Genomic DNA, 57,671 nt, shown 5'->3' with positions numbered 1-57,671 from the left:
GAGTTTAGCCGTCGGCATGAAAGCGCAGCAGCTCATCCGTTTCGTCAGCCGCGAGCTCGGTGTCGATTTGTCCGCCGACCGGACGCTATACGAAGATCTCGTCGTTCACTTGAAACCGGCCTTATACCGACTAGAACACGGGATGGGGGTCGCCAACCCGCTGCTTGATCCAATTAAGCAAGACTACGCGGAACTGTTTGCCATTGTCGCCGAAGGAACAAAGCAGCTGTTTGGCGATGTTTCAGTGCCGGAGGAGGAGATCGGCTATTTAGTGCTTCATTTTGCGGCTGCACTCATGAGGGAGAAAAAAGGCTGGCGGGCGCTCGTCATTTGTTCAAGCGGGCTCGGGACGGCAAAAATTTTGGCGACAAGGCTGAAGAAAGAGATTCCGGACATCGCTGTCATGGAACAGGCGTCTGTCTTTGAATTGAAAAAGAAAGATTTGCGGGCATACGACCTCGTCATTTCCACCGTGCCGCTTGCGGAGGAACGCGGCCCGTATTTCATCGTCAGCCCGATGTTGCGGGAGGAAGAAGCGCGGGCGATCCGCGCGTTTTTAGCGCGAAAATCGGCCGCTGTGGCGAAACCGGTAGAACGCGGGCAAGATATGCAGCCTAACCGGCTGACGCTGAAAACGATGAAAGCCATCGGGCGCATCAGTGAGACGATCGTCGGCATGTTAGAAGGGTTTTCGCTGCAGGTCGTCAAGCACTGCACCGTTCACGGGCTCTTGTCCGACGCTTGCCGATGCCTTGAACAAAGCGGCGTCATCGTCGATGCCGAAGCCGTCATCGGGGAGCTGCGGCGGCGGGAGTCGCTAGGCGGGCTCGGCGTCCCTGGCACGTCGCTCGCGCTTTATCACGCCCGCAGCTTCGCGGTCCTTCGCCCTTCGTTGACGATGTATCGGCTTGATGAGCCGCAGACGGTGGCGGGCATGGACGGGAACCCGATGGAAATCAACACCGTTGTGCTGCTTCTTGGCCCTGCGGATGCGGACGAGGAGACGCTTGCTGTTTTAAGCCATATCAGCGCGCTGTTAGTCAAAGATGAGCAAAGCATCACCGTCTTGGCGCACGGCGATGAGGAACAAGTGTATTCGCTCATTAGCACCCACTTGGAACAATTTTTTGATCATTATTGGACATCGGCGAAGGAGTGAAATGTATGTTGACCTATTCAATTTTAAATAAAGAAAACATTGTGCTAAATGCACAACCAAAAACGAAAGAAGAAGCGATTCGCCTAGCCGGCGACGTGCTCGTCAAGCAGGGGTATGTTGATCCAGCCTATGTGGACGCGATGCTGGAGCGGGAGGAACTGACCTCCACCTATATCGGCAACAGCGTCGCCATCCCGCACGGAACGGAAGCAGCGAAATCGCTCGTTAGGCATTCCGGCATTTCGATCGTGCAAGTTCCGGGCGGTGTTGACTTTGGCGGCAGCAATCAGGCAATGATCGTCATCGGCATTGCCGGCAAAGACGGGGAACATTTAGATATTCTTTCGAAACTGGCGCTTGTTTGCGCGGAAGCGGACCATGTCGAAGCGATGGCGAACGCCAAAACGGCCGAGGAAATTCTTGCGCTGCTCCATGAGGTGAACGGCTAATGCGGGCCGTCCACTTCGGCGCCGGCAACATCGGCCGCGGCTTTATCGGCAGCCTGCTGGCGGCGTCGGGATATGAGGTCGTGTTTGTCGATGTCAACGAACAAATCGTCCGTTTGTTGAAGGAGCGGGGAGCGTATCGCGTCATCGTTGCCGGCGAGCGGCGGGAAGAACAGTGGGTGCGCGGCGTTTCCGCTCTCAACAGCCAAACGGAACGGGAACATGTCATGGAGGCGATCGCGGCCGCCGATCTCGTGACGACCGCGGTCGGCCCGCACATTTTGCCGGCCATTGCGCCAGTCATCGCCGCTGGGCTCGAGCGGCGCTTCACAGTTCATCAGAAGCCGCTTCACGTCATTGCCTGTGAAAACATGCTCGGCGGCACGGAAGCGCTGAAAACGCACGTCTTTGCCCATCTTTCCGCGGCTGGGCAACAGCTGGCAGATGAAAACGTTGGTTTTCTCAATTGCGCCGTCGACCGCATCGTTCCAAACCAAACGAGCGATGATCCGCTCGCGGTGACGGTCGAGCCGTTTTTTGAATGGGCGATTGAAACGCGAAACGTCATCGGCGCCGTTCCGCCGATTCAAGGGGCGCATTTTGTCGCTGACTTAAGGCCGTATATCGAGCGCAAATTGTTTACGGTCAATACCGGCCACGCGTTGGCCGCCTATTTAGGCTATCAAAAACAATACCAAACGGTTCAGGAAGCCATGAAAGACAGCGACATCCGGACGAGTGTCGAGCAGGCGCTCGGTGAGTCGGGAGCTGTCTTAGTGAAAAAGCACGGATGGAATGAAGAAGAGCACCGTTCCTATATCGAAACGACGATCGAGCGTTTCATCAATCCGTCCCTTTCCGATGATATCATCCGCGTCGCCCGTTCACCGATTCGCAAGCTCGGGCCAAACGACCGGCTTATCGCTCCGGCTGTGCAATATTACACTTTATTCGACAGCGTGCCGTCCGCGCTTGTCAAAGGCATCGCCGCGCTCTTGCGGTTTGATGAGCCTAGCGATGCCGAAGCTGCTGTTCTTCAGCAAACGATTGAACAACACGGGATCGAAGGCGCGCTTCGGCAATACGCGGGACTGGAGCATGACCATCCGCTCGTCGTGGCGGTGAAGGAAGAATATCAAAAGATGCAAAAAGAGCGACAAAAATAAGAGGTTTGCCTCTTTTTACCGCTAGCCTTCGCGGCTGGCGGAATTTTTTTTCGAATATTGAACATGCCATCGCTTGTCAACTTCCGTTACGCTGCTGTCCGCCAAAGCAAATCTCCGGTTTCGTTGCAGTTTCCGTTTTTATGCAGAATCTTAAGAAAGGTGCCGGTCTCCGAGTCGTCCCTATTTCGCTCGCTCCCATTCTGCCGCTGCAGTCCCGTGAGACAAAGTGGAACGGGCAGAGTAAGTCCTTACAAGCCATCCTCATTAGGTTCGCATTGCTGTGAACAAAATGAACAAAATTCATTTTATTTTCAAAAACTTCACGTCAATTTTGTATCGTGATAAGGTTGTTTTTGAAAACGTTATCAAAAAATAAGGGGGCAAGGAGAAATGAAGAAAACAAAATGGTGGGGGTTGTTCGCTGCCGGGATGATGACACTGGCCTTGGCGGCCTGTGGCGGCAATGAATCATCAGGATCGAAATCATCCGGTTCGAACGCTGGCTCATCGGCCTCAGACTATCCGACGAAGCCGATCACTATTGTCGCTCCGTCTGGGGCGGGCGGCGGTTGGGATTTAACCGCCCGCGCGATTACGAAAGTGCTCGATGAGGCGGGGCTTGTCAAACAGACCATGACGGTTGAAAACAAACCGGGCGGCGGCGGGGCTGTCTTTATGGCCGAATACGCCACCCAAGATGTGAAAAACGACTACAAACTGTTTGTCAACTCTCCGCCGATTATTATCAACAACTTGAAAAAAGAAGGAAACAGCCCGTTTGGCTACAAAGACACAACGCCGCTCGCTCAGTTGACGAAAGACTTTGGCGCGATTGTTGTCAAAGCAGATTCCAAATTTCAGTCGTTGACCCAACTGCTTGATGCCATTAAACAAGATCCGAAATCGGTCACTGTGGCCGGGGGATCGGCGCCTGGTTCGATGGATCATTTAGTCGCCATTCTGCCAATCTATAAAGCTGGCATTGATCCGAAATCGATCAAATATGTTTCGTACGATGGTGGTGGCGAGGCGATGGCTGCGTTGCTTGGCGGCAACGCCGATGTCATTGCGACCGATGCCTCTTCTGTTGGCGAATATCTCAAAGCTGGTAAAGTGCGGGTGTTGGCGGTTTCAGCTCCGGAGCGCCTCGGCGGTGTGCTGAAGGACGTACCAACCATGAAAGAGCTTGGCGTTGATGCGGAATTTACGATTTGGCGCGGAGTTTTTGGGCCGAAGCAAATGTCCCCAGAAGCAAAAGCGTTTTGGGAAGAAACATTGAAAAAGTTGTCTGAGCACGAGAAGTGGAAAGAAGAACTGCAAAAACAAGGATGGGCGGCAGAATACCGCAATTCGGACGAGTTTACGAAATTTTTGCAAGAGCAAGAGCAACAAGTCGGTGATCTCCTAAAGTCGCTCGGTATGCATAAGTAAAGATCATGGGGAAGAACATTCTTCCCCTTTTTTCCAAGACAGGAGGTGCAACGATGAACAAAACGGCTGATCGAATCGCGGCGGTGGCATTCTTGGCGGTTGGTTCCTTGTTTATGGCGGAAAGCTTGCGCCTATCGAAAAGCGCCTACGGCAGTGCGGTAGGACCGAACGTGTTTCCGTTTTTGCTTGGACTTGTTCTGGCATTATTAAGCATCAAGCTGTTGTTTGAAACGAGAGGCTATAAGGATTCGGCGGGGGAGAAGCCGCCGCGGCAATATAAAAAGTTTCTCATCATTTTTGTCGCCGCCATCTTGTATGCAGCTTTGCTCGAAACGATCGGTTACGTGATTATGACCTTTCTTTTCCTCGTGGTCGGGTTTCAAACGATGGTCAAAGGAGCGCTGTGGAAGTCGGTCGTTATTGCGGCTGGCTTTTCGCTAGGCGTCTACGGCCTTTATGTCAAACTGCTTCAAGGAACGCTGCCAAGCTGGCCGGTTTGGTTCCAATGAAAGGAGGAGCAGCATGAGTACACTATCGTTTTTGCTTGATGGATTTCAGACGGCGCTACAGCCGCACAATTTGTTTTTCGCTTTTCTTGGTGTATTGATCGGCACGGCGGTCGGCGTGCTTCCTGGGATTGGCCCGATGAGCGGGGTGGCGCTGCTTATTCCGGTGACGGCGTCGATGACGTCCGGTCTTAGTCCGGAACAGGCGGCAGCCAGTTCGATCATCTTGCTGGCCGGTGTGTATTATGGGGCGATGTATGGCGGTTCGACGACATCGATTTTGTTAAATACGCCTGGGGAATCGTCATCGGTTGTCACAACGCTGGACGGCTATCAAATGGCCCGGCAAGGAAGGGCGGGGGCGGCGCTTGCGATTGCGGCGATCGGCTCTTTTGTCGCCGGAATCGTTTCGCTCATCGGCCTCGTGCTATTAGCTCAGCCGTTATCGAATGTCGCGTTGAAGTTCGGCCCGGCGGAATATTTTTCGCTCATGCTGCTCGGATTGGCGGCGGTGAGCGGACTGGCCGGCAAATCGATGACGAAAGCATGGATCATGACGGTGTTCGGTTTGTTGCTTTCCACGATTGGGCTCGACAACGTTTCCGGCGTGGCCCGCTTTACGTACGACATTTCCTATTTATACGGAGGTCTCGAGTTTTTAACCGTAGCGGTCGGGCTATTTGCGTTAGGAGAGGTATTCAAGTCCATTCTCCATCATGAGACGAACGACGGGGACATCGCCAAAATCGGGCGCATCTTGCCGACCAAATCGGACTTGAAAGAAAGTGCGGGGCCGATCGCCCGCGGATCGCTGCTTGGGTTTTTCATCGGCGTGCTGCCGGGAGCTGGAGCGACACTTGCTTCCTTTTTCTCGTATATTCTTGAAAAGAAAATGAGTAAACATCCAGAAAAGTTTGGCCAAGGGACGATCGCCGGCGTCGCGGCGCCGGAGTCGGCGAACAACGGCGCTTCTGGGGGAGCGATGATTCCGCTCTTGACACTAGGGATTCCCGGTTCGGGTACAACCGCGATTTTGATGGGTGCGCTTATTATGTACAACGTCCAACCGGGTCCGTTGTTGTTCGATGAGCATCCGGCTGTCGCCTGGGGATTGATCGCCAGCATGTTTATCGGTAACGTCATGTTGCTCATTCTCAACATGCCGCTCGTCAAAGTGTTCGCGAAAATTATCCAGACGCCGACGAAATATTTGTTGCCGCTTATTATTGCAATTTCTGTCTTTGGCGTGTATGCGGTGCAAGTGACGACGTTTGATGTGTTCCTGCTGCTGGCGTTTGGTCTGCTTGGCTACTGGCTTGCGGAGCACGACTATCCATTGGCACCGCTTGTGCTAGGGCTTGTTCTCGGGCCGATGATTGAAAACAATATGCGTCGGGCCTTGACGGCATCGAATGGCGATTATCTCGTTTTCGTTGAAAAGCCGATTTCGCTCGTTTTGTTGGTGATCGCCCTTTTATGGATTGCTGTGCCGTTTGTCATGAAGTTAAGAGGAAAAAGGGTCATTGTCAGTGAAGATATGTAATAATAAAAGAAAGACGTTCCGCCTAATGGGGGACTGTCTTTCTTTATTTTCCGTTTGAGGGGCAAAAGCGATGAAGCTTCAGACACGGTTAATGGTCATCATTTGTTCATTGTTGCTGCTTGTAATTGTGGTTTTAACGTTTCTGTTTCAACATATGTTTGCGGCGACGCTCAAACAGCAAATCGGCATGCGGGCGCTAAATGTGGCGGAGACCGTTGCCTCCACTCCGCTTGTGCGTGAGGCGTTTCACGATCCGAATCCGTCCGTGCGCTTGCAGCCGTTTGCTGAGCACATCCGCCAAAAGACGGGGGCGGAATATGTAGTGATCGGCAACCGTCAAGGCATTCGCTACGCCCATCCGCTGCCGGATCGGATCGGCAAACCGATGGTGGGGGGCGACAACGGAGAGGTGCTCAAAGGCAAGGCCATTATTTCCGAGGCGGTCGGTTCGCTCGGTCCGGCCATCCGTGGAAAAGCGCCGATTTTTGATGAAAACGGACATGTGATCGGCATTGTTTCAGTTGGTTTTTTGCTGGAGGATATTCAGCGCACGGTGTGGTCATACAGCGTGAAGATCTTTCTCTTCTCCGTTCTTGCCCTTTTGCTCGGGGCGGCGGGCGCAGTGGCGATTGCCAAGGCGGTGAAAAAATCGATTCACGGTCTTGAACCGGAAGAAATCGGCTTGTTGTATCAAGAAAAACAGGCGATTTTAGAAGCGATTCGTGAAGGAATCGTTGCCATCAATCAAGAGGGAACGATTACAATGGTCAATCGAACCGCGTTGAAGTTGCTTGGGTATGAGAACGAACGCGGTGTATTGGGAATGCCTATCTTACAGCTTATTCCCCACTCGAGGTTGCCTGAAGTCATTCGGACGGGGCAGGCGGAATTTGACGATGAAATGGTGTTAGGTGAAGAAACGGTCATTGCGAATCGCATTCCGATAAAAGATCAAACGGGCCGCGTGATTGGAGCGGTGTCGACGTTTCGCAACAAATCGGAGCTGTACCGCCTAACGAAAGAGCTGTCTCAGCTGCGAAGCTATGCGGATGCCTTGCGGGCGCAAACGCACGAATTTTCCAATAAGCTGTATTTGATCTCCGGCCTGATTCAACTGGAATCGTATGAGGAAGCGCTTGAATTGATTACAAAAGAAACCGACTTGCAACAAAACATTGTCCGGTTTATCATGAAGGAAATTCCGGATCCGATCATTGGCGGGCTGTTGATCGGCAAGTTCAATCGCGCCAACGAGCTAAAAATTACGTTTACGATTGATCGGGAAAGCAGTTTCCGCGATGTGCCACCTGCGATCGACCGCGACCATTTGGTGACGATTATCGGCAACTTGTTGGATAATGCCATGGAGGCGGCTCTCCATAACGGGAAAGAAGAGAAGCGAGTGACCATTTTTTTGACGGACTTGGGCGACGATTTGATTATTGAAGTGGAAGATAACGGTCCCGGCATTGATCCGGCTTTGGCGGAACGAATATATGAACGAGGGTTTTCGACAAAAGCCAATGGCCGTCGAGGATATGGGCTGGATCTCGTCAGTAAAGCACTGGCGATGCTTGGCGGGCAAATCACATGCGAGTCGAAGCAAGGAGCGGGAACGGTGTTTACCGTCATTATCCCGAAGCGGCTAGCTCAGGCTGGCCATCATTGAGAGGGGGGAAGAGATGTCGGTGATTCGTGTGCTGATTATTGAAGACGACCGCCGCATTGCCGAGATTAATCGGCGCTTTGTGGAAAAAGTAGAAGGGTATGAAGTGGTCGGCATCGCCACTAACGCTGAAGAAGCGAAGGAGCTGACCGAGGTGTTGCGGCCGGACGTTCTGTTGCTTGATGTCTATTTTCCGGACATGAACGGCCTCTCTTTTTTAAAGTGGGTGCGAACGTTTTTCCAATATCGACATCATTATGATCACAGCAGCGCGCGAAATTGACGCGCTAAAACAGGCGCTGCACGGCGGGGTGTTTGACTATATTATCAAACCGATGATGTTTGACCGTTTTGTGGAAACATTAAATCGGTATAAAGAGTATCACGGTAAAATGCAGCAGTGGATGAAAGAAAAAGAGTGGATCGATCAAGAGGATGTCGACAAACTGATCGGGCGGGAGGCCCCGGTTAGGGACCAACCGATGCTTCCGAAAGGCATCCAACCGCTAACCCTTGAAAAAGTGCTTATGGTGGTGAAACAGTGTCAAGATGGAGTGACGGCCGAAGAAGTCGGACGGCAAATCGGCACGAGCCGAACGACGGCCCGCCGGTATTTAGAGTACCTTGTCTCCACAGGGCAAGTATCGGCTGATATTGTTTACGGATCAGTCGGCCGCCCGGAACGGATTTATAAAAAGAGAGGTTGAGCAAGAAGTAAAGCGGCCTTCATCATGGATAAAGAAAGCGGGGGAAGAGCGTTGGCCGTTTTTAGTGGCATTTTGCTTCAAGTGATGGTTCCGATGCTGCTTATGGTCGGGGCGGGAGCGCTATTGCACCGTCTGTTTCATTTTGACATGAATACCTTGTCCAAGCTGAATATGTATGTGCTGTTGCCCGCCGTTGCGTTCATTAACGTGTATGACAGCGAATTGAACGGGAAAGTGTTGGCGTCCGTATTCGGCTTTCTTCTTTTGCAAAGCAGCGGATTGATCGTGTTGAGCATGATGATGGCAAAATGGTTCAAACTTGATCGAAGCATGGCGGCGGTGTTTCAAAATACGATTGTGCTCAACAACTCAGGCAACTTTGGCATTCCAGTGAGCCAATTGGTGTTTCACCAGCAGCCGCTTGGGGCGGCCATTCAAATTGTCGTAACCATATTTCAAAATTTTCTCACGAATACATATGGCGTTTACCAGTTTGTTTCGGGAAACGGGAAACAAGGAAAGTGGATCGCCGAACTGTGGAAAAACCCGGTTCTTCATGCGTTATGGCTAGGCGTTGTTTGCCGTTGGCTGCATGCCCCGATTCCCTCATTTGTATGGACGCCGCTTCAACGCATCGCTGACGCGTTTTTAGCCATCGCCCTCTTTACATTAGGAGCGCAAATCGCCTATGCCCGTTTTACCGCTTTGCCACCGCTATTGTATGTGAGCGTGTTGGGCCGCCTGCTTGTTTCGCCGCTATTGGCTGCGGCATTCATCTTTCTGTTAGGGCTTGATGGGGTGACGGCCCAAGCGCTGCTCATCGCCAGCTCCTACCCTTGTTCGCGCAACACCGCTTTGTACGCGCTCGAATACGATTGTCATCCCGACTACGCTGCCCAGGCAGTGCTGTTATCCACCATGCTTAGTGCCATCACAGTCACCGTTGTTGTTTACGCGTCCCAGCTGTTATTTCCGGGTGACTAAGAATCATAAATGGCAAACAACATATATGAAAAGCGCGGCCATGTCGCCGCGCTTTTTGTCAATAGATAGAATTATCGTGCTGTCTCGAATAAGTGAATTGCTTGTTTAGCAATCCAGAACCGCTCTCCGCTGTAAACGGTTAACCCTTCAAGCTCATATGTTTGATTGTCGATGTGCATGATGTTTTTATTCACCGGAAGCTTTGCGATTTTCTTTCCTTTTTTCACAACGAGAACCGGATTCGCGGCGTCCGTTCGGTCGATGGCAACAGTAGCGCCGATAGCTTCAAATTCTTTTTTGGCATCGACAAACAGACGTTTGTTGAGCTTGTGCAAGTCAAAGCCCATCGCTTTGGCCATGATATGGGCCAAATCCGTGTTCTCAAACGTCCCGATCGGACGGTTCGGACCATAGGTGTACAGAAACACGTCCTCTCCTGTATGACCGCCGGTCGTGAAGCCAAGATTTGCCCGTGCCGCTAAGAGTTCTGCGAATGTTTTGCGAAGGTCTGTTGATTCGCTTAATTTCTTTTTCTCTTCCGCTGTCAACCGGTCAAGACCGTATAACTGAGCGACTTCTTCAAGGTTCGATCTGTCAGGTTGTAACCGGCTTAGCGCCCCGTCTAATGTCATTTTGGCTTTTTTCAGCGGCTCGATATAAGCCGAAACAGGGGTTTCTGGGTATGTTTGATCGGTGTTTCGGTTGCCGATCGTGATGCCGCTGTTGCCGTGGTCGCTCACGGCAATTACAAGCGTATCATTGCGCTTTTTGGCAAAGGAGAGAGCTTCTTTCACTGCTGCGTCAAACGCCAGCACTTCGCTGATTATGCCGACCGGGTCGTTTGCATGGGCGGCCCAGTCGACTTGGCTGCCTTCAACAAACAAGAAGAACCCGTCTGGATCTTTAGATAACGTTTCGATGGCTTTTTTCGTCATTTCCGCCAATGTCGGTTCATTCGCTCTCGTATAAGGGCGGTTCATATCCTGTGCCATGGCGTCATTGGCGAAGACGCCCCAAATTTTACGGGATTTCGAGTGAAGCAGCTCATTCCTTGTTTCGACGATGTCGTACCCTTTTTCTTTGATCGCTTCAAGCAGATTTTCGTTGTCTTTCCGGTTGTTTTTCCCGCTTCCTGGAATAAGTGCTTCTTTGCCGCCGCCTAAAACGACTTCAATGTTTTGGTATACTTGTTGTTCAGCAATATCAGAAAACCAATTGCGATGTTCGACATGGGCAGAAAACCCGGCTGGTGTAGCATGCTGGATGGCTGATGTGGCAATGATCCCGGTTGATTTTCCTTGCAGTTCAGCTCCTTCCAATACATTGGCGACCGGTTTTTTCGCTTCTTCTTTTGGAACCGAAGCGACTCCGGGAGAATTGACGATGCTTGGCAGGATGCCAATATACTTGTCATTCGACTTAAAGCCGGTCGCCATAGCGGTGGCCGCTGGAGCGGAGTCAGTAATCGCTGATTCGGCAGAGTACGTTCGTACGGCGCCGCTCGCCATCTCATCTAAAGCGAGCGGGGCACCTTTGTACCAACGGGCCAACGTCGTTGCTCCAGCGCTTGTTCCGTCCATCACCATCATAATGACGTTTTTTACATGCCCTTGTTTGTCTTTCTTTTTCTCCTCCACGCGCGCCGCAAACGCGAACGAACCAGCCGTCAAGGATCCGATAAGTGCCAAACTAACAATCTTTTGATGAATAGGTTTCAATATTCCATCCCCCTTTCGCAGTGTTTGCTATGATTATAGAAAATGTTTATGGATCGGTGATGTAGATTCAGTGAATAACTTGTAAAGACTTTGTTACAGAGGGATAAAAAGGGATCAAAAAGCGGGGGGCGAGCAGAAAAAAGTATTGTAAATCGCTTTCATATTATTTATAATAAAGCTAAACCGGTTTATGAAAGCGCTTTGAGAGCTAAATCGATTTAGGACAAGAGAGGGATCCCTGTTGAAAAAAGTCACGATGGCCGATGTCGCGAAATTGGCCAACGTTTCCAAAAGCACGGTTTCGCAATATTTGAACAAACGCTACGAGTATATGAGCGAGGAAACGAGAAAGCGCATCGCCGAGGCGATTGAGGAACTTGGCTATCAACCGAACGTGATCGCCCGCAGTTTGAAACAAAAAACGACGGCGACCATTGGCGTGATCGTTTTTAATATGCTTCATATGTTGACGACGCAAGTGCTGCACGCGATTGAAGAAGAGTGCCAAAAACGCGGCTTTCAAGTCATTGTCTCCAACTCCGGCGATGATCCGGAAAAAGAGAGAACATACATCGAGATGCTGCTGGCGAAACAGGTCGATGGGTTGATCGTCTTTCCGACGGGGAAAAATGAAGACGTTTACCAACGCCTTGCCGCCGAGCGGTTTCCGCTCGTCTTTGTTGACCGGATGGTGCCGGGAGTCGAGGTGGACAGCGTGCTGTTAGACAACTTTGGCGCAGCGGAGATGGCGGTTGATTATTTAGCATCGGGCGGTTATGACCGCATCGCCATTGTCACCCCGCCGCTCGTTCCTTACAACGTGCCGCGGATGGAACGGTTGGCAGGGTTTCGGGCGGCGATGGCGAAAAGAGGATTGGATATTGACGATAGGAATATCATCGCCGCCGATCCGGCCGCGCTGCCTGAGGAACTGAAAAAACGGTTTGCTGACCCCCGCCGGCCCAACGCCTTGTTTGCGATTAACGACTTGACATTGATGGGCGTTTTACGGTTTGTAAAAGAAAACGCCATTCGCATGCCGGACGAACTCGCGCTGATCAACATTGACGACGTGCCGTTTGCCGATATTTACACGCCGGCCCTGACCACGATCGCCCAGCCGACGTTTGCGATGGGGAAAAAGGCAGCTGAGCAGGTATTTTTACAAATCGACCGGAAACGGTCGGGCAAACCGCACGTGTTTCGTTTCTCTCCGGTGTTGATGGAACGGACATCGATTAGACGGGAAAAGGCTAAAAGGCTTGAGGAAAGGAGGAGAAACGGTGACGATCCATGAACAGGTGGTCATTGGCATCGATATCGGGACGACTAGCACGAAAGCGGTCGTTTTCGGCGAACGCGGTCGGGTGTTGGCTTCCTATGCCGTTGATTATCCGATCATCCAGCCGCATCCAGGCTTTGCCGAACAAGATCCGGAAGAGCTGTTTGCGGCGGTCATTCAAGCCGTCGGGGCGGTGACGATCCGCCATCGGATTCGTCCCGAGCAGGTGAAAGCGATCGGGTTGAGTGCGGCCATGCACTCGATCATGGCGCTTGACGAATCGGGGCGGCCGCTTACTCGCTTACTCATTTGGGCCGATAACCGAAGCATCGCCCAAGCGGAGCGGCTGCTGAAAGAGAACAACGGTCTTGACATTTATCGGCGGACGGGAACGCCGATCCATCCGATGTCTCCGTTGCCGAAACTGCTTTGGTTGAAAGAGAAGCAGCCGGATGTGTTTCGGCAAGCCCGTTGGTTTGTCTCTGTGAAAGATTATGTGCTTTACCGCTTATATGGCGACTATATCGCTGACCATTCGCTCGCTTCAGCGACCGGTTTGTTCCGCCTCGATACGCTCGATTGGGATGAGGACGTGCTTTCGTTTCTTGGCATAAGCCGCGAGCGGCTGCCGCGTTTAGTCCCAGCGACATACATCTTGCAAGGGATGAAGAAAGAATGGGCGGATAAAATGGGGGTATCCGCTGATGTGCCGGTCGTCATCGGCGCAAGTGACGGCGTGCTCGCCAACATCGGTGTCGGCGCGGTGCTTCCGGGCGAGGCAGCCATTACGATCGGGACGAGCGGAGCAGTGCGGACGATCGCCGCTGCCCCGACGACCGATGAAAAAGGGCGGACGTTTTGTTATGCGTTGACGCCTGGCTATTGGGTCGTTGGCGGGCCGACGAACAACGGCGGCATTTTGCTTCGCTGGCTGCGCGACGAGTTTGGCGCTCAAGAGCGGGAAGTGGCGAAAAAGCTCGGCATCGATCCGTACGATTTGTTGACGAAATATGCCGAACGCGTCGCGCCCGGAGCGGAAGGACTGGTGTTTTTGCCGTTTTTATCAGGCGAGCGGGCGCCGTATTGGAACGCGAACGCGCGCGGGACGTTTTTTGGCCTTGGCCTTCACCATCGGCGCGAACATTTGATTCGGGCGGTGATGGAAGGTGTCTGCTTCAGCATCGTATCGGTAGCGCTCGCGATCCGCGATGTCACCGGGCCAATGACCGAAATCCGCGTCTCCGGAGGTTTTGCGAAATCGCCGTTTTGGCGGCAAATGCTTTCCGATATGCTCGGCAAACCGCTCATTGTGCCGCAGACGCACGAGGCGTCGGCGCTGGGAGCGGCAGCGGTGGCGCTCCATGCGTTAGGGGAACTGCCATCTTTGGAAATGGTGAAGACGTGGATGGACACGACCGCCCGCCATGAGCCGAAGGAAGAACATACGCTTATTTACGCTGAGCTGTTTGATTTGTACAGCCGCTTATATGAGCGGTTAAAAGAGGAGTTTGACATCATCGCGGCGTTTCAGCGACGAGGAGGGTAACAGGCGCTGTCACCTAAATCGGTTTAGGAAGCATCGGCTGCTCCTAAATCGATTTAGGAGAACGTGCGGCCTCGCTTACGCCTTGCTGAAAACGCTTGCTCGTGGAACGAATTTGATTGCTTTGAGACGTTGAGAAAAGGAGAGGAGGTGAAGAGCGTCGGCAGGATGAAACCTCAGCCTTGATGGTTGCGCACCTGCCACGTGAGCACATCACTCAAGAAGAAACGATGGTCGAAAAGTCAATCAATAATATGGTGATGACATAGCGTATACCGCTTTTCCGACGGATCGTTTTCTCCAATCGAAAAAACCTTGCAACATCGGTTCTTCTTTGCATAATGGACGTTTATGGATTGGGAGAAACCGCTGTTTTTCACCGCTTTCTTAAATAGAAGAATACAAGGGGGAACAAGTCATGGGAATTGCCATTGTCATTGCCGCCATTATTGTTTTATTGTTATTGATTACCGCGGCGAAAATGCATCCGTTTGTCGCACTCATTTCCGTTTCCGTCGGTGTCGGGCTGGCGATGGGGATGCCGCTCATCGCTCCGTCGCCGGAAACACCAGGGATCATCGACTCGATTAAAGCAGGGCTTGGCAATACGCTCGGCTTTTTAGCGATCGTCTTGGCGCTTGGGACGATGCTCGGCAAAATGATGGCTGAGTCGGGCGGTGCGGAGCGCATTGCGAAAACGTTAATCAATCGGTTTGGCCAAAAACGCGTCCATTGGGCGATGATGGTCGTCGCCTTTTTAGTCGGGATTCCCGTCTTTTTCCAAGTCGGCTTTGTGCTGCTCATTCCGCTCGTCTTTACGATCGCAATCGAGACAGGTATCTCGCTTGTGACGATCGGCATTCCGCTTGTCGCCGGTTTGTCGGTGGTGCACGGCCTCGTCCCGCCGCACCCGGCGGCGATGGCGGCTGTCAGCATTTTTCAAGCTGACGTTGGAAAGACCATTCTTTATTCGATTATCGTCGGCCTACCGACGGCAATCATTGCCGGACCGCTGTTTGGCAAATGGATCGGCTCGCGCATACACAAACCCGTGCCGGCCGAAATTGCTGAGCAGCTCGTGCAGCAGAAAGAAGCGCGTGAACTTCCGGGCTTTGGAAATACGCTGTTTACCATTTTGCTTCCCGTTATTTTGATGTTGATTGCTTCTGTGGCCAACGTGACGCTTGATCAAAAGTCTGAAGCAGCGAAAGTGTTGCGCTTTATCGGCGATCCGATCGTCGCGCTGTTGATCGCCACGGTTTATTCATTCTTTAGCCTAGGCTATGCCCGCGGCTTTAACCGCGATGCTGTCCTGAAATTCGCCAACGACTGCCTCGGTCCGGTCGCAAACATCTTGCTTGTCATCGGGGCAGGCGGCGCGTTCAACAAAGTATTGCTTGATTCCGGCATCGGCAATCAAATCGCAGAGGTGGCGAAACACTCGCACTTATCCCCGCTCCTGTTAGGCTGGGGCATCGCCGCTCTCATCCGCGTGGCGACCGGGTCAGCGACCGTGTCGATGATGACCGCGGCCGGCATCGTTGCGCCGATTGCTGCGAGCATTCCGGGAACGAACGCGGAGCTCCTCGTTTTGGCGACCGGCGCCGGGTCGTTGATCTTGTCACATGTCAATGACTCCGGGTTCTGGATGATCAAAGAATATTTCGGCATGACGGTCAAGGAAACGCTCATGACATGGACAGTGATGGAAACGATTATTTCGGTGGTGGCGTTTATGTTCGTCTTGCTGTTAAATGTGGTTCTATAACAACAGAGTGGAAGAGGGTGTCTCGAAAGGATCGAGACCCCTCTTTCATTATGACATCCTTATTTTCGTCGGTGTCGCTTGTTTTGACATGTTCCTTTCATTTATTTTATGTTATAATAATGTAATAAAATATTACATAAGGAGTGACAAAAGTTGATTTTTGCGAGGCGTGCAGAGAGAAAAACAAGGAGTGAATCTGCTAGGTCAGAGCAGGAGGAAAAGCGTGAAGAACGAAACCAAATCGCTCGGCAAATTGTGGTGGCCGTTGATCAGCTCAAGGCGGTGATGGAACAGATGAAACTGGCGGCGCTTTCGCTAAGTCACATTTCCGATTCAAGCCAGAACAGCGCGGCAGAGCTGATGAGCCATAGCGAAAAAACAGTCGAGTATACAGAGAAAGTAGCGAAAAAAATGCGGGCCATCGAGGAAGCGGCTAAGGAAATTGCCGCATCTTCGAACGACATTCATGTAAGCAGCCGGCAGTTTTCTGAACAATGGATGCATTCATGGAATTCATTAGAAACGTTGCAAAAGGAAATCCGAACATTGCGCTCCCGCCATGAAACATTGCTGAGACAAATGGACCACCTTGTTTATCATTCGCAACGCATCAATCAAATTATATCGGCGATCGGTGAGATTTCACAAAAAACGAGAATTTTATCGCTAAACGCCAACATAGAAGCGGCTCGTGCCAGAGAACACGGACTTGGGTTTGCGGTCGTTGCGCGTGAAATTGGCATGCTAGCCAATCAAACATCGGAGGCGGTTCAACAAACGCAGGACATTTTGTCGCTCATTCAAGGGGAAATCGCAGCGACGACCGATATCGTTCGTGAAGAAACAAAGCAGATCGATGTCGAAGAAAAAGAAATGGAAGCGATTATGACGTTCCTTCATTCATTGCAGCAGCAGCTGAATAATATGATGGGCCTCGTCTCTTCTTCTGCTGAGTCAGCATCCGGGCAGTCGGATAGCGTGAAAGAAATTGTCGGCCTGCTTGAAGAAATTGTGCAATTGAGCCAGGAAAATCAACAGTTTGTCGAGCGGGTGGCGGCGGATATGAACGAACAACATGAGAACGTCAGGCAGATCTTGCGCATTCACGAAGCGTTGCAAAAGACGGCGGAGGATCTGCAGCAAACAGTCGGACGTGATTGGATGAGAGAAACGATTTTTGTGGATGATGCAGTCGTAAAAAACGCGATTCATAAACTATCAGCTTTGCTTCAGTCGGCTCCGTTGGAACAAATGGATGAGATCATCCACTGTCGGGTACTGGACCAATTTTTAGCCCAGAACGGAGAATTTGAGGCTGTTTGGTCGAATCGTCTTGATGGCACGTTTGTCTATTCGAATCCACCAGCCGGATTGGTCAACGCCAAAGTTCGGTCGTGGTTTCAGGAAGCCAGTAAAGGAACAGTGTACGTTTCTGATCCGTATGTGTCGGCATTGACGAAACGTGTTTGTGCCACGGTTTCCGCTCCCATTGCGAATCATAACGGTCAAATTGTCGGAGTTATCGGAGCGGATTTGGCGCTTTCGAAATGAGAGATGCCCCAAAAAAGGTGCATGTGTGCCTTTTTGGGGTGTTTTTTGTTTTTTAGGCACGAATGACTTTAGAAACAAGGGGGATGCTTTTTTGTGATAATAAATATAACAAAAATATGTTATAAAATATGACAATACTGTTGAATCAATGATATCTAGGCCTTACACTGCTAATCAAGAATACATCCTCAAGATGGTTTACACAAAATGGATATCGCTCGTCACCTTTGAGGAACAAGGGAGGGAGGCCGCTTTCCTAGATTAACGAAATATAAGGAATCATTGGTTTTTAGAAATGAATAAGGGGGAAGGATGTCCGAATGAAACCAAAATTCATGCGGAAGTTATGGTTGCTTTTCTGCATCAGCGTTTTTGCCCTTGGTGGATGTGCGGCGTCATCAGCTATGGATCAAGCAAAAAACGAAAACAAAAAGGATTCGTCTTCGGCTAGTAAAGAAGGCGATACGGTCAAAGTAGGGATTCTCCATTCGCTGAGCGGGACGATGTCCATCAGTGAAGTGTCGCTGCGCGATGCCGAATTAATGGCGATCGAGGAAATCAATGCATCCGGAGGGCTGCTCGGCAAGAAAATTGAACCGGTTGTGGAAGATGGGGCATCGGACTGGCCGACGTTTGCCGAAAAGGCGAAAAAACTGCTGCAAAAAGATCGAGTGGCCACCATTTTTGGCGGTTGGACATCGGCAAGCCGCAAAGCGATGCTTCCGGTTGTGGAGCAAAACAACGGGCTGCTTTGGTATCCGGTGCAATATGAAGGGATGGAGTCATCACCGAACATCTTTTACACCGGGGCGACGACGAATCAACAAATCGTTCCGGCGGTTAGTTGGCTCTTGAAAAACCGTGGCAAAACGTTTTTCTTGCTTGGGTCGGATTACGTCTTTCCACGGACCGCGAACAAAATCATCAAGGCTCAACTGAAGGCCGAAGGCGGGCAAGTGATCGGTGAAGAATATACGCCGCTCGGCCATACCGATTATAGCACCATTATCAGCAAAATCAAACAAGTGAAACCGGCTGTTGTCTTCAATACGCTCAACGGCGATAGCAATGTCGCCTTTTTCAAACAGTTGAAAGACGCTGGCATTACGCCGAAAGACGTGACGGTGATGTCCGTCAGCATCGCAGAAGAAGAAATCCGCGGGATCGGGCCGGATGTGTTGGCCGGTCATTTGGCTGTGTGGAACTATTTCCAGACGACCGATACACCGGAGAATAAGGCGTTTGTACAAAAGTATAAACAAAAGTACGGACAAGACCGCGTGACTGATGATCCGATTGAAGCGGCGTATACAGCAGTTCATTTATGGGCCGAAGCGGTGAAAAAAGCCGGTTCCTTTGATGTGGATCAAGTGAAAAAAGCTGCGGCCGGCCTTGAATACAAGGCGCCGGAAGGAACGGTGAAAATTGACGGGGAAACGCAACATCTATGGAAAACGGTGCGCATTGGCGAAATCCAAGCGGACGGACAATTCAAAGAGTTATGGAATTCCGGCCAGCCGGTGAAGCCAGATCCGTATTTAAAGAGCTACCCATGGGCGAAGGGATTAAGTGAATAGTTCACTTGGAAGGAAGGGGTTTCCTTCCTTCTCGCCCAGCGGACATGAGAGGGGGATAGCGATGTTCATCGACCAATTATTCAACGGGCTGAGCCTCGGTTCAATTTTGCTTTTGATTGCCATAGGGTTGGCGATCACGTTCGGGCTGATGGGTGTCATCAATATGGCGCACGGTGAATTGATGATGGTCGGAGCGTATACGACTTATGTGACCCAACAATGGTTTGCCAACGATATGCCGCACTCGGCAGGACTGTATTTTGTCGTTGCCATTCCGTTGTCATTTTTGATCGCCGCTCTGCTTGGCTGGGGGTTGGAAAAAAGTTTAATCCGTCATTTGTATCGCCGTCCGTTGGACAGTTTGTTAGCGACATGGGGGATCAGTTTGATTTTGCAGCAGACGGCCCGCCTCATCTTTGGGGCGCCCAACGTGGCCGTTGTGCCGCCAAGCTGGCTCGATGGCGGAATCCGCTTGTTCGGGGCGGTGTTTCCGTATAAACGGTTGTTTATTCTTTGTCTTGTGTTGGCGATCGTTTTCTTTCTCTATCTGTATTTAATGAAAACACGAACTGGCCGACGCATTCAAGCTGTTACCATGAACCGGTCGATGGCGGCCTGCCTCGGCATTGCCACGCAAAAGGTCGATGCTTACTCGTTTGCCATCGGTTCAGGGTTGGCGGGAGTGGCGGGATGCGCGTTGACCTTGCTTGGGCCGATCGGGCCAACGATCGGCACTTACTATATTGTCGATGCGTTTATGGTCGTCATTTTAGGGGGAGTAGGAAAACTGGCCGGGACGATGCTGGGGGCATTTGGCATTGGCTTGATTTCGACGTTCGTCGAGTATTCCACAAGCGCCACTATGGCCAAAGTCATTGTGTTCGTTTTGATTATTGCGTTCTTGCAATGGAAACCATCCGGTCTTCTTAACGTGAGAACGCGGTCGCTTGATTGAGGGGGGAGCATAGTGAATCAACGTTGGGGATACTGGCTGTTTTTTGCCGCCTTGTTTCTTGCGCCGTTTTATTTGACTGAGTTTCGCTTGTCCCTGCTCGGCAAATTTCTTTGCTTGGCCATCGTGGCGGTCGGCATCTCCCTCATTTGGGGTTATACCGGCATTTTGAGCCTTGGCCATGGGGTGTACTTCGGATTAGGCGCTTATTGCATGGCGATGTATTTGAAGCTCGAAGCTTCGCGAGGGCATTTGCCTGATTTTATGGAATGGAGCGGCGTACGCGAACTGCCCTGGTTTTGGAAGCCGTTTGCGTATCCTATGGCGGCCATTGCCGCTGCGATCGCTCTTCCTACGTTGCTAGCTGCGCTATTAAGCTATTTCACATTTAAAAATCGGATTAAAGGCGTCTATTTTTCTCTTCTCTCCCAGGCGGTGGTCGTCGTATTGGTGACATTGTTTATCGGCAAGCAAGAATGGACAGGTGGAACGAACGGCTTGACCAATTTTTCAACTGTATTTGGTTTTTCGCTATCATCGCCGCTCACGCAAATCGTTTTGTATTGGCTGACAACAGTCTGTCTCGCTCTCATTTTCGTCGCGGCGCGCCGCTTGACGTCCGGACGGTTGGGGAAGGTGCTCATCGCGATTCGCGACGCGGAAAACCGGGTCCGTTTTTTAGGATTCAATCCGACCGTCTATAAAGTGTTTGTGTATAGTTTGTCGGCAGCTTTTGCCGGGGTGGCCGGAGCGTTGTTTGTCCTGCAAGTCGGGCTTATTTCCCCAGAGATGATGGGGATTATTCCTTCAATTGAAATGGTGTTATGGGTGGCTGTCGGCGGACGCCACTCGCTCATGGGCGCGATCGTTGGCGCGATTGTCATGAACACGGCGAAAAGTTTTTTAAGCGAAAATTATCCCGACCTATGGTTGCTTTTGTTAGGCGCGCTGTTTGTCGTTGTTGTGTTATTCGTGCCGAAAGGATTGGCGGGCATTTATGAATCGCTCGTTGCTGTTCGCATCAAAGCAAAAAGGGGGCATGAACGTGAAGCCCGTGTTGATGTGTCGTGATGTGATTGTTGACTTTGATGGATTTCGCGCTTTGCAAGGTGTTGATCTCGCCGTTTACCCTCATGAAGTGCGGTTTTTGATCGGCCCGAACGGAGCGGGGAAAACAACACTTCTCGATGTCATTTGCGGACGGACGAGAGCGACGGACGGTCGAGTGATGTTTTTCTCCCATGACATCACGAAACAGCCGGAATACGAGATCGTGCAAATGGGGATTGCCCGGAAGTTTCAAAGCCCTTCCATTTTTCCGTTTTTGACAGTATGGGAAAATATGGAGTTGGCCATTCGTCAAGATCGGCGCTTGCGTTCTGTTTTGCGGGCGAAGCGGACCGAAGAAGAGGAAGAGATCATGGCAGCCCAACTAGAGAGAATGGGATTGCTTGATGAACGTCATCGCTTAGCCGGCACTCTGTCTCATGGACAAAAACAGTGGTTGGAAATCGGCATGCAACTGATTCAGCGTCCGCAACTTCTCCTATTGGATGAGCCGATTGCTGGCATGAGCGCAGCGGAACGGGAGCGCACGGGGGAATGGCTTCATGAAATTGCTGAACATTGTGCGGTGATCATTGTGGAGCATGATATGGACTTTGTCCGCCGCTATTCGAAACAAGTGACGGTGATGCATGAAGGAAAAGTATTGTGCGAAGGCTCGATTGATGAGGTGCAGCAAAACGAACAAGTCATCGATGTGTATCTTGGAAGGAGGAAAAACGCATGTTATGTCTCCGGAATGTAACCGCTGGCTATGATGAAAGTGTTGTGCTCGATCAAGTTCGCATGGAAATTCCTCTCAGCCGGGTGACAGCGGTGTTAGGCAGAAACGGGGTCGGCAAAACGACGTTGATGAAAACGATCATCGGGTTGATTCGCCCGATGTCAGGCGTGATCGAATGGGAAGGAGAAGATATCACGCGATGGCCGCCGGAGCGGCGGGCGCGGGCAGGGATCGGTTATGTGCCGCAAGGGAGGGAAATTTTCTCTGCGCTGACAGTGGAAGAAAATCTCCTTCTCGGGTTGGAAGCGCAGGCCGAGAACGTCCGTCCTCAGCCGATCCTTGAGGAAATATATGCATTATTTCCAGTCTTAAAAGAGATGCGCCAGCGAAAGGGAGGGGATTTAAGCGGCGGACAGCAACAACAGCTGGCCATCGCCCGCGCGTTAGCCGGCGAGCCGAAACTGCTCTTGCTTGATGAACCGATGGAAGGCATTCAGCCGTCGATCGTTGAGTTGATTCATGATGTGATTATGAAAATCGCCGAAGAAAAGCAGGTCGGCATCGTGTTGGTCGAACATAACGTGGAGCTGGCGTTTTCTTGTGCCGATCATTTCTATATTTTGGATTGCGGCACTGTCGTGGCGAAGGGGGATGTCGATGAGGCGGATTTGACTTATATTCAATCGTTTCTTGCTGTTTAAGCCACAGGCCGCGGGTTAGCGATGAGAGATTTCTTGAACCTGCGAGAATAGGTGGGGGCATTTAAGAGGGGGAGAGATGAGTGAAACTGACTCCGCGCGAACAGGAAAAGCTGTTGATCGTCGTGGCCGCCGATTTGGCGCGCCGCCGGAAAGAACGAGGATTGAAACTGAATTATCCGGAAGCGGTGGCGCTCATTACGTATGAGCTGTTGGAAGGCGCCCGCGACGGACGGACGGTGGCGGAGCTGATGCAATACGGCGCAACGATTTTGACGCGGGACGATGTGATGGAAGGCGTCGCTGACATGATTGAAGAGATTCAAGTGGAAGCGACGTTTCCCGACGGTACGAAACTCGTCACCGTCCATCAGCCGATCCGGTCGTAACGACGCCGGTCGATTCAATGAAAGTGGATAAAGGAGTGGTCCTATGATCCCAGGAGAATATCGATTGCGTGACGAACCGATTGTTTGCAATCGGCAGAAACCAGTCACGAAACTGACGGTCATCAACCGCGGCGACCGCCCGGTGCAGGTTGGTTCCCATTTTCACTTTTTTGAAGTCAACGCATTTCTTGAATTTGACCGGCAGGCGGCGTATGGAAAGCATTTGAACATTCCAGCCGGGACAGCGGTTCGTTTTGAGCCCGGAGATGCGAAGCAAGTAGAGCTTGTTCCGTTCTCCGGCGAACGCCGGGTGTACGGATTAAACAATATGGTCAACGGCCTCCTTGATGGCAGCAAGAAGGGAGAGTAAGAGAATGAGTTTTTCTATGTCAAGACGGCAATATGCGGATATGTTTGGGCCGACGACTGGGGACTGCATCCGGCTAGCGGATACGGACTTATGGGTTGAAATTGAGCATGACTATACGGTTTACGGCGATGAAGTGAAATTCGGCGGTGGGAAGGTGATTCGCGACGGGATGGGGCAACATCCGCTCGCAACCCGCGACGAAGCGGTCGATTTAGTGCTGACGAATGCTGTCGTCGTTGATTACACTGGCATTTACAAAGCCGATATCGGGATCAAAGACGGGAAGATCGCCGCTATCGGCAAAGCTGGGAATCCGCTGTTAATGGACGGCGTCAATATTGTCATCGGCGCCTCAACGGAAGTGATCGCGGCGGAAGGAAAAATCGTGACCGCCGGCGGGGTCGACGCCCATATCCATTTCATTTGCCCGCAGCAAATCGAAACTGCTTTGTCATCCGGCATTACGACGATGATCGGCGGCGGGACCGGACCGGCGACTGGAACGAATGCCACGACGTGCACGCCGGGAGAGTGGAACATTTACCGGATGCTTGAAGCTGCCGAAGCGTTCCCAATGAATATCGGTTTTTTAGGAAAAGGCAACGCATCGGCGAAAGAACCGATCACTGAACAGGTCTGCGCTGGAGCGATTGGGCTCAAACTTCATGAAGACTGGGGAACGACGGCGGCGGCGATTGACGCATGCTTGCGGGTGGCCGATGAGTACGATGTGCAAGTCGCCATTCATACGGATACATTGAATGAAGGCGGGTTTGTCGAGCATACGCTAGAGGCCATTAACGGGCGCGTGATTCATACATACCATACGGAAGGAGCCGGAGGGGGGCATGCGCCCGATATTATGAAAGTTGCCAGCTTCCCGAACATTTTGCCTTCTTCCACGAATCCGACGCGGCCGTATACAAAAAACACGCTTGATGAGCATTTGGATATGCTAATGGTGTGTCATCATTTAGATCCATCTGTTCCAGAAGACATTGCGTTTGCCGATTCGCGCATTCGCAAAGAAACGATCGCTGCTGAAGATATTTTACACGACATCGGCGCGTTCAGCATGATCAGTTCCGATTCGCAAGCGATGGGGCGCGTTGGGGAAGTCATTTTGCGTACATGGCAAACGGCGGACAAAATGAAAAAACAGTTTGGCCGCTTGCCGGAGGAAACGGGGCGGGGCGATAATGTCCGCGTCAAACGGTATGTCGCGAAATACACGATCAATCCAGCCATTACTCATGGGATTGCCGAATATGTCGGCTCGGTGGAAGTCGGAAAATTCGCAGATTTGGTCGTTTGGCATCCCGCTTTTTTCGGGGTCAAGCCTGAGCTCGTCATCAAAGGCGGGATGATCGCCTACAGCGTAATGGGCGACCCGAACGCCAGCATTCCGACGCCGCAGCCCGCTCTGTACCGCCCGATGTTCGCCAGCTATGGCGCCGCCATCACAAAAACGTCCATCACCTTTTTATCCAAAGCGGCGCTTGAACGCGGCATTCCTGATAAGCTAGGGCTGCAAAAAACGGTAAAACCGGTCGGGAATATTCGCCGTTTATCGAAAAACGATATGGTGTTCAACAACGCCATGCCCCACATCGATGTTGATCCGCAGACGTATGAAGTGAAGGTCGACGGGCGGCTCATTACGTGCGAGCCGGCCGAAGTGGTGGCCATGGCGCAACGATATTTTCTTTTTTGAGGTGATGGCAGATGATTATTGAAACGATTGTCGGCAATATTCAAACCCTCTCTTCTCTTCCCCCGCATATTGAACGGGTGTACATGGCGAGCGACGATTTAGTGAAGCGAATCCAGCGGGTCGTGACCGATCATGGGCGGGAACTTGGCATTCGCCTAAAGGAAGCGAAAGAATTGGCGGATGGAGATGTATTGTGGATGGATGACTATAACGCGATCGTTGTTTCCGTTCTTCCTGAGGATTTGCTCGTTATAAAGCCGGTTTCGTTGAAACAAATGGGGGAGATCGCTCATCAGCTCGGCAACCGCCATTTGCCCGCCCAATTCGAGGAAGGGGAAATGCTTGTCCAATACGACTATTTAGTCGAAGAGCTGCTCAAACAGCTGCACATCCCGTACAAGCGGGAAAAACGGAAAGTAAAACAAGCGTTTCGTCATATCGGCCACCGCCATGACTGACCAACAGCTATTGTGGCTGTTGCAGCTCTCGGATTCGAATTTTCCATCTGGAGCATTTTCCCATTCCTTTGGGTTTGAAACATACATGTACAATGAGCAAATTTGTGATGCCAAAACATTTCGTGAATCACTTATCGTTTACATTCAAACCCAGCTGACGTATACGGATGGATTAGCGTGCCGGATCGCCTATGAGCAGTTGAAAGCCAACAGCATCGAAGGACTGCAACGGTTGAACGAAACGCTGTTTGCTCTCTGCCTGGCGAAGGAAACGCGGGAAGGAACGAGAATGATCGGAGAGCGTTTATGGAAACTTTGCCGCCACATTTATTCGGTCGATGAACTCGATGAGATCGTACAAACGAAGCAGTCCATTCATCCGGCCATCGTGTTTGCGGCAGTCGGTCGCAAAATCGGGGCAACCAAACAAACGACGGTGCTGACGTATTTGTTTGCTTCTGTACAAACGATGGTGCAAAACGCGGTCCGCGGCATTCCCCTCGGCCAAACGGACGGGCAACAGCTGCTCGTCATGGTGCAGCCATATTTGATTCATGCCACGAACATCATCGAGATGCTCGGCGAAGAGGAGCTCGGGGCGGCAGCCATTGGCTTAGAAATCGCGCAAATGCAACATGAACGCCTTCCGGTCCGGTTGTTTATGTCATAATACTGGACAAACAAAAAAGCGCCTATTTGGGTTGGAATGAAAAACGAAGAAGGGGGAATATCATGATCGAACCGGTACGAATCGGCATCGGCGGCCCCGTTGGCGCCGGCAAAACGATGCTTGTCGAGAAACTGACGCGGGTGATGCACCACCGCTTTAGCATCGCGGTCATTACGAATGATATTTATACAAAAGAAGATGCCCAATTTTTAATCAAACATAGCGTTCTGCCGGAAGATCGGATTATCGGCGTCGAAACAGGCGGGTGCCCACATACCGCCATTCGCGAAGATGCATCAATGAATTTTGCGGCCATTGATGAACTGAAGCGGCGCCATCCGGATGTCGAGCTCATTTTTATCGAGAGCGGCGGCGATAACTTGGCGGCGACCTTCAGTCCGGAGCTTGTTGATTTCTCCATTTACGTCATCGACGTCGCCCAAGGGGAAAAAATACCGCGCAAAGGCGGACAGGGGATGATTAAGTCGGATTTGCTCGTGATTAATAAAATTGATCTTGCCCCTTTCGTCGGTGCCAGTCTGGAAGTGATGGAACGGGATGCCAAGGCGGCGCGAGGGGCGAAGCCAGTCATTTTTACAAATTTAAAAGAAGAGATCGGGCTTTTTGACGTTGTGGATTGGATAGAAAAACAGGTGCTGTTGGCAGGGTTGGACGAATGAGCTGGACGGGGCGTTTGCAATGCACAGCGGTCGTGAAAGACGGCCGCACCGTCATTTCTGACACTTATAATGAAGGAGCGCTGAAACTGATGCGCCCTGTTTATCTCGATTCTGCTCATCCGACATTATATCTTGTTCACGTTGGAGGAGGATACGTCAATGGCGACTGCTACGAGATCAATATGAAGTTGCAGTCTCACGCCAAATTGATGGTGACGACACAAGCGGCGACAAAAGTATACAAAACCCCGTATGCGCCTGTTTGGCAATATACGCAATTTTCCTTGGGTGATGAAAGTGTTCTCGAATATTTTCCCGATCCTCTCATTGCCTACGAGCAAGCCCGTTTTATCCAAGAGACTGTCGTTCATGTAACAAGCCGTTCGACATTTATGTATGGGGAGATCATCACGCCGGGTTGGTCAGAGAGCGGCCAACTGTTCCGCTACGATTGGATTCGTTCGAAACTGAAGGTGTATCAAGACGAGGCGTTCGTTCTGTTTGATCATCTGTACTTAGATTCGCGGCAGCACTTAACAAGCATGCTGCAGCTTGGCGGCTATACGCATGTCGGATCATTGGTGGCTCTGTCTCCGTTCATCACAAAGGAAGTGTTAGAACAGCTCAACCAATTCATGGAAGAAATGCCGCAAGAGGTTCGCTACGGTTTTTCAGCGGCAGCCGTTCCAGGCTTTTCTGTACGTATATTGGCGTATGAAACATCGGCCATCGAAGCGATATTTCAACGCATCCACCAGTTTATTCGCCACCAATGTGGTGAGAAAGCGCCAGTTTGCTGGAGGAAATATTGACAAGAGAAAGGAAGAAGACAATGGGAACGATATGGCCTGTGCTCTTGTTTGGATTGCTGCTAGGAATGAAACATGCGACAGAACCGGATCATGTTATTGCGGTTTCTACGATTGTCAGCCGAACAAAAAAACTTTCCCTTTCGTCGCTGGCCGGCATGTTTTGGGGAATCGGCCATACGTTGACGCTGCTCATCGTCGGGATGGCGATGATCGCTTTTGAGCGACAAATTCCTGAACAGGTTGCTTCTTACCTTGAAATGGTCGTTGGCGTTATGATCGTCATTTTAGGAATTGCCAGTTTTCGCTCGCCAATGAGCATGGATCATCATCGCCGTGGCGATATTCATCATTTTCATATCAAATCGACATTGATCGGCATTGTTCATGGTTTGGCCGGAAGTGCCGGAATGGTGTTGTTGACGATGACGACGGTTAAAGGAACTTGGATGGCCTTTTCCTTTATTTTGCTTTTTGGCTTAGGGACGGTCATCGGCATGATGTTGTTCACCACACTTCTTGGCGTTCCGTTCGTTTGGATGAAAGTGAAACGGCAAGCCATAAGCCAATGGATGGTGAAAACCGTCTCCCTCATTAGCATCGCCTATGGAGTATATTACATTTATCATATAACCACCGAGCTTTAATACTCCTAGCGACTAGCTTCATAGGTGAGGAGTATAAAATATTGGAAGAAGCACTAGCCTTGGGAGAAGGCTGGTGCTTCTTTTTCAAGAAGACGTCATCATTGCACCGTGTCACCCTAGTGGTTTCACAAGCAACAGCTCATCCCGAATCGGAATGCCATCAGCGCTCATCAACGGAATGCTTGGCTTGATTTGCCGCGCCTTGTCGACGGCGTTCGGAAAGACATTTACGATTTGATAGCCGCGCTTTTGATAGAAACGAAGTGCATGCAAGTTGTCATTCGTCGTGATCAGTCGAACCGCGGTGCACCCTTGTTGCCTCGCCCATGTTTCTGCCTCATGCAAAAGGGCGCTGCCGACGCCGCGGTTTTCCATTATGCTGTCTAGCGAGATGATCTCGCATTCGTTTCCGCGAATCACAAACGTAATGAGCCCGATGATCCGCTGTCCATTCTCGACAGCGGCAAATCCATCCAGCTCGCTGCAGTCATAAGCACCAGTCGACACCACCATTTGTGGACTTCCCCAATGTTCGATAAAAAACTGGTTGACTAGAGCGCGGTCTAATTGTTTTGTTGGGACGATGTTCAAGACCGTTTTCCTCCCCTATACCAGCGATTCACGTTTTCTATTATACTGGAAGTAGATGCTTTTTACATATGGATGAGGAGGAAAGACATGGAGAACCGAATCGTAGCGGGGAAAACGATTCGACAATGGATGAGGGAACTTCCGTTGTTGGAGAATATGATCAGAACAGAAGAAGTGTTTTGGCCGAATCCAAACATTTGTTCGTTTGATCAAGCCGCCCGCCATCTTCCGCTCGGTGAACGCGATGTCAAGGAAGCCGAAGAGCGGTTGGCGCGCTTTGCCCCGTATATCGCCAAGGTGTTTCCGGAAACGCGGGACAGTGGCGGAATCATTGAATCGCCGCTAATAAAGATTCCGAAAATGCAACGGTATTTGGAAGAGATGAGCGGGCAGCCGATTGAAGGGGAAGTATGGCTCAAATGCGACAGCCATCTCCCCATCTCCGGATCGATCAAGGCGAGAGGGGGGATTTATGAGGTCTTGAAACATGCCGAAGACCTCGCGCTCGCAAACGGTTTGATTTCCATAGAGGATGACTACGCGGTCTTCGCTGACGAGGAGTTTCGGAAGTTCTTTTCCCGCTATTCGCTTGTCGTTGGTTCAACGGGAAATTTAGGCCTGAGCATCGGAATCATCGGAGCGCGGCTTGGATTTCATGTGACGGTGCATATGTCGGCGGACGCGAAACAGTGGAAGAAAGATTTGCTGCGAAGCAAAGGGGTGACGGTGGTCGAACATCTCACCGATTACAACAAAGTGGTCGAAGAGGCGAGAAGACAATCGGCTGAAGACCCAACCTTGTATTTTATCGATGACGAAAATTCGATTCATTTGTTTTTAGGATACGCGGTGGCGGCGTTGAGGTTAAAGCAACAGTTAGAAGACAAGAACATCATCGTCGATGAAGATCACCCGCTGTTTGTCTACCTTCCTTGTGGAGTTGGCGGCGGACCGGGTGGGGTGACGTTTGGTTTGAAACTTGTGTATGGGGATCATGTGCATTGCTTTTTCGCCGAGCCAACCCATTCGCCTTGCATGCTGCTTGGGCTGATGACGGGAGAGCACGATCGCGTCTCGGTGCAGGAGTTTGGCATGGATAACCGAACCGAAGCCGACGGGCTGGCCGTCGGCCGCCCTTCGCGACTGGTCGGAAAGATGCTGGAACACGTCATCAGTGGCGTCTATACAGTGGACGATTCCACCCTTTATCGGTTGCTCGCGGCGATGATCGATACGGAGGAGATCCGCTTGGAACCGTCCGCGTTGGCAGGGGTCGCAGGGCCTGTGCGGCTGTTTCAAGAGCAAGCGGGGCAAACGTATCTCAAGCAACATCATTTGAAAGAAAAAATGAACAAAGCCACCCATATTTGCTGGGCCACAGGCGGAAGCATGGTGCCGAAGGACGTGATGGACACCTACTATCAGGAAGGGAAACGCCGGCAAGGGTGATGCCGCCGAAAGAGCATGACAGCTTTTTCGGCCGACGCTATGTTTTACGCAGGAAAGGCGTTGGCAGATAGAGATATCTAGGAGGCCGGTGATTTAAGGGGAAATACTGCTCTCCAACAATGTTTCTCAAACTAAAAAACCTTGCAACGTCATCATTTCATTCCTTGTAATTTCTCACCAATCGAGAGAATCTGTTGTTTTTCACTAACCTTCTAGAGAAAGGGCGCCCCGCATCGAAGAAGATACGGGGCGTTTCGTATGTCCGATCGATTGGTCACCCCCATTGCACTGCCACCGCCCGAACGGGTGAGCCGTCGCCGCCGGGCAAGGAAAGGGGCAAGGCGATGATGTACGGGTCATCGAAATCGATTTGATCGAAGTTGGTGAAGTTTTCTCCGATCACCCCGTTAGCGCCGAGAATAAGTTCATGGGCGCGAAACGAGGAACCATCCGGTGGATCGATGTTCAAGGCATCGATCAAAAACGTGCGAACGCCCCGTTCGAGCATTGCTTCGATGACATCCGGCGCGACGTACGGGTGGCGAAAATACCGCTCCGTCCCAGCGCATGATGACCAGTCGGTGTGAAACAAAACGATCGTTCCTGGCGACAGTTTCGGCATATACGGGGCGGCATCCGTCATCGTCACTGCTTCCCCTTCCGCTTTCCTTGTGGCATCGATCACAACGCCGCGGCCGAGAAAATAAGTGAGCGGCACGTCATCCAACCGCCAGCCGTGCTCGCAAAAGTGGAACGGCGCATCGACATGGGTGCCGCTATGCGAACCGAGCACAAGACGGCTGACATGGTAGCCGTCAGCGGCGAACGTGGCCGCCGGTTCGATGTGCGGCTTCGGATCCCCGGGGTAAACCGGAGTTTGGGCCGTGATCGGCATGGAGAGGTCGATGAGTTTTTTGATGATCATTGCTTCATTCTCCCTTTGAAAAGTGGTTCGTTGCTTTCATCATATAATGAAAACGTATAGAAAAGAAAGCTTAAGAAACAACCTTCGGCCAAAGGCGCCGCTTGTCTATGTCGCAAGGACGCTCATCGGATGAATCGCTGCTCCGGCGGACATATTCATCAATTAGACTGGCTAATGCCTGCAGGCGAGTAATGGGGCTCGGCTTTACCTTTGTGTAAGGGAAATTCACCATATCCACAGGCATTTTTGCGGCTAAACTAGCGGTAGAGATGTATAATGGGAGCAGCATCCACTTGTTTGCTAGGTGGCGCGAAAGGGAAGAGGGGGGCTTTGAAAAACTTTGCTGCTGGCAGCTGCCGTCTTTTTGAAAGAGATGAAGGATTTCCGAGCACAGTGGCGAATGAAACAAGTAAATAGGGCGTGCCGGACAGATATCGGTAAAGGGAACGCATCAGCCAAGGACGCATGCCGAAAACATAGAAAGGGTGAAACGAATGCAAACAGCGGTACAGAAAAAGAAACTATACATCAACGGCGAATGGCGGGAAGCGAAGTCTTACACCGAACTGAAATCACCGTATTCACGCGAGACGATTGCCGAAATTCCGATGGCCAACGAACAAGAAGTTGATGAGGCGATCGCTGCGGCGTATGCGGCGCGGCAGACGATGGCCGCCATGCCGGCGCATGAACGGGCCGCTATTTTAGGGCGGGTCGTCGAACAGTTGAAAGAGCGGCAAGAAGAAGCGGCGAAGTTGATCGCCTTGGAAGCCGCCAAGCCGATCACCACGGCGAAAGGGGAAGTCGCCCGCACGATCCAGACGTATACATTCGCCGCCGAAGAAGCGAAGCGCATCCATGGCGAAACATTGCCGCTTGATGCGGCGCCGGGCGGGGAAAACCGCATCGCCATCACCGTCCGTGAACCGATCGGCGTCATCGGAGCGATCACGCCGTTTAACTTCCCGATGAACTTAGTCGCCCATAAACTTGGTCCGGCTATCGCTTCAGGCAACACCGTTGTGTTAAAGCCAGCCAGCCAAACGCCGCTGTCGGCCTACTTTATCGCCGAGCTGTTCGAGAACGCAGGCTTGCCGAAAGGGGCGCTTAACGTCGTCACCGGAAGCGGCCGCACGGTCGGCGATCAAATCGTCGCCGATCCCCGTATCAGCATGATCACGTTCACCGGCAGCCCGGAAGTGGGCATCGCGATCCGCAATAAAGCAGGCTTAAAGCGGGTGACGTTGGAGCTTGGCTCGAACTCCGCCGTCATCGTCGACGAGCAGGTCGATCTTGACCGCATCATCCCGCGCTGCGTATTTGGCGCGTTCACGTTCCAAGGGCAAGTGTGCATTTCGCTCCAGCGCGTCTATGTCCATGAAAAACGCTATGACGAGTTCGTTGAAAAATTCGTCGCTGCCGCGAAACAGTTGAAAACAGGCGACCCGCTCGATCCAGCCACCGATGTGTCGGCGTTAATCACGCCAAACGATGTCGATCGCGCGCTTGCTTGGATTGAAGAGGCGAAACAAGGCGGCGCGAATGTCGTCCTTGGCGGCGAGCGCGACGGCAACATTTTGCTTCCAACGGTCATTGTCGATGCCCAACCGACAATGAAAGTGTCATGCCAAGAAGTGTTCGCCCCGATCGTCTTGATCAACCGCGTCCGCTCGATTGACGAGGCGATTGCGCTTGTCAACGACTCGCGCTACGGTTTGCAGGCGGGCATTTACACCGATAACGTCCATACCGCGTGGAAAGCGGCGAAACAACTGCACGTCGGCGGCGTGCTCATCAACGACATCCCGACGTTCCGCGTCGACCATATGCCGTACGGCGGCGTGAAAGAAAGCGGGTTCGGCCGCGAAGGGATTCGCTATGCGATCGAGGAAATGACCGAGTTGAAGTTGATTATTTTCAACGAAAATTGAAGCAACGAGAAATTGAATTTCGACAGAGGACGTTCTTGGCGAAAAAGAGCGTCCATTTTTTTCGTGCGGAAACAGGAGTTTTCCCCTTTGTAAGGAAATAAAATAAATGAACGACCATTGGTAGCGTCAAAAGTTCTATGAAAACTCCACACAGACCATCCCATTGAGCATCGTGGGGCATGCAGAGAGCCGGATTCGCCCTTGACCAACACCCGCCAAAGGTGGGAAAGAGTCGTCAAGGGCGACGGGGACAAAAAAGAAGGCAATAGGAAAGCCGCCCTTGCTTTTACCGAATTTTACCTTTGGCGGTGTTCGGTTGGTCAAGGGTTCGCTTCGCCGAATCCGGCAGGAGTTCTGTTCAACGGGCTCTGGAGGACAAAAAAGTTAGGCTGCCTCGTTTTGAAGGAAGTCCTGAGCCATGGTGATGAGCTTCGTCCACCGGGCTGGCATATGCGGCAGCTCGGCGAGCTCCGGGATGACGACCGGTACCCGGCCTTCGAGCGCGCTATGCGGGCGCAGAAAGTTGAAATACGCCACAAACAGCGTCACAAAGGACACCGAGCCTTCCTCGGCGCCAAACCCATGGGTCGGGCGGTAGTTGCCTTTAAAGGTCCGGTTGAATCGCTCGATGATCTGCTTGAGAGGGCGAAACTCTTCCGAGACCGGATCTTCGTTGGTCAGGCCGATCACCTGGCGGACGTCAAACGAAATCCCGTGCTGGGCAAAGAAGTGTTGCGCCAACCGGTAAATCGGGTTGCCATCCACGACGAACGACAAGTCGTCTGGAAGGGACGGCAGCTTCCTGAGGACATCATTGATCGCCTTGATGGCCGAGAGCGTGTCCCGGTTGGGCGAGACGCGATAGGACAGCACGATCTTTTTCACGGCGTCGAACATAAAGAATAGGTAATGCCAACGGCCCTTCACACGAATATATGTCTCGTCCCCACAGAACGAACCGGACAGCTCATACGGAAATCGGTCGACAAAGGGCTTGATCCAAAGCGCGACGCTGTTGGCGTAGTTGAGCACCGTCTGATGGGAGATCGAGACGCCATGGATGTCCTTCAGGGCGGCGGCGGTTTCCCTCGAGGACATCCCAAAGTTGACGTAGTACGTCAACACGAGCCCCAACACGTGCGGCGATGTCGCCAGCCGGGACAAATCGACCTTCGGCTTGATGAGCGATGAGGAAGCCAACGGGAGAAAGTCAAACAAGAACTCCCGAAACAAATACCGCACCTTGAAGGCTTGAGGATTCTGTTGAAACTGTTGGCGCTCTTTCTTCGTCATCCGGCGAAGGTTGGCCTGGTAAAACGGGCAATCGTTGTTCTTGCACTTATAGACGTTGTATTCCTTGCGTTCCTTGATTTTTTCCAACGTCTTTTTGCAGTGCGGACAACGAAAGACCGCTTGCTTGGTGAACCGATTTCGGTGGTTGAACCGGCATTGGCACACTTTGCATTGGTATTGCCCTTTTCCGCCGTTATTGGCGTACAGGTAAGAAGAGGGAGCCTGGCAGCGAGGGCAGGTCAACGAATCCGGAACACGGTGTTTCGCCTTCGCGCGGCGCTGGATGGGCCGTAAAGGACGTCTGTGCTGGGCTTCATAGTCTGCCAACAGCTTCCGGTAATCAAGGGTTTCCGGCACATCGATGATCGGAAGGTCATCGACCTGAAGTTTCCGGTACGGCTTTTGGATGGGTTCGTCCCAGTCCTCGAGATGCAAGGATTTTCCCAATATCACACCCATCAAATACACAATGATTTGATATTGGGTCTTGATGATTTCGAGCAAATAGGCTAATAATTGAGGTAACAAGCTTGTCACTCCTTTGTTTTGGCTGTTGGGTGTCGTTACCTCAATGATGGCCGAAAACAATGGGGGTGGCAAGCTTTTTTTCTTCCAACCGTTGAAACTCAAGGGAAAACCGTGAGTGTGGAGGATAAACTTTTGACAATACCCGACCATTCAGAGGGGGAGAGCGATGGAAACGATCGTACTGACATTTGACCAAAACAAAGCGATTTTGGAGCTGAACCGCCCACAGGCGCTCAATGCGATGGATGGAAAAATGTTAACAGAACTTGTCGGCGCATTGCGGCAAATCGAAGAAAGTGACGCTTCGATCGTCGTCATCCGCGGCAAGGGAAGAGGATTCTCGGCAGGTGGCGACATTAAGACGATGCTTTCTGTCGATGACCCGGGCCAATTTCAGACGGTGATGAACACGATCCAAGAGATGATCATGCGATTGTATACGATGCCGAAAATCACCGTTTCGCTCATCCATGGGCCCGCTGCTGGTCTTGGGTTCAGCTTTGCGTTGGCGAGCGATTACCTCATCGCCACAAAAGAAGCGCGCCTCGCCATGAACTTTATCGGCGTTGGCCTCGTCCCTGACGGCGGCGGGCATTTCCTCTTGGCGCAGCGCGTCGGTACCGCGAAAGCGAAACAAATCATTTGGGAAGGAAAACCGATGAGCGCCGATGAAGCGCAGCAGCTTGGCCTCGTCGATTTCGTTGTCGATCATGAGGAGCAAGCCGAACAATTCATCGCTTCCCTGCAGGAAAAACCGCTCCAAGCCATGATCGCCACGAAACAGCTGTACGCCGAGCAAACAAAGGCGGACTTGCTTCGCGTCCTAGAGCTTGAAACCGACGCCCAACAGCGCATGCGGCAAACCGAAGACCACCGCGAAGGCGTCCGCGCCTTTTTAGAAAAACGGAAGCCGGTGTTTCGGGGGAGGTAGGGAAGAGAACGGCTTCCGCCTGTAGGGGCAGAAGCCGTTTTAAGCAAGGTTGATGGTTACTTAAGAGTCAGTTACGTTGAAATACGATTTCCCCGTTGATCATGGTCAGTTCTACGCTTTCACGCAAGTCAAAGGGGTCACCGCTCCAAATGACGATATCGGCGTCTTTTCCAACTTCGATTGAGTCTACAAGGTCTTCGATGCCGAAAGGTGTTTCTGATGAAGCAAAATAACGGGATTGGCTCCTAGTTATAGGGAGGAACTTTTCAATATTCATGTATATATAAGTTTAGGAGGGCGGTGATTTAATCGTGGATACGGCTTTACAATGCTATTTCTCTTGTTACATCGGTCCTGCTTTTCGGTCATTCTCCCATTGATGAAAGGAATCATCGGTTTTTTACCAGCCTTTTAGGAGGGCGGTGATGTAAGGAAGCATGCCGATTCATCGCCTTGCCTCTCAAAACGCGCTATTTCTCAAATAGAGAAGCATTGTAGCATCGAAACTGCTTTGTCACGCGTTCCCTTGTTGGTCAGGGGAAACAACGGTTTTTCACCAGCCTCTTAGGGCATCGCCTGTAATGATGGAGAAAGTTCTTCCATAAAGTTCTTGGTTGACTCATCTTTGTTTGTGTTATAGACAAACAAAGATAATTGCTTTATAATTTACTTAAAAGAAAGTTTTAAAAATTACTAGCCATTAGGGGGGTTACTATGAAGAAGGTTTCAAAGTTCTTAAGCCCTGTCTTATTACTTTCTCTTATCTTCCTGTTGTTGTCCGGCTGCGGGCAGGATGTCGCCAAAAATGAAAGCGGAAACAACAGCGGAAATCAGGCGGGCCAAGACAAAAAAATAAAAATTGGTTTTTCGGTATCCGACCTGACGCTTGAAAGATGGCAGCATGACCGTGACATTTTTGTTGAAGAGGCTAAGAAGTTAGGGGCCGATGTTTTAGTTCAGTCTGCAAACGGGGATAGCGAGAAGCAACTGTCGCAAATTCAAAATATGCTTTCCCAAGGGATTGATGTTTTAGTCATTGTAGCCGTTAATACGGAATCCTTATCACCAGTCATTCAACAGGCTAAAAAAGAAGGGGTCAAAGTGCTTGCTTATGACCGGCTTATCATGAATGCAGATGTCGATGCGTATGTGTCTTTTGACAACGTACGTGTCGGCGAAATGCAAGCGGAATATTTGGTGAAAAAAGTTCCTAAAGGAAACTACTTTTTATTAGGAGGTTCACCGACTGACAATAATGCCAAAATGTTTAGAGAAGGGCAAATGAAGGTATTGCAACCACTAATCGATAAAGGTGATATTAAGGTTGTCGGGGATCAATGGGCAAAAGACTGGCAAGCTTCTGAAGCAATGAGAATTATTGAGAATGCATTGACGGCCAACAAAAACCAAATTGATGCGATTGTGGCATCAAATGACAGCACGGCAGGCGGGGCGATCCAAGCGTTGAAAGCTCAAGGATTGGACGGAAAAGTGGCGATTTCTGGTCAAGACGCCGACTTGGCTGCCGTTCAGCGGATTGTCGAAGGCACTCAATCCATGACGGTGTACAAGCCGATTAAGAGCATCGCGACAAAGTCCGCGGAAGTGGCTGTACAGCTGGCGAAAGGAGAGAAAATTCAAACGGATGAAACGATAAATAATGGAAAAGTGGATGTACCATTTATCAAGTTGGATCCAATCATGGTGGATAAAGATAATGTCATTGATACCGTTATTAAAGACGGATTCCACTCGTATGATGAAGTTTATAAAAATGTGCCCGAAGATAAACGCCCGCCGCGTCCATAATTCGCTAGAATCGATGGGCGGACAGCATCTTCGCTTAAAGGCGCGAATGCTGTCCGTCGTTTCTAAACTTAGTTTACCAATTTAACTTTCTTTGTTAGTAGGTGGGATCTATGCAACCGTATATTTTGGAAATGAAGGGAATTACAAAAGAGTTTCCAGGGGTTCGGGCATTGGACAATGTGACTTTTTCCGTTCGTAAGGGAGAGATCCATGCCCTTTGTGGAGAAAATGGTGCTGGGAAATCGACGTTGATGAAAGTTCTCAGCGGCGTTTATCCATATGGGACATACGAGGGAAGGATTTATATTGAGGGAAAGGAAGTTCGATTTAGAAACATTAAAGAGTCACAGGCAGCGGGAATTGCTATTATTTATCAAGAATTGGCGTTGGTTGACGAAATGACCGTTGCCGAGAATTTATTTCTTGGTCATGAGTTAATGCGACGGAGATATATAGACTGGAATCGGTTGTACTCGGAGACGCAAAAATGGTTGCAAAAAATCGGGTTGAATATTGACCCGGAAACAAAGATTCGAGATTTAACGGTAGGCAAGCAACAGTTAGTAGAAATCGCCAAAGCACTCGCCCAAGACGCTAAGATCATTATTTTAGATGAGCCGACAGCTGCACTGACGGACAGTGATGTAGAAGTGTTAAAACAAATTCTTCGAGACCTTCGCGCCCAAGGAGTTACTTGTATTTATATTTCCCATAAACTAAACGAAGTTATGGAATTGGCTGACACAGTAACAGTTTTACGTGACGGACAAACCGTTAGTACGGATTCTATTGATCAGTTGACGGAAGAACGGATTATTGCAAAGATGGTAGGTCGGGAACTGAACGAGTTATATCCTTATGAACCTCGAGATATTGGACCAGAAGTGCTTAAAGTAGAAAACTATTCTGTTAGAGATCAAAGGACAGGACGAACAATCATCGGGGATGTCTCTTTTTCCTTACGGAGAGGCGAGATTTTAGGAATTTCCGGATTGATGGGCTCTGGAAGGACAGAACTGTTTACTAGCCTGTTTGGCGCTTATCGCGGAAAGAAAGAAGGAACTGTTTGGATTGATGGCAAACAAGTTCATATTCACCGGCCTTTGGAAGCGATTGAATGTGGAATGGCGTATGTGTCTGAAGATCGGAAAAAGTATGGACTTGTTTTAGAGATGGATATTATTAAAAATACTACTCTTGTTGCATTAAAAAAGGTGGCAAGGCGGCATGTGATTGATCGGGCGCTGGAGGTCAAACAGGCGGAAGAAATCACGAGAAAAATGAAATTAAAAGCCCCTTCTTTAGAAGCGAAAGTATCTCAGCTTAGTGGAGGCAATCAGCAAAAAATCGTGTTGAGCAAGTGGCTCTTGAGCAATCCTAAAATATTAATTTTGGATGAACCCACTCGTGGAATCGACGTCGGAGCCAAATACGAAATTTATAAAATCATTAACGAGCTGGCTAGACAGGGGGTGGCAATTGTTTTGATTTCATCTGAGCTGCCAGAAGTCATGGGAATGTCAGACCGCATTTTAGTCATGTCAGAAGGACGAATAACCGGGGAATTTCAACGACATGAGGCAACGCAAGAAAAAATTATGACTTGTGCAACAGGAGGAAAAAAGGATGAAAAATCCACTTCCTACAACTACATTGGGAAACCGAACGGATCAGAAGGTGCAATGGAAATTTGACTTCCGTTCTTATACACTGATTATCGCACTATTTTTAATCGCTGTGATTTTTGGTTTCTTAACTGACTGGGAATTCGTTTCGTCCCGGAATTTGTCTAACTTATTTATGCAAATGTCTGTGATTTCTGTTTTAGCCATTGGAATGACACTGATTATCATAGCTGGTCACATTGATCTGTCAGTGGGTTCGGTTGTTGGACTGACTGGAGGGATTGCTGCGATTTTGCAAGTATGGCATGGTTGGGGGACCATCAGTGTCATTTTAGTGGCGATTGCCGCCGGAGCGTTGATTGGACTCTGGCAAGGATGGTGGGTGGCTTATCGCGGTGTTCCTGCTTTTATTGTCACCTTGGGAGGAATGTTAATTTTTCGGGGGATTTTAATCGGGATTAGCAATGGTGAAACCGTAGCACCGTTAGATAATAGTTTTGAAGCGATTGGAAACAGTTATCTTCCTTATGCAATCGGTTATATTTTAGCGATTGTTAGCATCATTCTATTATTTGTTTCCGTAGAGAGAAATAGAAAAAAACGAAAAGAGCTAGGTTTGGCGCTTAATTCAAAGGCAAATGATTATGGAAAAATATTAGGCTATTCGCTGGGTATTTTTGTTCTCGTGTACATGCTAAACCGTTACTATGGTGTTCCCATCCCCATGCTTATTGTTGTTTTACTGGCGATGATCTTTGTTTTCATCGCTGTAAAGACACCATTTGGACGATATATTTATGCGATCGGCGGGAATATTGAGGCGGCTGCATTATCCGGAATCAACATTAAGAGAGTCGTGCTGTCCGTTTTTGTTTTAATGGGAATTCTCTCTGCCATAGCGGGTGTTCTTTTGACAAGTCGGTTGAATGCCGCCACGGTAAGCGCTGGAGAGATGTATGAGCTGGATGCCATTGCAGCTTGCGTGATTGGCGGTACAAGTTTAATGGGGGGAAGGGGAAACATCGTTGGGGCAATCATCGGCGCTCTGATTATGGCTAGTATCGATAATGGCATGAGTATGATGAATATTGAGACTTTTTGGCAATATATCGTGAAAGGGTTAATTTTAGTTATCGCTGTTTGGATGGACATTTCAAATAAGGATAAGGCGAGTTGAATCTCACATGGTTTGAGCGGTTTGATTGAAGAAAAAAGGGAGAGAGCTGGTTCTTTTTCAGGCCAGCTCTCTCCCTTTAAACATGGGGTATTTTGGTATGTGGGCGATGGGGGTGGATCTTTGAGAAGGAAGAAGTCCATTTTTACTGGGATTTGCTCTTTACACGGTTTTAAAACCTTTATTCCAGAAGCGGAGCGCTTCCTGGAAGAATAGATACGGACAAATAAAAACTGATATAATAAAGTTAATTTGTATCACATTTTTATCGTTGAGGTGAACTATGAAGGAGAAAACGCTGCCCAAATATGCGCAATTAAAGCAAGAAATTTTATCATGGATTGTTTCAGGCAAGGTAAAGCCGGATGAGAAAATTCCGACTGAGCATGAAATCGCCAACCAGTTTCAGTTAAGTCGCCATACGGTTCGGCAGGCGCTCGGTGAGCTTGAGAAGGAAGGATGGCTGTACAAAATCCAAGGGAGCGGCACATTTGTGTCCCGTCCGAAGCCGAAAGAACAGGTTGACACGAAAACGATCGGGATCGTGACGACCTATATCTCCGATTATATTTTCCCTCATATTGTACGCGGTGCGGAAGAGACGTTGCGGGAAAAAGGGTACCGCCTTTTGTTGGCGAGCACAAATAACGATAAACAGAGAGAAAAAGAACGGCTTGAGGAGATGATTCGAGAGCCGTTGAGCGGGCTGATCATCGAGCCGACGAAAAGCGCGCAAGGAAACCCTAATTTAGGCTACTACTTGTCGCTTAACAACCACCATATTCCGTATGTGATGATCAACGCCCGCTATTTGGAAGTGAGCTGTCCATGCGTGAAAATGGATGACGAAGAAGGCGGGTTTTTGTTGACGGATCACCTCATTCGTTTAGGCCATCGCCGAATCGCTGGTTTCTTTAAAACGGACGATTTGCAAGGGGTGGATCGTTTGCGGGGGTTTATTCGTGCCCATCAGCAACACGAGGTGCCCGTGGCGACGGAGTATCTTCTATCCTACACAACCGAGGAGAAAACGACCAGACCGCTTGAGGTGGCGCGGGAGTTTTTGCAACGGCCGAAAGAGGAGCGGCCGACAGCGTTTGTTTGCTACAATGATGAGCTGGCGATTTTGCTTCTTGATGTCATTCGCCAACAAGGATTATCGGTTCCTGATGACATTTCGATTGTCGGATTCGATGATTCGACGTTTGCGACAGCGACGGAAGTGAAGCTGACGACGATTCGCCATCCAAAAACAGAAATGGGGATCGAAGCGGCGCGGCTGTTGATTCAAATGATCGAACAGCCGGCCGCTGAAAAAATTGGAGATATGATTTATAAGCCTGAGCTAATCATCCGTAACTCTACAAAAGGAATATAAAAAGATGTTCGCATTTTTACAAAAAGTATAGAAAAATTGTACGTACAATATTATAATGGGGGTGAGGAGATTTTTTATAGGGAGTGGAGGCCATGCTTGAGGAGCTGAAACGATCAGTATGGGAGGCCAATCTGCAGCTCCCGCAATACCGCCTCGTGACGTTTACGTGGGGAAATGTGAGCGGGATTGACCGGGAGCGCGGTTTGGTTGTCATTAAGCCAAGCGGGGTGGCGTATGACAAACTGACGATCGATGATGTGGTGGTTGTGGACTTAAACGGCAACGTGGTAGAAGGAGCCTTAAAACCGTCGTCCGACACTCCGACCCATCTCTGGCTGTATAAACAATTTCCGGGAATCGGTGGAATTGTCCATACCCATTCGACTTGGGCGACTGTTTGGGCACAGGCCGGGAGAGGGATTCCAGCGTTGGGGACGACGCATGCTGACTATTTTTATGGCGAAATTCCGTGCACCCGGCCGATGACCCGCGAGGAAATTCAAGGGGCGTACGAACTTGAAACCGGCAAAGTGATCACCGAAACGTTCCGGTTTCTCGATCCCTTGCAAGTACCGGGTGTTTTGGTGCATGGCCATGGACCGTTTGCCTGGGGCAAAGATCCGGCCAATGCCGTCCACAATGCTGTCGTTTTGGAAGAAGTGGCGAAAATGGCGGCAAGAACGTACATGCTCAATCCAAATGCACAGCCGATTAGCCAGTCGCTGCTTGACCGCCATTATTTACGCAAGCATGGCGTAAACGCTTACTATGGCCAATAAGGGAGGGAGACTGCGATGGAGAAAAAGTATGTCATCGGCATCGACTATGGGACGGAATCGGGACGCGCCGTTCTCGTTGATCTGGAAGGAAACGAAATTGCGGACCATGTCACCCCGTACCCTCACGGAGTCATTGATGAAGTGTTGCCGGAATCGAACGTACAACTAGAACTAGACTGGGCACTGCAGCACCCGGGCGATTATATCGAAGTGTTGGCGACCGCTGTTCCGGCTGTATTGCAAAAGTCAGGGGTCAACCCGGCGGATGTGATCGGGGTTGGGATCGATTTTACCGCTTGCACGATGCTGCCGGTCGATGCTTCCGGCGAGCCGCTTTGCCTGAAGCCGGAATTCAAGCATCGCCCACACAGCTGGGTGAAATTGTGGAAGCATCATGCCGCTCAGGATGAGGCAAACTTGCTCAATGAAATCGCCGCCAAACGGGGCGAAGCGTTTTTGCCGAGATACGGCGGTAAAATTTCATCCGAATGGATGATTGCGAAAATTTGGCAGATTCTGAACGAAGCGCCGGATATTTACGACCAAACCGATCTCTTTTTCGAGGCAACCGACTGGGTGATCTTCAAAATGACCGGTCAACTGGTGCGCAACAGCTGCACGGCCGGTTATAAGTCGATTTGGCATAAACAAGACGGCTATCCGAGCAAGGAGTTTTTCCGGGCGCTCGACCCGCGGCTGGAACACGTAACAGAAACGAAACTGCGCGGCCCGATCGTTCCGCTCGGCACAAGAGCAGGGGGGCTGACGAAGGAAATGGCGGCCATGATGGGCCTCCTTCCGGGAACCGCCGTTGCCGTCGGCAATGTCGATGCCCATGCGGCCGTACCGGGCGTCGGGGTCGTTGAACCAGGCAAACTGGTGATGGCGATGGGCACATCGATCTGCCATATGTTGCTTGGTACGGAAGAAAAGTATGTGGAAGGCATGTGCGGCGTTGTGGAAGACGGCATCATTCCGGGATATTTCGGCTATGAAGCCGGGCAGTCAGCGGTGGGCGATATTTTCGCTTGGTATGTCGAACAAGGGGTTCCGGCCTATGTGAAAGAAGCGGCGGAAAAAGAGGGAGTTAGTGTCCATGAGTGGCTGGAAAAGCGCGCTGCTGCCTACCGGCCGGGGGAAACCGGGCTGCTCGCGTTGGACTGGTGGAACGGCAACCGCTCCGTATTGGTCGATACTGATTTAACAGGGCTCATCGTCGGATATACGTTGCTGACGAAACCAGAAGAGATTTACCGCGCATTGCTGGAAGCAACGGCCTTTGGCACGCGCAAAATTATCGATGCCTTTGTTGAAAACGGTGTCAACGTAGATGAACTGTACGCGTGCGGCGGATTGCCGCAAAAAAATAAGCTGCTCATGCAAATTTACGCTGATGTGACCAACCGTGAGATTAAAATTGCGGCGTCCAAGCAAACCCCGGCAGTCGGGGCTGCCATGTTCGCGGCGGTTGCGGCCGGCAAAGAAAACGGCGGTTATGAATCTATTGTGGAAGCGGCACGAAACATGGGGAAAGTGCGTGAAGAGACGTTCAAACCGATTCCGGAGAATGTCGCCATTTATGAACAGCTGTATCAAGAATATACGAAACTGCACGACTACTTTGGCCGCGGGGAAAACGATGTGATGAAGCGGCTTAAACATTGGAAAGAAACCGCAAGGGCGGCGAAAGAATCGATAACTTTATCGTGAATCGGGAGGGGCAATCATGTTATCATTCCGGCCTTATGAATTTTGGTTCGTGACAGGAAGCCAGCATTTATACGGGGAAGAAGCGTTACAACAAGTGGAAGAGCACTCAAGAACGATCGTCAATGAGTTGAATCAGGATTCCGTGTTCCCGTTCCCCTTCGTTTTTAAACCGGTCGTAACGACACCAGAGGAAATCCGGCGCGTTTGCCTGGAGGCGAATGCGAGCGAACGATGCGCCGGAGTCATTACTTGGATGCATACGTTCTCGCCAGCGAAGATGTGGATTGGCGGCCTGTTGGAGTTGCGAAAACCGTTATTGCATCTTCATACCCAGTTTAATCGTGATATTCCATGGGACAGCATCGATATGGACTTTATGAACTTAAACCAATCGGCTCACGGTGACCGGGAATACGGATTTATCGGTGCGAGAATGGGAGTGGCCCGGAAAGTGGTCGTTGGTCATTGGGAAGACCCGGAAGTCCGCGAGCGGCTGGCGAAATGGATGCGGACGGCCGTCGCCTTTGCAGAAAGCCGAAACCTAAAAGTGGCTCGTTTTGGCGATAACATGCGCGAAGTGGCAGTTACAGAAGGGGACAAAGTCGGAGCGCAAATTCAATTCGGTTGGTCGGTCAACGGCTATGGCATCGGGGATTTGGTGCAATCGATTCGCGATGTTTCTGAACAAAGCATTAACGAACTGCTTGATGAATACGCCGAACTGTACGACATGGTACCTGCCGGCCGGCAAGATGGACCGGTTCGCGAATCCATCCGCGAACAGGCTCGGATTGAGCTTGGGTTAAAAGCCTTTTTGCAAGATGGCAACTTCACCGCCTTTACGACGACGTTCGAGGATTTGCATGGCATGAAGCAACTCCCAGGACTCGCCGTTCAACGGCTCATGGCAGAAGGATATGGATTCGGTGGCGAAGGCGATTGGAAAACAGCCGCCCTCGTCCGGTTGATGAAAGTGATGGCCGATGGCAAAGGAACATCGTTCATGGAAGACTACACGTACCACTTTGAGCCGGGCAACGAACTGATTCTCGGCGCTCATATGCTCGAAGTATGTCCGACGATCGCGGCAACGCGGCCGCGCATCGAAGTTCATCCGCTTTCGATTGGCGGAAAAGAAGATCCAGCCCGCCTCGTGTTTGACGGCGGCGAGGGCGCGGCGGTCAATGCTTCGCTGATCGATTTAGGGCACCGCTTCCGTCTCATTGTCAATGAAGTCGATGCGGTGAAGCCAGAACACGACATGCCGAAATTGCCGGTTGCCCGCATTTTATGGAAACCGCGCCCATCGTTGCGCGATTCGGCCGAAGCATGGATTTTAGCCGGCGGCGCCCACCATACGTGCTTCTCGTTTGCCGTTACAACAGAACAATTGCAAGACTTTGCGGAAATGACCGGCATTGAATGCGTCGTGATCAATGAACATACGTCCGTCTCCTCATTCAAGAACGAACTAAGATGGAATGAAGTATTCTGGCGGGGACGGTAAGGTGTAAGCGAGCAAACCCATACGGCACGACACCAAGGACATGGGCTGGAAGGAGGGCTCATGTCCTTGCTTTTCATCAAGTAGTTTTATATAAACGTTGGCAATCAATAGAGGGGATGATTTAACCACAGCAATTAACACAGAACGCAAGGGAAGTTATATGGACATCCTTTAGCGTCGATGTGAGTTAGGCCGAAATATTTCTAGATTTTTTCGAATTTTTTATTGAAAAAAATATACACAATGGTACAATGAAGTTGGAATTTATACGTACAAAATAAAGTATAATCACACGAAAATACAACGTTTGTAAGGTCAAATATTAAAGGATTAGACGAGCCGCTTTGATTGAGGGCGCAAATTCATTTCAAATATATTATCAAAGTACTTTTACCACAAATAAAACCTGCTTTGACAACAATTGCAGTTTTATCGATTGCGTATCATTGGAATGACTTTCTTACTCCTCTGATTTATTTGAATAGTGAAGAAAAATTTACACTTGCAATTGGTTTGAAGTTTTTTGAGAATTCCTACGGATCCACACAAATCCAAATGCTCATGGCAGTTTCAGTAATAGCAGTAATTCCATTGATTGTACTGTTCGTGGTTGCACAAAAATATTTTGTTGAAGGTATTACAATGTCAGCATTAAAAGGATGACATATACGTTTCTAAAATAAAAAAATCAATTTAAGAGGTGTTAGTAAATGACTTTGCAGACGAATAAAAAAACAAATTATATACTTTGTTATACCAGACTACCAAAAGAAGATATCATTTATTCGTCCAAATTAGCTTATAGTATGCATCTTGCTTACAGTAATGATGGTATAAATTTTGAACCGTTAAATCACAATTCTGGAATTTTATTTGCAAAAGCTACTGAAAATGAGAATGGTTCCCTTAATGCAAAGAGTTTAAAAAATCCCTATATATTCCATTTGAAAGACGGGAACTTTGGAGTCATAGCTGTTCGGATTAAGCCAGATGGTACCAACGATGATGAGAGTAAAGGAAAAGTCCTTATTTTTTCATCCCCGGATTTATTGCAATATGAAGAAATTGGATTGCTAGACTTAAAAGGAAATACTTTTGTTAATGACGTAGCTTGTCATTACGATAATGAAAAAAAGGCTTATCTCATCAAATGGAGTGATGATTTAGGGAATTATTATATGAATTTGATAGAGGACATTACCACTCTGAATCATATCTCTGATCCTAAACCGATTGAATCTTTTCCACTCAATTCTGTTCAAACAAAAATAGAAGGAATCGTACCTAGAAATGTGATACAAGTTTCGGAGGAAATCGCTCGAAGATTAATTTGTAAACTAACTGTACCTACAAATATTAAAATAGAAGTTCCTGAAAAGGTAGCAGTAAAAACTGAGGAAGATTTAGAAAATGTAAGGGCAACCGCAATATACAGTGATGGTACAACCGATACAAAGCGTGTTAATTGGGATAAGAGTGGTATTGATTGGAGCAAACTAGGGACTTATAGAATAACTGGTACAGTATACCAAGATCATTACCCATTCCCGATTGCTATTGATCGAGCCGATCCGTGTATCACTAAATGGAATGGAAAGTACTATTTCATAGCCACGAATGATGCAGACGGAAATCATTCCTTATACATCAGGGAAGCAGACACGATTCCTGGATTAGTTAATGCTAAGGAAATATTGATACTTGATTCTGACACATACGAAGATATTAAAGGCTTATTGTGGGCGCCAGAATTTCATATCATTGACGGCGATCTTTACATCTTTCATGGTGCCACATCAAATGGGTTTTACTATGAACAATCACACGTTATGAAATTACGAAAAGGAGGGAATCCAGTTTGTGCAAAAGATTGGTCAAGGCCGTATCGTGTTATAAAGAAGGATGGAACATATCTGTGTGAAGCAGGGAAGACTATATCTTTAGATATGACTGTGATCAAATGGAATGAAGAATATTATGTAGTTTGGTCACAGAGGGAATTTATACCTGAAGATCTTGGAGCATGGCTTTACATTGCAAAAGTTGATCCAAAGGAGCCTTGGAGACTAGTTTGTGATCCAGTTGTTCTTACTAAACCGGAATATGGATGGGAAAATAACAACGTTTTTGTAGTTGAAGGACCTTACGCTTTAATTAGGAACGACAAATTATTCTTGACATACTCCGCTTCTCTGATCGATGAAACTTACGTTGTTGGATTGTTAACGGCGAAAAAAGGGGCAGATTTGTTAAATCCTGCTTCTTGGACAAAGTGTAATTACCCATTGCTTACTTCTAGGAGTGTTCCAGGAGAATATGGTCCCGGACATAATTCCTATGTGATGGACGATTACGGAACTATATGGAATGTCTATCATGCAAGACCAGGTATAAAAGGTCCTCGCTCCTCCGGGATTCGTCGGGTACATTTTGATATAGATGGTTATCCAAGACTAGATTTAACAGATGATAAGGATCTCAACAGGGATTTAACGAGAGTCGCTATGGATGTGGTTTTGACTTAAAGAATGTGATTCGTCAGAGGTTTGTATGGCTCCCGCCTTTTTAGGTATATTCCTGAAACATAGATTGGTTTTGGATTGAGTGTGCTACAAAACACATAAGGGCTGTATAAAAAGACATAAAAAGCTTCCTTCTTTGGAAACTGCATATATAGATGTCTAAATCTTTCGTTCGTTTTGATTTTTTTTGATATCTTGAGGCTGTGTGGGTAGTGAAGGGCTGCTTGGCGAACTGGCTTTGGGATTTGAACCGTCAGCACACCTAGAAAAATCATTGGTGAGGAAGATCAACTTTTTACAGTACTACAAAGTAGGAAGGAAGGGTACCAGATGGCTACAAAAAAAGCAACCATGATCATCGAAAAAGATTTCAAAATCGCCGAAATCGACAAACGCATCTATGGCTCGTTTATCGAACATCTCGGCCGCGCGGTATACGGAGGGATTTATGAGCCCGGCCATCCGCAGGCAGATGAAAATGGCTTCCGGCAAGATGTCATCGAGCTGGTCAAAGAGCTGCAAGTGCCGATAATCCGTTATCCAGGCGGGAATTTTGTGTCCGGTTACAACTGGGAGGACGGAGTCGGGCCAAAAGAAAAGCGGCCGCGGCGGCTTGATTTGGCGTGGCGGTCGGTCGAAACAAATGAAATCGGGTTAAATGAATTTGTCGATTGGGCCAAGATGGTCGGAGCCGAAGTGAATATGGCTGTCAACTTAGGGACGCGCGGCATTGATGCGGCACGCAACTTGGTTGAATATTGCAACCACCCATCGGGCTCGTATTACAGCGATTTGCGCATTTCCCACGGCTATAAAGAGCCACATAAAATTAAAACGTGGTGCTTGGGCAATGAGATGGATGGTCCGTGGCAAATTGGCTACAAGACGGCCGTTGAGTACGGACGAATCGCTTGTGAAGCGGCCAAAGTGATGAAATGGGTAGATCCGACCATTGAACTTGTTGCGTGTGGGAGTTCTGGCAGAAATATGCCAACGTTTGCGGAATGGGAAGCGACGGTTCTTGACCATACGTATGACCATGTCGATTATATTTCTCTCCATCAATACTACGGAAACCGGGATAATGACACGGCGAATTATTTGGCGCTGTCGCTGGAAATGGATGATTTTATCCGTTCGGTTGTGGCCATTGCCGATTACGTGAAGGCGAAGAAACGAAGCAAGAAGACGATTCATCTTTCGTTTGATGAATGGAACGTATGGTACCACTCGAATGAGGCGGATAAGCAAATTGAACCGTGGACCGTCGCGCCGCCTCTGTTGGAGGATATTTATAACTTTGAAGATGCGCTACTTGTCGGCTGCATGCTCATTACGCTCATGAAACATGCCGATCGGGTGAAAATTGCCTGCTTGGCTCAGTTAGTGAATGTCATTGCACCGATCATGACGGAACCGAACGGGCCGGCATGGAAGCAAACGATTTACTATCCGTTTATGCATGCCTCGGTTTACGGCAGAGGGGTAGCGTTGCACCCAGTTATTTCAAGCCCGAAATACGACAGCAAAGACTTCACAGATGTTCCGTACTTAGAGGCGATCGCGGTTTACAATGAAGAAAAAGAAGAAGTAACGATTTTCGCGGTCAACCGTGATATGGACGATTCGTTATTGCTTGAGTGCGATGTCCGCCATTTTGACGATTATCGCGTTATTGAACATATCGTATTGGAACATGAAAACGTGAAACAAACGAATTCCGCGCAATCTTCCCCGGTTGTCCCACATCATAACGGCGATGCCCAGCTGTCCGGTGGGAAAGTGTCGGCGACGTTGCCGAAGTTATCGTGGAATGTGATTCGTTTAGGAAAACGATAAGGAAATGAAGGCTGGTCTGATGGCCAGCCTCTCCCTTTGAAAACGGGAAGGAGAGACGAAACATGGGGCGTAAAGTTCGCTTTGGTATTATGAGTACAGCGGCCATTGCCAAAGACGTGATGATTCCGGCCATTCGCCGGACGGATCGCGCTGAAGTCGTGGCGATCGCCAGTGAAAGCGGGAAAGCCAGCGAAGCGGCGCGGGCGCTCGGCATTCCAAAGGCGTATGACAACTACGGACAGCTGCTTGATGACCCGGACGTCGATGCGGTGTACATTCCGCTTCCGAACAGCCTGCACGCGGAATGGACGATCAAAGCAGCACAGAAGAAAAAACATGTGCTTTGCGAAAAACCGGCTGCCTTATGTGAAGAGGATGTCCGACGCATGATCGAGGCGTGCGACAGAAACGGGGTTTTATTTATGGAAGCGTTCATGTATCAGTTTCATCCGCAGCATGGGCGCGTCAAACAGCTTCTCGCTGCCGGTGAGATCGGTGACGTCACGTACATGCGTGCCCATTTCTCTTTTTATTTGCAAGACCGGGAAACGAATATCCGCATGAACCCTGAGCTTGGCGGGGGAAGCTTGTTCGATGTCGGCTGCTATTGCGTGCACTCAACAAGACACATCCTTGGTGCCGAACCAATCGAATTATTTGTTCAATCCCATTTTGATCCGCACCGTTCGGTCGATGTAACGACGAATGGCTGGATGAGGATGGAAAACGGTGTGCTTGCGCAGTTCACGTGCAGTTTTGACATGCTCTTTCAGAACGAATACGAAGTAGTAGGCACGAAGGGAAAAATCGTTGTCTCGCGGGCGTATCGGCCGGATGTCGATGGCGGTGAGGGCCGGATTACGATCGTAACGGCTGATGGAAGCGAGCATGAGGAAACGGTGTCAGGCGATCAATACGCGCTGCAAATCGAGCACTTCTCGCGCGCCATCCTTGAAGGCACACCGCTGTTGTATTCGCCAGAGCGCATGATCAAACAAGCGCGGGCGCTCGACGCTTGCCGCACATCGATGAAGACGGGAAACATCGTAAGGTTATAAGGTAGCGTCAAAAGTTCTATGAAAACTCCACACAGACCATCCCATTGAGCATCGTGGGGCATGCAGAGAGCCGGATTCGCCCTTGACCAACACCCGCCAAAGGTGGGAAAGAGTCGTCAAGGGCGACGGGGACAAAAAAGAAGGCAATAAGAAAGCCGCCCTTGCTTTTACCGAATTTTACCTTTGGCGGTGTTCGGTTGGTCAAGGGTTCGCTTCGCCGAATCCGGCAGGAGTTCTGTTCAACGGGCTCTGGAGGACAAAAAAGTTAGGCTGCCTCGTTTTGAAGGAAGTCCTGAGCCATGGTGATGAGCTTCGTCCACCGGGCTGGCATATGCGGCAGCTCGGCGAGCTCCGGGATGACGACCGGTACCCGGCCTTCGAGCGCGCTATGCGGGCGCAGAAAGTTGAAATACGCCACAAACAGCGTCACAAAGGACACCGAGCCTTCTTCCGCACCGAACCCATGGGTCGGGCGGTAGTTGCCTTTAAAGGTCCGGTTGAATCGCTCGATGATCTGCTTGAGAGGGCGAAACTCTTCCGAGACCGGATCTTCGTTGGTCAGACCGATCACCTGGCGGACGTCAAACGAAATCCCGTGCTGGGCAAAGAAGTGTTGCGCCAACCGGTAAATCGGGTTGCCATCCACGACGAACGACAAGTCGTCTGGAAGAGACGGCAGCTTCCTGAGGACATCATTGATCGCCTTGATGGCCGAGAGCGTGTCCCGGTTGGGCGAGACGCGATAGGACAGCACGATCTTTTTCACGGCGTCGAACATAAAGAATAGGTAATGCCAACGGCCCTTCACACGAATATATGTCTCGTCCCCACAGAACGAACCGGACAGCTCATACGGAAATCGGTCGACAAAGGGCTTGATCCAAAGCGCGACGCTGTTGGCGTAGTTGAGCACCGTCTGATGGGAGATCGAGACGCCATGGATGTCCTTCAGGGCGGCGGCGGTTTCCCTCGAGGACATCCCAAAGTTGACGTAGTACGTCAACACGAGCCCCAACACGTGCGGCGATGTCGCCAGCCGGGACAAATCGACCTTCGGCTTGATGAGCGATGAGGAAGCCAACGGGAGAAAGTCAAACAGGAACTCTCGAAACAAATACCGCACCTTGAAGGCTTGAGGATCCTGTTGAAACGGTTGGCGTTCCTTCTTCGTCATCCGGCGAAGGTTGGCTTGGTAAAACGGGCAATCGTTGTTCTTGCACTTATAGATGTTGTATTCTTTGCGTTCCTTGATTTTTTCCAACGTCTTTTTGCAGTGCGGACAACGAAAGACCGCTTGCTTGGTGAATCGGTTCCGGTGGTTGAACCGGCATTGACACACTTTGCATTGGTATTGCCCTTTTCCGCCGTTATTGGCGTACAGGTAAGAAGAGGGAGCCTGGCAGCGAGGGCAGGTCAACGAATCCGGCACACGGTGTTTCGCCTTCGCGCGACGCTGGATGGGCCGTAAAGGACATCTGTGCTGGGCCTCATAGTCTGCCAACAGCTTCCGGTAATCAAGGGTTTCCGGCACATCGATGATCGGAAGGTCATCGACCTGAAGTTTCCGGTACGGCTTTTGGATGGGTTCGTCCCAGTCCTCGAGATGCAAGGATTTTCCCAATATCACACCCATCAAATACACAATGATTTGATATTGGGTCTTGATGATTTCGAGCAAATAGGCTAATAATTGAGGTAACAAGCTTGTCACTCCTTTGTTTTGGCTGTTGGGTGTCGTTACCTCAATGATGGCCGAAAACAATGGGGGTGGCAAGCTTTTTTTCTTCCAACCGTTGAAACTCAAGGGAAAACCGTGAGTGTGGAGGATAAACTTTTGACAATACCGGTTATAAGGAAGGGGAATTCACATGGAAATGACATGCAAAAGCAAGGGAGAGGTGGGACGTCGGTGACGGATGAAATTGAGGGTGTGCTGATCGACTTGGACGGAACGATATGGAAAGGGAATCGGCTGATTCCACAGGCGAAGGAGGCGGTTGCCTACCTCCGCTCTCTTGGAAAACGAATCGTGTTCGTCAGCAATCGCGGCAATTGGTCGCGGCGCATGTGCTATGAACAGCTCATACGATTCGGGGTGGCTGTGGCAGAGGAGGAGATTCTTTTATCTTCGACGGTCACGGCGCAATTTTTGCGCCAACACTATCCGCTCTGTCAAGTTTGGACGCTGGGGGATGAGGGGCTGCGCGAAGAGTTGCGCCTCCACCACGTTCGATTGGCAGCCGTGCCGGAGGAAGCGGACTTTCTCGTTATCACGTTGCATGAGACCGTGACCTATCGAGAGTTAGATTTGGCCTTTCGCGCGGTTTGGCATGGAGCGCGCATCATGGCGACCAATATCGATAAAACGTTTCCGAGTGAACATGGGAATGCCATTGATGTAGCGGGGATGGTCGGGGCGATTGAGGCAGCGACAGCCCGAACAGTGGAAATCGTGTTAGGTAAGCCTTCTTGCTTATGGCGGAAGCGGCCTTGTGCCAGCTGCAAGTGCCGCCTCACCGTTGTCTCATCATCGGTGACAGTGTGGAGTCAGATCTTCGCATGGGGCGGATGCATGGGATGAAGACGGCTCTTGTGTTGACCGGTAATACAAAGCGGAGTCAGCTTGACGCATTGCGGGCCAAGGAACGGCCCGATTATGTGTTGGACTCGATTGGTGACATCATCCGCTTAGGGAAGGAGATCATGCAGTGAATCAAACAGTGGACAGCATCGTTTCATTAGCCAAGCAATGTCAGTGCGGGCATCGTCATTATGATATTCCGATTGAACAAATTGTCGTGAGCCATGAGGCGTTCAAACGGCTGGCAGCTTATTTGCAGTACAAGCGATATAAGAAAGTGGCTGTGGTGGCCGACGCGCGGACGTTTGCGGCGGCGGGACAATCATTGTGTGATGAGCTGGAAAATGAAGCGATTCGCTGCACGGTATGCTTCGTGCAACCGGATGAAAATGGGGATGTCATCGCCGATGAGCGTGCCATCGTGCAAGTGCTGCTGGAAACGCCGAACGATGTCGATGCGTTCATTGCCGTAGGGGCGGGAACGATTCACGACATTACCCGTTTTGCCAGTTATAAAATGAAAGTTCCGTTTATTTCGGTTCCTACTGCTCCATCGGTCGATGGATTTACATCCATGGGTGCTCCGCTCATCATTCGCGGGGTGAAAAAAAACATTCAAGCACAGGCGCCGATGGCGGTGTTTGCCGATATTGAAGTGTTGCGGAATGCGCCGAAAGCGATGATCGCTGCTGGGGTTGGTGATATGCTGGCGAAGTATACGTCATTGGCTGACTGGCAGTTTGCCCATTGGATGACGGATGAGCCATATTGCCCATTCGTCCATCAGTTGACAAAACAGTCGTTGCAAACGTGTGTCGATCACCTCGATGACATTGCCGATGGCGGTGAACAAGGAATTCGTGTAGTAATGGATGCGCTGTTGCAGTCGGGCATCGCCATGTTGCTCATGGGTCAATCGTACCCCGCTTCGGGCGCTGAACACCACCTTTCCCACTATTGGGAAATGGAATTTTTGCGCCAGAACAAACGGCAAGTGCTCCATGGCGCAAAAGTGGGAGTATCAACTCCGATCATTGTGGAGCACTATCAACGTGTCTTTTGGCCTTTGTTAAGTGAATTAGAAAAATGCCGAACGTCCATGGACGAAACGATATGGGAACGGCTCAAAGCGCATACCGCTTCTATTCGGGAGCTGCTCGAATCATTGCCGTCCCCAGAGCGTCTTCGCTCAATGGTCGAGAGAGTAGGTGGGGCGGTCGCGCCACAACAGCTTGGTATCGACCGCTGGCTAGTAGAGCGTGGTTTGAAGGAAGCCCATCGGCTGCGCTCGAATCGTTTCACGATGCTCTATTGTTTAAATGAATGTATGTTGATAGAATGATGGGAGATGAAAGTGGAAGAAGCCGCAACGAACATGAGTATCAAAGATCAGTGTTGGAAATAAGACATCGATGTTGTACGGAATGAGGTCATTCCTTACTAGTGGGAAGCGCTGAATGACTACATTTCTGATGCTGAACCGAGTCACGTGATCGAAAACTCTCACATGGCTTGCTGGAATCCGATGAGGAGAAACGATACATATTAGTTTGTTTTCTATACAAATCATTTAAAAATCGCTATACTTTTAATAATGAATCAGTCTCGAAAAAGGAAGGGATAAAAGATGCAAGTCGCATATCAGAAGTGGGCTGAACTGAATGGTAGAGACGTTCTCCTGTTTACGTTGGCCAATAACCATGGTATGGAATTGTGGGTGACGAATTACGGCTGCATTGTGACGAAACTGCTTTTCCCGGACCGGAATGGAAACGTCGAGAACGTTGTGCTTGGGTTTGACCAGTTCGAGCCGTATTTGACAAATACCCCTTACTTTGGGGCAGTGATTGGCCGCGTGGCCGGGCGCATTCAAGGGGCAAGCTTTGAGCTTGAGGGCATTACATATCGATTAGCGAAAAACGAAAACAACAACCATCTGCACGGCGGTCCGAACGGGTTCCACCGCGTGCTTTGGGAGGCAGAGCCCATCCAGCGTGACAATGCGGTCGGGATTATATTTTCTTATACGAGTCCAGACGGGGAGGAAGGGTATCCCGGAACGGTGAATGTTCAAGTGACGTATTGGCTCAATAATGATAATGAATGGAAGATTACTTACCGAGCCCATTCGGACCAAACGACATTGCTCAACTTGACAAACCATACGTATTTTAACTTAAGCGGTAACTTAAAAAGGGATATTTTAGACCATATGTTAACGATCCAAAGCTCACGTGTGCTCGAGCTGAATGAGGAACTGATTCCGACCGGGCGCGTTTTCGATGTCGCCGGCACGCCGTTTGACTTGCGGCAAGGAAAGGTGATCCGGGAGGCAGTTGAATCCGGGCATCCGCAAATCGAACTCGTTGGCAGCGGTTATGATCATCCGTTTTGGCTTGACCGGCATCATGATAAGGAAATTGTACTCTATGACCAAGAAAGTGGACGAATGTTGACGGTGGAGACGGATGAAGTCGGCGTAGTGGTGTATACATCGAACCAGTTGCCAGAAGGGATGGATTTAGGTGGTGTGTCGTCGAAGAAATACTTAGGTGTCTGCCTTGAAACGCAAGGGTTGCCAGATGCGATTCATCATCTACAGTTTCCGTCTTGGGTACTGCCGGCAAATGAAGAGCGAGTGTCAACGACGACGTACCGGTTTAGCGTGATTAAATAGATAATGGAAAGGGCTTGTCTTGATTAGAAGTGATTGAACAAGTTAAAACATTGCAGCAAGGTGGCTGAACCGGTGCTTGATGATGGATCTAATGCATCTACCAAAAACACTAAATATCTGAACGAAGGCAGCTCTTATCATTGGACCATATCTTGGATAAAGATGATTGTTTACAGGAAATCCAACAAGCTGATAGAATAATGACAAACAAAACTGTTGAGATTGGGGAATTTGGATAAAGTGGACAGCACTAGTTGTTGTTCTTAATCTGGGCTGATGGGGGCGATTTTCGCCCTTTTTGTATCGCCGGCAATTGGAGGAACATCAATGGTGGAACGCATCCGCTCGCGATTTCATACGTTGCGCAATCAAATATTGATTATGTTTGTAGCAGCTATGGTGATTGTCTTATGGTTTGTTGGGGGAATCACTTTTCACCTTATGTCAACGTTGCTGAAAAATAATGCTGAGCGGCAAATTGAACAGACAGCCGTTCATGCGAACGGGAGGCTTGAAGTTCTTTATCAACAAATTGATTCCTTAAGTAGTCAAGTAGCGACTAACATGTATGTCCAGCAAATGCTTTTAAAAACGCGGGGTGGCTATTCCCCGAGTTTTAAGGAAAAGCAGGATCTCATGTATATTGCTAACTCATTTCAAGCATACTCTAACGGTATTCATTCATTTGAATTATACACGAACGATTATGAGAGACTGTTTCCGTTAGGTGAAGAAGATCTAGATGAAAGAATAAACAAAACATGGATTCAGAATGCCGAAAGAGCGAAGGGTCAGATGGTATGGATCGGTCGCGATCCGAAAGCCCCGGGATATTTTTTGGCGTTGCGGCAAGTTCGCTTGATGGATCGCTGGTTTTCTCCAGGTGGATATTTAGTGATTCGAATAAATAAGGACTATTTTCAGTTTGATGACTATTTTGGCGATAAGAAAGGATATATTATTCTCACTGATATGAATGGAATGCCCATGTTTTCGAATTATCATGGGGATTTACAGCAAATTGCTCACCAAGAACGTTCTATTATTCGAAGCCAAAGACAAGAATATCTAATTGTTAAGAAAGTTTCTCCGTTAACTGGCTGGACATTGACGATCATCACTCCGGTAAAATTTTTAACAG

General features: G+C 49.9%; 47 protein-coding genes and 3 pseudogenes (2 of these 50 only partly in view). 44 read left to right on the top strand and 6 right to left on the bottom strand.

Translation table 11 applies throughout. The annotated features are described in order from the left end of the window. From GC56T2_RS09510 to GC56T2_RS09470, 9 genes and pseudogenes are all read left to right on the top strand, one after another. Window positions 1–1,159, top strand: partial view of a BglG family transcription antiterminator gene (locus GC56T2_RS09510; protein WP_144974769.1) — the 3' portion only. It extends 935 nt beyond the left edge of the window; the window shows 1,159 of its 2,094 coding nt (coding positions 936–2,094); the start codon falls outside the window, past its left edge; the stop codon is at window positions 1,157–1,159. Between the two features lie 5 nt (window positions 1,160–1,164). Then, entirely contained in the window at window positions 1,165–1,608 is a 444-nt protein-coding gene (locus tag GC56T2_RS09505; RefSeq protein ID WP_144974767.1) for a PTS mannitol transporter subunit IIA, read from the top strand. Further along, window positions 1,608–2,771: a mannitol-1-phosphate 5-dehydrogenase gene (locus GC56T2_RS09500; RefSeq protein ID WP_144974765.1), complete on the top strand. Its 1,164-nt coding sequence runs from the start codon at window positions 1,608–1,610 to the stop codon at window positions 2,769–2,771. The genes GC56T2_RS09505 and GC56T2_RS09500 overlap by 1 nt, the downstream gene beginning before the upstream one ends. 390 nt (window positions 2,772–3,161) lie before the next feature. Next, window positions 3,162–4,202 (top strand): Bug family tripartite tricarboxylate transporter substrate binding protein, encoded by a 1,041-nt coding sequence (locus tag GC56T2_RS09495; protein WP_144974763.1) that lies wholly within the window; start codon window positions 3,162–3,164, stop codon window positions 4,200–4,202. A 53-nt stretch (window positions 4,203–4,255) separates the two neighbouring features. After that, window positions 4,256–4,711, top strand: coding sequence for a tripartite tricarboxylate transporter TctB family protein (locus GC56T2_RS09490; RefSeq protein ID WP_144974761.1), 456 nt, complete (start codon window positions 4,256–4,258; stop codon window positions 4,709–4,711). Between the two features lie 13 nt (window positions 4,712–4,724). Continuing rightward, on the top strand, window positions 4,725–6,251 hold the full coding sequence (locus GC56T2_RS09485; protein WP_144974760.1) for a tripartite tricarboxylate transporter permease: 1,527 nt from the start codon (window positions 4,725–4,727) through the stop codon (window positions 6,249–6,251). Window positions 6,252–6,321: 70 nt separating this feature from the next. Then, on the top strand, window positions 6,322–7,920 hold the full coding sequence (locus tag GC56T2_RS09480) for an ATP-binding protein (protein WP_144974759.1): 1,599 nt from the start codon (window positions 6,322–6,324) through the stop codon (window positions 7,918–7,920). A 13-nt stretch (window positions 7,921–7,933) separates the two neighbouring features. Continuing rightward, window positions 7,934–8,624, top strand: a pseudogene (locus GC56T2_RS09475) (response regulator). A gap of 51 nt (window positions 8,625–8,675) precedes the next feature. Next, on the top strand, window positions 8,676–9,608 hold the full coding sequence (locus GC56T2_RS09470; protein WP_144977197.1) for an AEC family transporter: 933 nt from the start codon (window positions 8,676–8,678) through the stop codon (window positions 9,606–9,608). Between the two features lie 71 nt (window positions 9,609–9,679). On the opposite strand, the gene GC56T2_RS09465 is transcribed toward GC56T2_RS09470, so the two are convergent. Beyond that, window positions 9,680–11,326 carry an alkaline phosphatase gene (locus GC56T2_RS09465; protein ID WP_144974758.1) on the bottom strand — a complete coding sequence of 549 codons (1,647 nt, stop codon included), beginning with the start codon at window positions 11,324–11,326 and terminating at the stop codon, window positions 9,680–9,682. 241 nt (window positions 11,327–11,567) lie between these two features. On the opposite strand from GC56T2_RS09465, the gene GC56T2_RS09460 reads away from it, so the two are divergent. The 17 genes from GC56T2_RS09460 (at window position 11,568) to GC56T2_RS09380 (ending at window position 28,223) form a co-directional block, all read left to right on the top strand. Further along, a complete protein-coding gene (locus tag GC56T2_RS09460) occupies window positions 11,568–12,623 on the top strand; it encodes a LacI family DNA-binding transcriptional regulator (RefSeq protein ID WP_144974757.1) in 1,056 nt (351 codons plus the stop codon). Then, window positions 12,610–14,154, top strand: a complete 1,545-nt coding sequence (locus GC56T2_RS09455) for a gluconokinase (RefSeq protein ID WP_144974756.1) — start codon at window positions 12,610–12,612, stop codon at window positions 14,152–14,154. Before GC56T2_RS09460 ends, GC56T2_RS09455 begins: the two co-directional genes overlap by 14 nt. 415 nt (window positions 14,155–14,569) lie before the next feature. Next, window positions 14,570–15,919, top strand: a complete 1,350-nt coding sequence (locus GC56T2_RS09450) for a GntP family permease (protein ID WP_144974754.1) — start codon at window positions 14,570–14,572, stop codon at window positions 15,917–15,919. Between the two features lie 153 nt (window positions 15,920–16,072). Then, window positions 16,073–17,470, top strand: coding sequence for a methyl-accepting chemotaxis protein (locus GC56T2_RS09445; RefSeq protein ID WP_144974752.1), 1,398 nt, complete (start codon window positions 16,073–16,075; stop codon window positions 17,468–17,470). A 320-nt stretch (window positions 17,471–17,790) separates the two neighbouring features. Next, on the top strand, window positions 17,791–19,047 hold the full coding sequence (urtA, locus tag GC56T2_RS09440) for an urea ABC transporter substrate-binding protein (protein ID WP_144974750.1): 1,257 nt from the start codon (window positions 17,791–17,793) through the stop codon (window positions 19,045–19,047). Between the two features lie 61 nt (window positions 19,048–19,108). After that, entirely contained in the window at window positions 19,109–20,002 is an 894-nt protein-coding gene (urtB, locus tag GC56T2_RS09435) for an urea ABC transporter permease subunit UrtB (protein WP_172706439.1), read from the top strand. 9 nt (window positions 20,003–20,011) lie between these two features. After that, on the top strand, window positions 20,012–21,070 hold the full coding sequence (gene urtC / locus GC56T2_RS09430) for an urea ABC transporter permease subunit UrtC (protein ID WP_144974748.1): 1,059 nt from the start codon (window positions 20,012–20,014) through the stop codon (window positions 21,068–21,070). Beyond that, window positions 21,045–21,809, top strand: a complete 765-nt coding sequence (gene urtD, locus GC56T2_RS09425; RefSeq protein ID WP_031409120.1) for an urea ABC transporter ATP-binding protein UrtD — start codon at window positions 21,045–21,047, stop codon at window positions 21,807–21,809. The genes urtC and urtD overlap by 26 nt, the downstream gene beginning before the upstream one ends. Continuing rightward, window positions 21,788–22,489 carry an urea ABC transporter ATP-binding subunit UrtE gene (gene urtE / locus GC56T2_RS09420; protein WP_144974746.1) on the top strand — a complete coding sequence of 234 codons (702 nt, stop codon included), beginning with the start codon at window positions 21,788–21,790 and terminating at the stop codon, window positions 22,487–22,489. Before urtD ends, urtE begins: the two co-directional genes overlap by 22 nt. An 80-nt stretch (window positions 22,490–22,569) precedes the next feature. Next, window positions 22,570–22,875: an urease subunit gamma gene (locus GC56T2_RS09415; RefSeq protein WP_031409124.1), complete on the top strand. Its 306-nt coding sequence runs from the start codon at window positions 22,570–22,572 to the stop codon at window positions 22,873–22,875. A gap of 43 nt (window positions 22,876–22,918) precedes the next feature. Further along, on the top strand, window positions 22,919–23,245 hold the full coding sequence (locus tag GC56T2_RS09410) for an urease subunit beta (RefSeq protein WP_144974744.1): 327 nt from the start codon (window positions 22,919–22,921) through the stop codon (window positions 23,243–23,245). A gap of 4 nt (window positions 23,246–23,249) precedes the next feature. Then, a complete protein-coding gene (gene ureC / locus GC56T2_RS09405; RefSeq protein WP_144974742.1) occupies window positions 23,250–24,959 on the top strand; it encodes an urease subunit alpha in 1,710 nt (569 codons plus the stop codon). A gap of 11 nt (window positions 24,960–24,970) precedes the next feature. Beyond that, window positions 24,971–25,417 carry an urease accessory protein UreE gene (gene ureE, locus GC56T2_RS09400; RefSeq protein ID WP_031409130.1) on the top strand — a complete coding sequence of 149 codons (447 nt, stop codon included), beginning with the start codon at window positions 24,971–24,973 and terminating at the stop codon, window positions 25,415–25,417. Continuing rightward, on the top strand, window positions 25,410–26,087 hold the full coding sequence (locus GC56T2_RS09395; protein ID WP_031409131.1) for an urease accessory protein UreF: 678 nt from the start codon (window positions 25,410–25,412) through the stop codon (window positions 26,085–26,087). Before ureE ends, GC56T2_RS09395 begins: the two co-directional genes overlap by 8 nt. A 65-nt stretch (window positions 26,088–26,152) precedes the next feature. Further along, window positions 26,153–26,767, top strand: a complete 615-nt coding sequence (gene ureG, locus GC56T2_RS09390) for an urease accessory protein UreG (protein WP_031409133.1) — start codon at window positions 26,153–26,155, stop codon at window positions 26,765–26,767. Next, window positions 26,764–27,579, top strand: coding sequence for an urease accessory protein UreD (locus GC56T2_RS09385; RefSeq protein WP_144974740.1), 816 nt, complete (start codon window positions 26,764–26,766; stop codon window positions 27,577–27,579). The genes ureG and GC56T2_RS09385 overlap by 4 nt, the downstream gene beginning before the upstream one ends. Window positions 27,580–27,599: 20 nt before the next feature. Then, entirely contained in the window at window positions 27,600–28,223 is a 624-nt protein-coding gene (locus GC56T2_RS09380; protein ID WP_031409137.1) for an urease accessory protein UreH, read from the top strand. Between the two features lie 111 nt (window positions 28,224–28,334). Here GC56T2_RS09380 and GC56T2_RS09375 read toward each other — a convergent pair whose 3' ends face one another. Then, window positions 28,335–28,814 carry a GNAT family N-acetyltransferase gene (locus GC56T2_RS09375; RefSeq protein ID WP_144974738.1) on the bottom strand — a complete coding sequence of 160 codons (480 nt, stop codon included), beginning with the start codon at window positions 28,812–28,814 and terminating at the stop codon, window positions 28,335–28,337. Window positions 28,815–28,901: 87 nt separating this feature from the next. Here GC56T2_RS09375 and GC56T2_RS09370 point away from each other — a divergent pair, with 87 nt between their 5' ends. Beyond that, window positions 28,902–30,263: a D-serine ammonia-lyase gene (locus GC56T2_RS09370; protein ID WP_144974736.1), complete on the top strand. Its 1,362-nt coding sequence runs from the start codon at window positions 28,902–28,904 to the stop codon at window positions 30,261–30,263. 274 nt (window positions 30,264–30,537) lie between these two features. Here GC56T2_RS09370 and GC56T2_RS09365 read toward each other — a convergent pair whose 3' ends face one another. Beyond that, a complete protein-coding gene (locus GC56T2_RS09365; protein ID WP_144974734.1) occupies window positions 30,538–31,188 on the bottom strand; it encodes a cyclase family protein in 651 nt (216 codons plus the stop codon). A 494-nt stretch (window positions 31,189–31,682) separates the two neighbouring features. Here GC56T2_RS09365 and GC56T2_RS09360 point away from each other — a divergent pair, with 494 nt between their 5' ends. Then, window positions 31,683–33,119 carry an aldehyde dehydrogenase family protein gene (locus GC56T2_RS09360; protein ID WP_144974732.1) on the top strand — a complete coding sequence of 479 codons (1,437 nt, stop codon included), beginning with the start codon at window positions 31,683–31,685 and terminating at the stop codon, window positions 33,117–33,119. Window positions 33,120–33,503: 384 nt separating this feature from the next. On the opposite strand, the gene GC56T2_RS09355 is transcribed toward GC56T2_RS09360, so the two are convergent. Further along, window positions 33,504–34,940, bottom strand: a complete 1,437-nt coding sequence (locus GC56T2_RS09355; protein ID WP_144974730.1) for a DDE-type integrase/transposase/recombinase — start codon at window positions 34,938–34,940, stop codon at window positions 33,504–33,506. A 166-nt stretch (window positions 34,941–35,106) separates the two neighbouring features. Between GC56T2_RS09355 and GC56T2_RS09350 the strand changes: the two genes are divergently transcribed. Next, window positions 35,107–35,871, top strand: a complete 765-nt coding sequence (locus GC56T2_RS09350; protein ID WP_144974728.1) for an enoyl-CoA hydratase — start codon at window positions 35,107–35,109, stop codon at window positions 35,869–35,871. Between the two features lie 67 nt (window positions 35,872–35,938). On the opposite strand, the pseudogene GC56T2_RS09345 reads toward GC56T2_RS09350, so the two are convergent. After that, a pseudogene (locus GC56T2_RS09345) lies at window positions 35,939–36,076 on the bottom strand (amidohydrolase family protein); the annotation flags it as partial. A 509-nt stretch (window positions 36,077–36,585) separates the two neighbouring features. Between GC56T2_RS09345 and xylF the strand changes: the two are divergent. The 11 genes from xylF (at window position 36,586) to GC56T2_RS09290 (ending at window position 51,272) form a co-directional block, all read left to right on the top strand. Beyond that, on the top strand, window positions 36,586–37,680 hold the full coding sequence (gene xylF, locus GC56T2_RS09340; protein WP_144974726.1) for a D-xylose ABC transporter substrate-binding protein: 1,095 nt from the start codon (window positions 36,586–36,588) through the stop codon (window positions 37,678–37,680). 110 nt (window positions 37,681–37,790) lie between these two features. Then, entirely contained in the window at window positions 37,791–39,374 is a 1,584-nt protein-coding gene (locus tag GC56T2_RS09335; protein WP_144974724.1) for a xylose ABC transporter ATP-binding protein, read from the top strand. Continuing rightward, on the top strand, window positions 39,307–40,482 hold the full coding sequence (locus tag GC56T2_RS09330) for a sugar ABC transporter permease (protein WP_144974722.1): 1,176 nt from the start codon (window positions 39,307–39,309) through the stop codon (window positions 40,480–40,482). The genes GC56T2_RS09335 and GC56T2_RS09330 overlap by 68 nt, the downstream gene beginning before the upstream one ends. A gap of 280 nt (window positions 40,483–40,762) precedes the next feature. After that, window positions 40,763–41,857, top strand: a complete 1,095-nt coding sequence (locus GC56T2_RS09325; protein WP_031409175.1) for a GntR family transcriptional regulator — start codon at window positions 40,763–40,765, stop codon at window positions 41,855–41,857. A gap of 92 nt (window positions 41,858–41,949) precedes the next feature. Then, a complete protein-coding gene (araD, locus tag GC56T2_RS09320; RefSeq protein WP_144974719.1) occupies window positions 41,950–42,636 on the top strand; it encodes an L-ribulose-5-phosphate 4-epimerase in 687 nt (228 codons plus the stop codon). Between the two features lie 15 nt (window positions 42,637–42,651). Continuing rightward, window positions 42,652–44,346 carry a ribulokinase gene (locus tag GC56T2_RS09315; RefSeq protein ID WP_144974716.1) on the top strand — a complete coding sequence of 565 codons (1,695 nt, stop codon included), beginning with the start codon at window positions 42,652–42,654 and terminating at the stop codon, window positions 44,344–44,346. Window positions 44,347–44,362: 16 nt separating this feature from the next. Further along, complete coding sequence (gene araA / locus GC56T2_RS09310; protein ID WP_144974714.1) at window positions 44,363–45,853, top strand: L-arabinose isomerase; 1,491 nt, start codon at window positions 44,363–44,365, stop codon at window positions 45,851–45,853. A 348-nt stretch (window positions 45,854–46,201) separates the two neighbouring features. Next, a complete protein-coding gene (locus GC56T2_RS09305) occupies window positions 46,202–46,516 on the top strand; it encodes an ABC transporter permease subunit (protein WP_144974712.1) in 315 nt (104 codons plus the stop codon). A gap of 47 nt (window positions 46,517–46,563) precedes the next feature. Beyond that, entirely contained in the window at window positions 46,564–48,378 is a 1,815-nt protein-coding gene (locus GC56T2_RS09300; protein ID WP_144974709.1) for a family 43 glycosylhydrolase, read from the top strand. A 327-nt stretch (window positions 48,379–48,705) separates the two neighbouring features. Beyond that, window positions 48,706–50,214 (top strand): arabinosylfuranosidase ArfA, encoded by a 1,509-nt coding sequence (arfA, locus tag GC56T2_RS09295; RefSeq protein WP_144974707.1) that lies wholly within the window; start codon window positions 48,706–48,708, stop codon window positions 50,212–50,214. Between the two features lie 62 nt (window positions 50,215–50,276). Then, window positions 50,277–51,272, top strand: coding sequence for a Gfo/Idh/MocA family protein (locus GC56T2_RS09290; protein ID WP_144974704.1), 996 nt, complete (start codon window positions 50,277–50,279; stop codon window positions 51,270–51,272). A gap of 265 nt (window positions 51,273–51,537) precedes the next feature. Here GC56T2_RS09290 and GC56T2_RS09285 read toward each other — a convergent pair whose 3' ends face one another. Continuing rightward, a complete protein-coding gene (locus GC56T2_RS09285) occupies window positions 51,538–52,974 on the bottom strand; it encodes a DDE-type integrase/transposase/recombinase (protein WP_144974702.1) in 1,437 nt (478 codons plus the stop codon). A gap of 177 nt (window positions 52,975–53,151) precedes the next feature. Between GC56T2_RS09285 and GC56T2_RS09280 the strand changes: the two are divergent. From GC56T2_RS09280 to GC56T2_RS09265, 4 genes and pseudogenes are all read left to right on the top strand, one after another. Next, window positions 53,152–53,984, top strand: a pseudogene (locus tag GC56T2_RS09280) (HAD-IIA family hydrolase). Next, window positions 53,981–55,195 (top strand): sn-glycerol-1-phosphate dehydrogenase, encoded by a 1,215-nt coding sequence (locus tag GC56T2_RS09275; RefSeq protein WP_144974699.1) that lies wholly within the window; start codon window positions 53,981–53,983, stop codon window positions 55,193–55,195. The pseudogene GC56T2_RS09280 and the gene GC56T2_RS09275 overlap by 4 nt, the downstream one beginning before the upstream one ends. A 285-nt stretch (window positions 55,196–55,480) precedes the next feature. Continuing rightward, a complete protein-coding gene (locus GC56T2_RS09270) occupies window positions 55,481–56,530 on the top strand; it encodes an aldose epimerase family protein (protein ID WP_144974697.1) in 1,050 nt (349 codons plus the stop codon). A 327-nt stretch (window positions 56,531–56,857) separates the two neighbouring features. Next, window positions 56,858–57,671 carry the 5' end (the start) of a sensor histidine kinase gene (locus tag GC56T2_RS09265; RefSeq protein WP_144974695.1) on the top strand. The gene runs 926 nt beyond the window's last position, so only the first 814 of its 1,740 coding nucleotides appear in the window; its start codon is at window positions 56,858–56,860; its stop codon lies beyond the right edge, outside the window.

This window comes from Geobacillus sp. C56-T2 (genome assembly GCF_007829715.1).
Classification (GTDB): Bacteria; Bacillota; Bacilli; order Bacillales; family Anoxybacillaceae; genus Geobacillus; species Geobacillus icigianus.
The sequence above is the reverse complement of the archived record's forward strand: the minus strand, read 5'-3'. Positions and strand labels throughout refer to the sequence as shown.

Bases quoted from the DNA above. Each gene is read 5' to 3' on its own strand.
- araA (WP_144974714.1), top strand. From the start codon at position 44,363: ATGTTATCATTCCGGCCTTATGAATTTTGGTTCGTGACAGGAAGCCAG.
- ureE (WP_031409130.1), top strand. From the start codon at position 24,971: ATGATTATTGAAACGATTGTCGGCAATATTCAAACCCTCTCTTCTCTT.
- GC56T2_RS09270 (WP_144974697.1), top strand. From the start codon at position 55,481: ATGCAAGTCGCATATCAGAAGTGGGCTGAACTGAATGGTAGAGACGTT.
- araD (WP_144974719.1), top strand. From the start codon at position 41,950: ATGCTTGAGGAGCTGAAACGATCAGTATGGGAGGCCAATCTGCAGCTC.
- GC56T2_RS09370 (WP_144974736.1), top strand. From the start codon at position 28,902: ATGGAGAACCGAATCGTAGCGGGGAAAACGATTCGACAATGGATGAGG.
- GC56T2_RS09325 (WP_031409175.1), top strand. From the start codon at position 40,763: ATGAAGGAGAAAACGCTGCCCAAATATGCGCAATTAAAGCAAGAAATT.
- GC56T2_RS09380 (WP_031409137.1), top strand. From the start codon at position 27,600: ATGGGAACGATATGGCCTGTGCTCTTGTTTGGATTGCTGCTAGGAATG.
- GC56T2_RS09500 (WP_144974765.1), top strand. From the start codon at position 1,608: ATGCGGGCCGTCCACTTCGGCGCCGGCAACATCGGCCGCGGCTTTATC.
- xylF (WP_144974726.1), top strand. From the start codon at position 36,586: ATGAAGAAGGTTTCAAAGTTCTTAAGCCCTGTCTTATTACTTTCTCTT.
- urtA (WP_144974750.1), top strand. From the start codon at position 17,791: ATGAAACCAAAATTCATGCGGAAGTTATGGTTGCTTTTCTGCATCAGC.
- GC56T2_RS09385 (WP_144974740.1), top strand. From the start codon at position 26,764: ATGAGCTGGACGGGGCGTTTGCAATGCACAGCGGTCGTGAAAGACGGC.
- GC56T2_RS09480 (WP_144974759.1), top strand. From the start codon at position 6,322: ATGAAGCTTCAGACACGGTTAATGGTCATCATTTGTTCATTGTTGCTG.
- GC56T2_RS09350 (WP_144974728.1), top strand. From the start codon at position 35,107: ATGGAAACGATCGTACTGACATTTGACCAAAACAAAGCGATTTTGGAG.
- urtE (WP_144974746.1), top strand. From the start codon at position 21,788: ATGTTATGTCTCCGGAATGTAACCGCTGGCTATGATGAAAGTGTTGTG.
- GC56T2_RS09365 (WP_144974734.1), bottom strand. From the start codon at position 31,188: ATGATCATCAAAAAACTCATCGACCTCTCCATGCCGATCACGGCCCAA.
- arfA (WP_144974707.1), top strand. From the start codon at position 48,706: ATGGCTACAAAAAAAGCAACCATGATCATCGAAAAAGATTTCAAAATC.
- GC56T2_RS09315 (WP_144974716.1), top strand. From the start codon at position 42,652: ATGGAGAAAAAGTATGTCATCGGCATCGACTATGGGACGGAATCGGGA.
- urtB (WP_172706439.1), top strand. From the start codon at position 19,109: ATGTTCATCGACCAATTATTCAACGGGCTGAGCCTCGGTTCAATTTTG.
- GC56T2_RS09505 (WP_144974767.1), top strand. From the start codon at position 1,165: ATGTTGACCTATTCAATTTTAAATAAAGAAAACATTGTGCTAAATGCA.
- ureC (WP_144974742.1), top strand. From the start codon at position 23,250: ATGAGTTTTTCTATGTCAAGACGGCAATATGCGGATATGTTTGGGCCG.
- GC56T2_RS09490 (WP_144974761.1), top strand. From the start codon at position 4,256: ATGAACAAAACGGCTGATCGAATCGCGGCGGTGGCATTCTTGGCGGTT.
- GC56T2_RS09300 (WP_144974709.1), top strand. From the start codon at position 46,564: ATGACTTTGCAGACGAATAAAAAAACAAATTATATACTTTGTTATACC.
- GC56T2_RS09330 (WP_144974722.1), top strand. From the start codon at position 39,307: ATGAAAAATCCACTTCCTACAACTACATTGGGAAACCGAACGGATCAG.
- GC56T2_RS09450 (WP_144974754.1), top strand. From the start codon at position 14,570: ATGGGAATTGCCATTGTCATTGCCGCCATTATTGTTTTATTGTTATTG.
- GC56T2_RS09335 (WP_144974724.1), top strand. From the start codon at position 37,791: ATGCAACCGTATATTTTGGAAATGAAGGGAATTACAAAAGAGTTTCCA.
- GC56T2_RS09395 (WP_031409131.1), top strand. From the start codon at position 25,410: ATGACTGACCAACAGCTATTGTGGCTGTTGCAGCTCTCGGATTCGAAT.
- GC56T2_RS09485 (WP_144974760.1), top strand. From the start codon at position 4,725: ATGAGTACACTATCGTTTTTGCTTGATGGATTTCAGACGGCGCTACAG.
- GC56T2_RS09290 (WP_144974704.1), top strand. From the start codon at position 50,277: ATGGGGCGTAAAGTTCGCTTTGGTATTATGAGTACAGCGGCCATTGCC.
- GC56T2_RS09360 (WP_144974732.1), top strand. From the start codon at position 31,683: ATGCAAACAGCGGTACAGAAAAAGAAACTATACATCAACGGCGAATGG.
- GC56T2_RS09410 (WP_144974744.1), top strand. From the start codon at position 22,919: ATGATCCCAGGAGAATATCGATTGCGTGACGAACCGATTGTTTGCAAT.
- GC56T2_RS09495 (WP_144974763.1), top strand. From the start codon at position 3,162: ATGAAGAAAACAAAATGGTGGGGGTTGTTCGCTGCCGGGATGATGACA.